Annotated in this window: 46 protein-coding genes and 1 pseudogene; 23 read left to right on the top strand and 24 right to left on the bottom strand. The window is 69.7% G+C overall.

The window, feature by feature from the left end; genetic code table 11:
- Window positions 1-286: 286 nt before the first annotated feature.
- The 4 genes and pseudogenes from Q0741_RS08875 to Q0741_RS08890 all read right to left on the bottom strand — a co-directional run bounded on the left by Q0741_RS08875 (window position 287) and on the right by Q0741_RS08890 (window position 4,931).
- Window positions 287-1,468: a ParB N-terminal domain-containing protein gene (locus Q0741_RS08875; protein ID WP_298232841.1), complete on the bottom strand. Its 1,182-nt coding sequence runs from the start codon at window positions 1,466-1,468 to the stop codon at window positions 287-289.
- A gap of 27 nt (window positions 1,469-1,495) precedes the next feature.
- Entirely contained in the window at window positions 1,496-2,284 is a 789-nt protein-coding gene (locus Q0741_RS08880) for a ParA family protein (protein WP_298232842.1), read from the bottom strand.
- A gap of 1,232 nt (window positions 2,285-3,516) precedes the next feature.
- Window positions 3,517-4,791, bottom strand: a pseudogene (locus Q0741_RS08885) (multidrug effflux MFS transporter).
- Window positions 4,791-4,931: a hypothetical protein gene (locus Q0741_RS08890; RefSeq protein WP_298232843.1), complete on the bottom strand. Its 141-nt coding sequence runs from the start codon at window positions 4,929-4,931 to the stop codon at window positions 4,791-4,793. The pseudogene Q0741_RS08885 and the gene Q0741_RS08890 overlap by 1 nt, the downstream one beginning before the upstream one ends.
- Window positions 4,932-5,033: 102 nt before the next feature.
- Here Q0741_RS08890 and Q0741_RS08895 point away from each other — a divergent pair, with 102 nt between their 5' ends.
- Entirely contained in the window at window positions 5,034-5,444 is a 411-nt protein-coding gene (locus Q0741_RS08895; protein WP_298232844.1) for a MarR family transcriptional regulator, read from the top strand.
- A 308-nt stretch (window positions 5,445-5,752) separates the two neighbouring features.
- Here the strand turns inward: Q0741_RS08895 and Q0741_RS08900 are convergent, their stop codons facing one another.
- Window positions 5,753-6,265: an HD domain-containing protein gene (locus tag Q0741_RS08900; RefSeq protein ID WP_298232845.1), complete on the bottom strand. Its 513-nt coding sequence runs from the start codon at window positions 6,263-6,265 to the stop codon at window positions 5,753-5,755.
- A gap of 589 nt (window positions 6,266-6,854) precedes the next feature.
- Here Q0741_RS08900 and Q0741_RS08905 point away from each other — a divergent pair.
- Window positions 6,855-7,328: a hypothetical protein gene (locus Q0741_RS08905; protein WP_298232846.1), complete on the top strand. Its 474-nt coding sequence runs from the start codon at window positions 6,855-6,857 to the stop codon at window positions 7,326-7,328.
- Between the two features lie 26 nt (window positions 7,329-7,354).
- Here Q0741_RS08905 and Q0741_RS08910 read toward each other — a convergent pair whose 3' ends face one another.
- The 5 genes from Q0741_RS08910 to Q0741_RS08930 form a co-directional block, all read right to left on the bottom strand.
- A complete protein-coding gene (locus Q0741_RS08910) occupies window positions 7,355-7,666 on the bottom strand; it encodes a hypothetical protein (RefSeq protein WP_298232847.1) in 312 nt (103 codons plus the stop codon).
- A 123-nt stretch (window positions 7,667-7,789) separates the two neighbouring features.
- The gene (locus tag Q0741_RS08915) at window positions 7,790-8,167 is read right to left on the bottom strand and encodes a VapC toxin family PIN domain ribonuclease (protein WP_298232848.1); all 378 of its coding nucleotides are present in this window, start codon (window positions 8,165-8,167) and stop codon (window positions 7,790-7,792) included.
- A complete protein-coding gene (locus Q0741_RS08920) occupies window positions 8,164-8,370 on the bottom strand; it encodes a type II toxin-antitoxin system VapB family antitoxin (RefSeq protein ID WP_298232849.1) in 207 nt (68 codons plus the stop codon). Before Q0741_RS08920 ends, Q0741_RS08915 begins: the two co-directional genes overlap by 4 nt.
- 213 nt (window positions 8,371-8,583) lie before the next feature.
- Window positions 8,584-9,804, bottom strand: coding sequence for a hypothetical protein (locus Q0741_RS08925; protein ID WP_298232850.1), 1,221 nt, complete (start codon window positions 9,802-9,804; stop codon window positions 8,584-8,586).
- 676 nt (window positions 9,805-10,480) lie between these two features.
- A complete protein-coding gene (locus tag Q0741_RS08930; protein WP_298232851.1) occupies window positions 10,481-11,383 on the bottom strand; it encodes a LysR substrate-binding domain-containing protein in 903 nt (300 codons plus the stop codon).
- Window positions 11,384-11,507: 124 nt separating this feature from the next.
- Here Q0741_RS08930 and Q0741_RS08935 point away from each other — a divergent pair, with 124 nt between their 5' ends.
- The 5 genes from Q0741_RS08935 to Q0741_RS08955 all read left to right on the top strand — a co-directional run bounded on the left by Q0741_RS08935 (window position 11,508) and on the right by Q0741_RS08955 (window position 16,968).
- Entirely contained in the window at window positions 11,508-13,151 is a 1,644-nt protein-coding gene (locus Q0741_RS08935; protein ID WP_298232852.1) for an FAD-dependent monooxygenase, read from the top strand.
- A gap of 17 nt (window positions 13,152-13,168) precedes the next feature.
- Window positions 13,169-14,107: a VOC family protein gene (locus tag Q0741_RS08940; RefSeq protein ID WP_298232853.1), complete on the top strand. Its 939-nt coding sequence runs from the start codon at window positions 13,169-13,171 to the stop codon at window positions 14,105-14,107.
- A gap of 12 nt (window positions 14,108-14,119) precedes the next feature.
- A complete protein-coding gene (locus tag Q0741_RS08945; protein WP_298232854.1) occupies window positions 14,120-14,980 on the top strand; it encodes a fumarylacetoacetate hydrolase family protein in 861 nt (286 codons plus the stop codon).
- A gap of 75 nt (window positions 14,981-15,055) precedes the next feature.
- A complete protein-coding gene (locus Q0741_RS08950; protein ID WP_298232855.1) occupies window positions 15,056-16,027 on the top strand; it encodes a tripartite tricarboxylate transporter substrate binding protein in 972 nt (323 codons plus the stop codon).
- Window positions 16,028-16,038: 11 nt separating this feature from the next.
- A complete protein-coding gene (locus Q0741_RS08955; protein ID WP_298232856.1) occupies window positions 16,039-16,968 on the top strand; it encodes a 3-keto-5-aminohexanoate cleavage protein in 930 nt (309 codons plus the stop codon).
- A gap of 6 nt (window positions 16,969-16,974) precedes the next feature.
- Here the strand turns inward: Q0741_RS08955 and Q0741_RS08960 are convergent, their stop codons facing one another.
- Window positions 16,975-18,039, bottom strand: a complete 1,065-nt coding sequence (locus Q0741_RS08960; RefSeq protein WP_298232857.1) for a LysR family transcriptional regulator — start codon at window positions 18,037-18,039, stop codon at window positions 16,975-16,977.
- A gap of 165 nt (window positions 18,040-18,204) precedes the next feature.
- Here Q0741_RS08960 and Q0741_RS08965 point away from each other — a divergent pair, with 165 nt between their 5' ends.
- The 4 genes from Q0741_RS08965 to Q0741_RS08980 all read left to right on the top strand — a co-directional run bounded on the left by Q0741_RS08965 (window position 18,205) and on the right by Q0741_RS08980 (window position 25,114).
- Complete coding sequence (locus tag Q0741_RS08965; RefSeq protein WP_298232858.1) at window positions 18,205-19,077, top strand: alpha/beta hydrolase fold domain-containing protein; 873 nt, start codon at window positions 18,205-18,207, stop codon at window positions 19,075-19,077.
- An 87-nt stretch (window positions 19,078-19,164) separates the two neighbouring features.
- Window positions 19,165-20,391, top strand: a complete 1,227-nt coding sequence (locus Q0741_RS08970; RefSeq protein WP_298232859.1) for an efflux RND transporter periplasmic adaptor subunit — start codon at window positions 19,165-19,167, stop codon at window positions 20,389-20,391.
- Window positions 20,392-20,429: 38 nt separating this feature from the next.
- Complete coding sequence (locus tag Q0741_RS08975) at window positions 20,430-23,669, top strand: efflux RND transporter permease subunit (RefSeq protein ID WP_298232860.1); 3,240 nt, start codon at window positions 20,430-20,432, stop codon at window positions 23,667-23,669.
- A gap of 20 nt (window positions 23,670-23,689) precedes the next feature.
- The gene (locus Q0741_RS08980; RefSeq protein WP_298232861.1) at window positions 23,690-25,114 is read left to right on the top strand and encodes an efflux transporter outer membrane subunit; all 1,425 of its coding nucleotides are present in this window, start codon (window positions 23,690-23,692) and stop codon (window positions 25,112-25,114) included.
- 188 nt (window positions 25,115-25,302) lie between these two features.
- On the opposite strand, the gene Q0741_RS08985 is transcribed toward Q0741_RS08980, so the two are convergent.
- Window positions 25,303-26,820 (bottom strand): BCCT family transporter, encoded by a 1,518-nt coding sequence (locus Q0741_RS08985; protein ID WP_298232862.1) that lies wholly within the window; start codon window positions 26,818-26,820, stop codon window positions 25,303-25,305.
- A 504-nt stretch (window positions 26,821-27,324) separates the two neighbouring features.
- Here Q0741_RS08985 and Q0741_RS08990 point away from each other — a divergent pair.
- From Q0741_RS08990 to Q0741_RS09005, 4 genes are all read left to right on the top strand, one after another.
- Window positions 27,325-29,106, top strand: a complete 1,782-nt coding sequence (locus Q0741_RS08990) for an N-acetylglutaminylglutamine amidotransferase (protein ID WP_298232863.1) — start codon at window positions 27,325-27,327, stop codon at window positions 29,104-29,106.
- A 26-nt stretch (window positions 29,107-29,132) separates the two neighbouring features.
- Window positions 29,133-30,872, top strand: coding sequence for an N-acetylglutaminylglutamine synthetase (ngg, locus tag Q0741_RS08995; protein WP_298232864.1), 1,740 nt, complete (start codon window positions 29,133-29,135; stop codon window positions 30,870-30,872).
- The gene (locus Q0741_RS09000) at window positions 30,869-32,101 is read left to right on the top strand and encodes an osmoprotectant NAGGN system M42 family peptidase (protein ID WP_298232865.1); all 1,233 of its coding nucleotides are present in this window, start codon (window positions 30,869-30,871) and stop codon (window positions 32,099-32,101) included. Before ngg ends, Q0741_RS09000 begins: the two co-directional genes overlap by 4 nt.
- Before the next feature lie 446 nt (window positions 32,102-32,547).
- Window positions 32,548-34,743 carry a DUF6351 family protein gene (locus Q0741_RS09005; RefSeq protein WP_298232866.1) on the top strand — a complete coding sequence of 732 codons (2,196 nt, stop codon included), beginning with the start codon at window positions 32,548-32,550 and terminating at the stop codon, window positions 34,741-34,743.
- Between the two features lie 411 nt (window positions 34,744-35,154).
- Here Q0741_RS09005 and Q0741_RS09010 read toward each other — a convergent pair whose 3' ends face one another.
- The gene (locus tag Q0741_RS09010) at window positions 35,155-36,012 is read right to left on the bottom strand and encodes a hypothetical protein (protein WP_298232867.1); all 858 of its coding nucleotides are present in this window, start codon (window positions 36,010-36,012) and stop codon (window positions 35,155-35,157) included.
- Between Q0741_RS09010 and Q0741_RS09015 the strand changes: the two genes are divergently transcribed.
- Window positions 36,011-37,456 carry an amidohydrolase family protein gene (locus Q0741_RS09015; RefSeq protein ID WP_298232868.1) on the top strand — a complete coding sequence of 482 codons (1,446 nt, stop codon included), beginning with the start codon at window positions 36,011-36,013 and terminating at the stop codon, window positions 37,454-37,456. The genes Q0741_RS09010 and Q0741_RS09015 overlap by 2 nt on opposite strands.
- Before the next feature lie 14 nt (window positions 37,457-37,470).
- Here the strand turns inward: Q0741_RS09015 and Q0741_RS09020 are convergent, their stop codons facing one another.
- Genes Q0741_RS09020 through Q0741_RS09035 form a run of 4 tightly spaced genes read right to left on the bottom strand, consistent with a single transcriptional unit; the run spans window position 37,471 to window position 41,046 of the window.
- On the bottom strand, window positions 37,471-38,151 hold the full coding sequence (locus tag Q0741_RS09020) for an LrgB family protein (protein ID WP_298232869.1): 681 nt from the start codon (window positions 38,149-38,151) through the stop codon (window positions 37,471-37,473).
- On the bottom strand, window positions 38,148-38,543 hold the full coding sequence (locus Q0741_RS09025) for a CidA/LrgA family protein (protein WP_298232870.1): 396 nt from the start codon (window positions 38,541-38,543) through the stop codon (window positions 38,148-38,150). The genes Q0741_RS09020 and Q0741_RS09025 overlap by 4 nt, the downstream gene beginning before the upstream one ends.
- Window positions 38,540-39,985: a cytochrome c oxidase accessory protein CcoG gene (gene ccoG / locus Q0741_RS09030; protein ID WP_298232871.1), complete on the bottom strand. Its 1,446-nt coding sequence runs from the start codon at window positions 39,983-39,985 to the stop codon at window positions 38,540-38,542. The genes Q0741_RS09025 and ccoG overlap by 4 nt, the downstream gene beginning before the upstream one ends.
- Window positions 39,982-41,046, bottom strand: a complete 1,065-nt coding sequence (locus Q0741_RS09035; RefSeq protein WP_298232872.1) for a hypothetical protein — start codon at window positions 41,044-41,046, stop codon at window positions 39,982-39,984. Before Q0741_RS09035 ends, ccoG begins: the two co-directional genes overlap by 4 nt.
- Window positions 41,047-41,266: 220 nt before the next feature.
- On the opposite strand from Q0741_RS09035, the gene Q0741_RS09040 reads away from it, so the two are divergent.
- The 3 genes from Q0741_RS09040 to Q0741_RS09050 all read left to right on the top strand — a co-directional run bounded on the left by Q0741_RS09040 (window position 41,267) and on the right by Q0741_RS09050 (window position 44,724).
- Window positions 41,267-42,685, top strand: a complete 1,419-nt coding sequence (locus Q0741_RS09040; RefSeq protein WP_298232873.1) for a PLP-dependent aminotransferase family protein — start codon at window positions 41,267-41,269, stop codon at window positions 42,683-42,685.
- Window positions 42,686-42,838: 153 nt separating this feature from the next.
- Complete coding sequence (locus Q0741_RS09045; RefSeq protein WP_298232886.1) at window positions 42,839-43,450, top strand: c-type cytochrome; 612 nt, start codon at window positions 42,839-42,841, stop codon at window positions 43,448-43,450.
- Window positions 43,451-43,458: 8 nt separating this feature from the next.
- Window positions 43,459-44,724, top strand: a complete 1,266-nt coding sequence (locus Q0741_RS09050; RefSeq protein ID WP_298232874.1) for a cytochrome c — start codon at window positions 43,459-43,461, stop codon at window positions 44,722-44,724.
- 33 nt (window positions 44,725-44,757) lie between these two features.
- On the opposite strand, the gene Q0741_RS09055 is transcribed toward Q0741_RS09050, so the two are convergent.
- The 5 genes from Q0741_RS09055 to dctP all read right to left on the bottom strand — a co-directional run bounded on the left by Q0741_RS09055 (window position 44,758) and on the right by dctP (window position 49,204).
- Window positions 44,758-44,904 (bottom strand): hypothetical protein, encoded by a 147-nt coding sequence (locus tag Q0741_RS09055; RefSeq protein WP_298232875.1) that lies wholly within the window; start codon window positions 44,902-44,904, stop codon window positions 44,758-44,760.
- A 10-nt stretch (window positions 44,905-44,914) separates the two neighbouring features.
- Window positions 44,915-45,889: a PDR/VanB family oxidoreductase gene (locus Q0741_RS09060; protein ID WP_298232876.1), complete on the bottom strand. Its 975-nt coding sequence runs from the start codon at window positions 45,887-45,889 to the stop codon at window positions 44,915-44,917.
- Window positions 45,886-46,971, bottom strand: a complete 1,086-nt coding sequence (locus Q0741_RS09065) for an aromatic ring-hydroxylating dioxygenase subunit alpha (protein WP_298232877.1) — start codon at window positions 46,969-46,971, stop codon at window positions 45,886-45,888. Before Q0741_RS09065 ends, Q0741_RS09060 begins: the two co-directional genes overlap by 4 nt.
- Window positions 46,972-47,025: 54 nt before the next feature.
- Entirely contained in the window at window positions 47,026-48,360 is a 1,335-nt protein-coding gene (locus Q0741_RS09070; protein WP_298232878.1) for an MFS transporter, read from the bottom strand.
- A gap of 187 nt (window positions 48,361-48,547) precedes the next feature.
- Window positions 48,548-49,204 carry a TRAP transporter substrate-binding protein DctP gene (dctP, locus tag Q0741_RS09075; RefSeq protein ID WP_298232879.1) on the bottom strand — a complete coding sequence of 219 codons (657 nt, stop codon included), beginning with the start codon at window positions 49,202-49,204 and terminating at the stop codon, window positions 48,548-48,550.
- A gap of 137 nt (window positions 49,205-49,341) precedes the next feature.
- Here dctP and Q0741_RS09080 point away from each other — a divergent pair, with 137 nt between their 5' ends.
- From Q0741_RS09080 to Q0741_RS09090, 3 genes are all read left to right on the top strand, one after another.
- Window positions 49,342-49,956: a hypothetical protein gene (locus Q0741_RS09080; protein ID WP_298232880.1), complete on the top strand. Its 615-nt coding sequence runs from the start codon at window positions 49,342-49,344 to the stop codon at window positions 49,954-49,956.
- Window positions 49,957-50,188: 232 nt separating this feature from the next.
- Window positions 50,189-51,235, top strand: coding sequence for a phospholipase A (locus Q0741_RS09085; protein WP_298232881.1), 1,047 nt, complete (start codon window positions 50,189-50,191; stop codon window positions 51,233-51,235).
- 375 nt (window positions 51,236-51,610) lie between these two features.
- Window positions 51,611-52,339 carry an OBAP family protein gene (locus tag Q0741_RS09090; protein WP_298232882.1) on the top strand — a complete coding sequence of 243 codons (729 nt, stop codon included), beginning with the start codon at window positions 51,611-51,613 and terminating at the stop codon, window positions 52,337-52,339.
- A 29-nt stretch (window positions 52,340-52,368) separates the two neighbouring features.
- On the opposite strand, the gene Q0741_RS09095 is transcribed toward Q0741_RS09090, so the two are convergent.
- Entirely contained in the window at window positions 52,369-53,286 is a 918-nt protein-coding gene (locus Q0741_RS09095) for a LysR family transcriptional regulator (protein WP_298232883.1), read from the bottom strand.
- Between the two features lie 101 nt (window positions 53,287-53,387).
- Between Q0741_RS09095 and Q0741_RS09100 the strand changes: the two genes are divergently transcribed.
- The gene (locus Q0741_RS09100) at window positions 53,388-54,734 is read left to right on the top strand and encodes an aspartate aminotransferase family protein (RefSeq protein ID WP_298232884.1); all 1,347 of its coding nucleotides are present in this window, start codon (window positions 53,388-53,390) and stop codon (window positions 54,732-54,734) included.
- 107 nt (window positions 54,735-54,841) lie between these two features.
- On the opposite strand, the gene Q0741_RS09105 is transcribed toward Q0741_RS09100, so the two are convergent.
- Complete coding sequence (locus Q0741_RS09105; protein WP_298232885.1) at window positions 54,842-56,296, bottom strand: replication initiation protein; 1,455 nt, start codon at window positions 56,294-56,296, stop codon at window positions 54,842-54,844.
- Window positions 56,297-56,691 lie beyond the last annotated feature (395 nt).

A 56,691-nucleotide genomic window follows, 5' to 3' on the forward strand; every position in this document is an offset into this window, starting at 1 on the left:
TTGCGGCGCCGCAGTTGTTCTGCATCGGCGTGAGTAACTTGGCAGAGTAGTGTTAAGTCGGCATCAAGAACTGGAATGAGTCCGCGTCAGCGCGGGCACTCCCGTGCACTACAAAACCTCGCGCTTTGGGCAGTGCGCGGCAGACAGCACAAAAGTTCGCACCTTGGCCCCGCTTGGTGAACGCCGCCTGGTTGCCGTGCCCGGCGGTTTCCGCGCGTCCCACCGGCGTCGCCATCCGTCCCGGGACACGACTCACGGGAGGGCCGTGTCTTGGAACGAGAGCGGATCAATGGCTGGCCGGCTCCGTGGCAGCCGCGGTCACTTCCATGCCGGCATCGCGGAGCACCTGGAGCAGCTTCGCATGCAAGGCGGCGCCGGCCCCGTCGCCGGCCTTGTTCGGTTTGAGCCTGAGCACCAACTCGCCGCTGGTCATCAGCTTGACGCCGCCCTTGAGTGGGCCATCGACCATGGCCAGTGCCAGGGTCTTCTGGCGGCGACCGGCGGCTTCAGCCGACGCCGGTGCCGCACCACCCTCCCGGTCTTCCTCCAGGGTCTCGGGCGCCCTCCTGACGCGTGTGATTCGGTTGACCAGCTTCAGCGCTTCCTTGAGTCCCTGCCTCTTGAACACGAGCGCTACCTGGTACGCCGAGCCCCGTCCGACGTTGCCGTCGAACAGCAACTGCAGCAGTGACTCGGGCAAGCGGCCAATGGCCATGTATTCGCTCACGCGGCTGCCACTGCTGAGACCGAAGCGGCGCGCGAGCACTTCGCCGGGTGGCGGCTCCCTGCCTTCGGCCCGATGCCGGTCCAGGAACTGGCACAGGCGCACGGCGATGTCGTAAATGGTGATCTCGCTGCGGCGATGGTTCACCTCGCGCGCAAGGACCGCCTCGTCCTCTTCCGACTTGCCCGGGGCCACCACCTCGACGCTCATGGCCTGCTTGCCGAGCTCGCGCAGCAATCTGCGCCGCGTGTGCCCTTCCCGCAGGGTGAGCTTGGTCTCACCCGGCCGAGGCATGAGCACCTGCGCGTGCTGCAGCTGCCCGTTCTCGGCGAGCGAGGCCTTCATTTCCTGCAGTCGCTCGGCGTTGAGGAACACCCGGGGCTGCACCGGACTGTCCTGCAGATCGTCCAGCATCACCTCAAGGCGCATCCCGACCTGGAGCGGCATGCCCGGCGTGAACCTGGGCAGTGCGGGAGCGGCATCCGCCGCGGTGCCGGAGGATGCCGAGCCGACCAGTGCCGCGATCGGATGGCCCTGCAGAAGCGCTGCGTCCTGCGCGCCGCCAGCCGTGATGGCCTCCTGCACGGTCCTGGCTTCGAGCCGCCTGGCCGCGTCGAACTTGTCGGCGTCCTGGCCGGAAGAGGCGCCTTGCTGGTTCTGGCCGATCTGCGCCATCAACCGCTCTTGCAGGCTGCTGCGCTTGATGCCCGCGCCTGCGGCCGGAGTCGGGGTCTTGTCTGCCATGGTCTGGGTCTCCAAGCGTCTTCGTGCTCAGTGCCGCGCAGCCGTGGCTGCACCGGCCGCGCGGCCGGCGGCGGCCTTCTTGCCGGACGCCTTCCTGGCCTTTCGGGGCTTGGGTTCTGCTTTCTGCGCGGCGGGCCGCTGCGACTCGCTCGCGGGCTCTCCCATGGGCTCCTGCCCTATGAGCACGAGCAGCTCGTCGCGAACGCCCCGCATCGCTGACTTCGCCACCTTGTCCGTGAATGCCGTCACCGGCATGCCCGCCGGCGACGCCGTGGGGAAGGACGTGCGTTTGGGCATCACGGCCTGGAGCATCTCCAGATGCGTGGCTCCGGGCAGCACGGTGCGCACCACCTTGTTGATGGCGAAGTCCTCGTTCACCGTGACCAGCAGCCGAACCAGCGGGGTACGGCCCAGTTCCAGGCACGTTGCCCGCAGTTCGTCGGCGAACTCCTGCGTGGACTCCATGTCGTCATAGGCTGGGCGCACCGGCACCACCACCACGTCCGCCGCGGCCATCGTGGCCTTGGTGGCGGGCGAGTGCTTGCTGGGCGGCCCATCCACGACGATGTAGTCGTACTCGTCGTTCAGCATGCTCAGCACGTCCGACAGCGGCACCTTCATTTCGGCGATGCTCACCGCTTCAGCGGGAAATCCGTTGCGTGCGCGACCAATGAATTTCTTTGCGTTGTTCTGAGGGTCCGCGTCCACCACGACGACGCTGGCTCCATGCTCGGCGAGCACCGACGCCAGGTGCACCGACGTCGTCGTCTTGCCGACGCCGCCCTTCTGGTTCAGGACGCCGATGACGGTTGCCATGACAAAAGCCCTCTAGAAGTTATTGCGGGCGCAATTTTATGAAGACTAGTTTCAGTGTCAAAAAAACATGCGACGGTTTTGTTGAAGCCATGAGCAGCTGATGCTTGTGCACAACAGTGCTGCTGCGGCGCACGGGTTTCAGGCCGCCAAGCGGGGGAGCTGGTGCCTGCGCTTGCGTTCCGGTGCGCGGGTTGGCTTGCCTGTGACGTGTTGTGTCGTCCCGTGGCGCGCCGGCATCCGCACTTTCCCAGCCTGGGAAACCGGCCGGGATGCCGTTGCCGCGAGCGGCCTGACATCGCCGCGCCTGCAGCCGCGCCACGGAGGCGGCCGGTGGCGTGCGTGCAGTCGGCGCTCGTCTGAGGCAGTTCCGGGTTCAGCGGCGCTGGTTGCCGGCAGCGGCTTTGGGCAGGCCTGGCGGTAGCACCATGAGACGGCCGCAGTACGGGCGGTGTCTTGCGGCGTGGCGTCGGGGACCTCACTTACCTGCCGCCTTGGCTCTTGCGAGCCGGCCCAAAGGCGCTGTGCGGCGCCGACGGCAATGTCGTGCCTCCGCTGATGCCATGAGACTCGGTGCCTGGCGTTTTCCCAGGCTGGGAAACGGTCTGCACGCATTGGCCTCACCACTTTCAAAGCGTGAGGCTTCATCCAGAGAGGTGGTATTCAGGCGAGCGTGCAGACGGCACAGCAACCAGAGCCGACTCATCAAGCGGCCCTTGCATGTGCCGAGTTGCACCAGGCAAGGGCGGCGCGCAGCGTTTCCCAGCCTGGGAAACGCCTTCCATTCCCGGCGAGCCTGGCTCTCATGCCCGGGCATGGGCACCATTCATATCGGCCAAGCCGGGTTCGCTGACTATGTGGTCCGGAGCCCGGCCGTGCTGGCGTGGATGTTTCCCAGCCTGGGAAACCGGCTCCGACCTGCCAGGAACGCCTCGCGCAGGATCTTTCGGGCCTCACGGCTGGGGTCGAACTACCTGCGCCAGTAACTCACTGGTGTGCAATACGAAACCTTTACCAGGCCGTGAGCTATACAAATCGCCCTTGGAAAAATGCCCAAAGATTAGTTCGATTATCGCTGGCCCAAATTCGTGCTTGGTCGATGTACGGTGCGTTCGCTCCCCGTTGCTCAAGACAAGGCGCAGGAGCTTTGTGCCGACTTCCAGCGGCAAGGCGCGCCAGGATCAGTTCGTTCATCGTTGCGCTTGCCTTCGCCAAGGAAGCTGGCAGCCTCCGGTTCAGCGCCCGTCGCCGGTCTTCGAGGGCTGGAGGCGCAACGCGCTCCAGGCCAGTGCCGCACAGCCGGCCATGGCCACGCCCATGGCCAGCGGCCCGGTGTCTCCGCCCAGGCTCAGGGCCGCGCCCGCCAGGGCACCGCACGCGAACTGCAGCGTGCCAAGCAGCCCCGAAGCGGTGCCGCGCTGCTGCTGGGGATGGCCGCTCATCGCCAGCGCCGTCGTGTTGGAGGTGACAAAGCCCAGCAGGCCCATGAACAGCATCAGCCCCGCCACCACCAGCCACAGCGCGGCGCCATCCGTCGCGCCGAGCAGCGCCAGGAACGAGCCCGCGGCCACCAGCCCGGGCAGTGACCAGCGCAGCACGCCTCGCGGCCCGTGGCGGCGCACCAGCCTTGCATTGACCTGCGCGGACAGCACCAGCGCCAGGGCATTGGCCGCGAACACGCCGCTGAAGGCCAGCAGGCTCAGGCCGAGGTGGCGGATGAAGACAAAGGCGCTGGCGCTGATGTAGACGAACATGCCCGAACGCGCCATCGCCCCGGCCAGGGCGGGTGCGATGAAGCGCCGCTGCGTCAGCAGGCCGGCGTAGCCACGCAGGACGTGGCGCCAGGGCTGCGGCGGGTGCTGGCGTGCCGACGGCGGCAGCGTCTCGGGCAGCGTGCGCCACACCAGCAGCCAGGCCAGGGCGCCCAGCGCCGCCAGCACGGCGAAGATGCCACGCCAGCCCACCAGCGCCTGCACGGCGCCGCCCAGCGTCGGCGCGGCAATCGGTGCCAGGCCCAGCACGGCCATCAGGTGCGACATGACCCGCGCCGTGTCGGTGGCGCCGTGCACGCGGTCGGCCACGATGGTCAGCGGCATGACCACGCCGACGCAGCCGCCCAGCGCCTGCACGAGCCGCTACGCCGTCAATGCCGGCACGCTCTGGGCCTGTGCGCAGCCCAGCGAGGCGAGGACGAACAGTGCCAGGCCGATGAGCAGGGGCAGTCGCCGGCCGAAGCGGTCCGCCAGCGTGCCGTAAAAGAGCTGGCCGCCGGCCATGCCTGCCAGGTAAACCGCCAGCGTGGCTTGCACGGCGCCGCTGCTGGCGTGCAACTCCGCCGCGATGGCGGGCAGGGCCGGCAGGTACATGTCGATGGCCAGCGGACCGAAGGCCATCAGCAGGGCCAGCAGCAACAGCAGGCTGCCTTGCACGCCCGCTGTGGCAGGTAGCGTGGTGGACGAGGGCGTCGCCATGGGAAAAGGCATGGGCGCGGGCGTTTCGGGGATGGGCATCAGAACAGGTGTGGGCCGGACTGTCCCACCAGCATTTCGCGCACGGCCTGGGCCGTGTGGCTTTCGGCGCGTACCTGCAGCGGGTGGCGCACGCGGCGGACTTGCGGGGAAATGGCGGCATCGCCATCAGGGTGGGACATTGCTTCTAATTGATTGATAATATCAACTTATAGTCTTTGACTAACTTGACTTTGTCAACAATGCCGCCAAGGAACCCTGCTGCCAATCCGGCTGATGAGGTCGTGGATCAGCTCGACGCGCTGCTATTCGCCTTCCGCGGCGAGATGCACCGGCTCATGCGCGAAGCCGAGCTGCCGGTGAGCCCGATGGAGCTGCGCGTGCTACTGCACGTCGCCCGCCGCCCAGGCTGCACGGCGGGTGACCTGGCGCGGCACAGCGGGCGCGACAAGGGCCAGCTCACGCGGCTGATCCAGCACCTGGAGCAGGAGGGGCTGATCCGGCGCGAGGCGCATGCCAAGGACCGGCGCGCGCAGTGCCTCTTCATCACGGAGGGCGGCGAGGCCATCCATGCGCGCATGCGCGCCGAGCGCCGGGTGCTGGCGAAGGACCTGCTGAGCAGCCTTGATGCGGGCGAGCAGGCGCAGCTGGCACAACTGCTCGGGAAGCTGCGGGCGGGGCGCCCGCCGGCATGAATTATCGGTAGTTGCTACCGTTGTAACTTGGTCATACAGCCCTCTTGATCACGCCTGCTGCTTGCCGAACAGGTGCCATATCAGCAACTCCAATGATTTGACGTGTCGCAAAGCGAAGACGCAAAGGCATGGGAAGAGGGCTTCGAGGCAGGTGAAGTCTTCCAGACTCCATGTCCTTATACGCAAGGAAGTCCAGAGGAGTCGGACTGGCTGGACGGATGGCTTGAAGGCTCGGCCAGGACGCTGGGGCTTCGCTATGGCCGGGCTTCGCATGCCACGCCGGCCTGAAATCCAACCCGCGTTCTGAATCAAGCCTCCTGCGCTGCACCAGCCGCCAGATGGCGCGATGCCGCGCCGCAGAGTTTGCGCGCGATGCTGTTCAGCACGGGATGCGCATCCTCCAGCGCCGCCAATTCCGCGCAGGTCTGAAACAACCCCACGCGCGCGAGCATCAGCGGCTGGTTCAGCAAGCGCTGGGTACGCTGGATCAGCGTGGCGACGCGGATCGACTGGGCTTCCGGACTCAAGCGCTGCAGCCGCTTGGTTTCCAATGCCACGCGCGCGTGCTGGTTCGCCCGGCCGCGGACCCGTGCATGGCTGACTTCGGCCACCAGCCGGGCGGTCGGCTCACCGAAGCGGGAGCGGAGCTCTCCAAAGCCGCAGTGCCGGGGTGCCTCGTGCAGCGCTGCCGCGGCCACCACCTCCGGGCGGGCGATATAGGCGGCAACTAGCTTCGACACGGCATGCTCGCGCCGGCGGCGGGGTGCCGGGTGCACCTGCTCGGCGTAGCGGTCCGCGGCGACGACCAAGGGGTCGCTCATGACGGCGTGTTTGTGCATCGATCCTTCGTGGTCGTGGAACAAGCGGCGCAGTAGGCGGCCTGAAGCGGGCACCCACTGTTGCGATTCGCTTGATCCCTGAGGGAGGGGCAACCACTTGTTCCTCCGCCAGGGGGGGTCGCAAGTGATCGACACATCCGATACGCCCGCCGCAGGCCGTCGGGGTTGGTGGCGCGTGCTTCAACCCGGCCGGCGAAGTCGAAGGGGCTCACGCCCAGGCAGATCGGTTGCCCACGCCACCAGGTCGTTGAGCGGGCGCCGTGGCCGCGCGGCCCGGCAGCATGAGTTCCCAAGTGACGTGGTGGCTCCTGCAGCCTCTGGCTCCGTGTCGTGCCGCAAACTGTGGCTCCGCCGCGGCCAACTGCTCCACGTTGCCGCCGGCCCGCGACTTGGCCTCGTGGTCCGTCACCCGGAACCCGCCACCTTGACAACCTTCATGAGCCATTCGACCGGGCAACCCCTGCAAGGAATCGTGCGGCGCGATCTGCTGCTGGCGGATGCGGACCTCGGCCGTTGAGCGGCCCTGGTGTGCAATGACGCCCTGCCGACGCGGTCGATTCAGAAGAGCGAGATGGATCAAGTTCTGGACGCCTGTCGCCGTGACCACGCGCGCTTGGTCAAGGCCTACCGGCTGGGCCGCATCGGGCCCGGCGCCATCGAACTGTGGCCCGAAGACGCGGCCGAGCCGTCCACGGGCATGGCTGCGGCCCCCTTCGATGCCTCGCCCTGGCTGGACCATGAGTTGTTCGGGCTACTGCCGCTGGGCTGGCACGCGGCCACGAACGAGCACGGCGCCGTGCTGCTGCAATGCGAGCCGGATGCCAGCGAACTGCTGATCGAGGCCGGCAACCTCATCGAGCGCATGGCCGCGGGCAAGGAGGCTGCGCCTGCCGACTGGGGGCGGCTTTCGCAGGATCGGCGTTCGGCCTGGCTGGCCACGCGGTTGACGGTCGAGCCTGATGCAGCGCGGCAGATCGCGCAGCACGTGATGTGGCGTCTGGCGAAGCTGCGGCCCGAGAGCGGGCATGCCGGGCCGAGGGCGTAGGGCTTGAGGCAGCAGCGGCGCCGGCCTCAGGCGTGTCCCGGTGGGTAGGCGAACCCGCCGCCGTGCTCCATCTCCAGCCGCGCCTCTTCCAGGAGGTCCTCCTGCACCGGGTCCGGTGCGCCGCCTTCGCTGATGTGCGCCTCGTACCAGGCCGCGATCAGCAGCCCCACGAGCGGTTGTGGGCCTTGCACGAGCTCGCCGAGATCCAGGGCGCTGGCCTCGCAGATGGCCGCGATGGGCGCCATGTTGAAGCGCACCAGGCCATCGTTCAGGTCGCGCCTGAGGCACAGGTCCGCGAACTCGACCCCATCCGGAATGGTCACGCGCAGCTGTCTCATGTCGTCTCTCCGCAGCGTTGCCGTGCTGAAATGTTCGCCCTTCGTCGTTGGTTGTTGCCCCTCAGGCCCGGAAATCCCTGCGCCCGGGCGCCGAATCCCGGCGGGCTACAGGGCCGAGCGTTTCTAGTGAGCCGTGGCCTGGTATGCGGCATTGAAGCGTTCGACGAGCTTCAACAGGCTCCTGTCGCGGGTCCACAGCAAGGCACCAGGGGTCATCAACGTCGATGCCAGCAGCGTCATGTCTACCAAGCCACAACCCAGGCCGTACAGCTGCTCCCGTTCAATGAACGCCATGACCTCCTGCAGGCTCGCTTGAATCGGTTGCTGCTGCTGTGAAAGCCACTGCAGCGTGCGCTCGCGCGTCGGTGGCGTGCCGCAAGCGATTTCTCCAAGAACCATCGGATGGACCAGGACTCGGTCAGCCTGGAGCAAGCCCATCAACGCAGGCTCGCCATACCGGAAGTGGTGCACCCACACCGATGTGTCCACGACAACGTTCACGGCTCGCGCTTCGGTTCACGCCGACGTGGCACGTCTTGCATGTGGGGGGCGGAGCCCCCCAAAGCGGCCAAGCGCTTGGCCGCTTGCACACGCACGAACGTCTTGATGGCCTCGCGAAAAAGGTCGGCTTTGTCCATCGCCGGATCGGCCAGTTCCAGCGCCCTGGCGTAGAGCTCGTCGTCTATCGTCACCGTGGTTCGCATGAACGCCCTCCTGTGCATCAATAGAGACGCATATCTGCATCAATATTAGCATCACAAGGTTTTGACGCCCTGCACCGGACGCCTGAGCTGCCCTTGCCCCAGCCCTGGCCCGGCGCCTGTCTGGTAGGTGCGGGCGCGACGCGGTGACGACGGACGGCCTGTCCTGACCGACGACGCACCAGCGTTGCCGCGCCTGGGCCCAGCGGACCGGCCTCAGAGGCTCGGCGTGCAGGCGGTGTAGGCCTTGGGGCAGGTGGAGGTCAGGCCGCCGCTGGCGTCCTTGGGGAAGGCGGAGGACTTGAAGAACTCCTTCACGCGCGGCCAGGGCGTGGGCGTGCCGGCCTGCGAACGGGTCCAGAACAGGTAGTTGGCGTTCAGCCGGGTACGGCCGAAGTTGTAGAGGGCGCTGATGCTGGGCGGGTTGTGCACGCCGTTCTGCGTGGTGGTGAGGTAGTTCTCGGGCTGCACCGACGGGCCCACCGCCACCTTGCCCTTGGCCAGGTCGTACAGCGGGTAGATGTAGGTGTTGAGGTCACGGTCCTCCAGCAGGATGTCCGGGCCGCCCACGGCCACCTTGTTGTTCACCATGCGGGTGATCAGCCCCTGCATGTATGGACGCGGGAAATTGATGAACTGCATCACCACCGTGTTGGGGAAGGCCCGCTTCGTGGCCGCATCCACCTGCGCCAGGTTGTCGAAGTAGGCCGTGCGCTGGACGTCGGTCAGCGGTACCAGCATCTGGCCCATCGCGGTCTCGTTGAAGATGACGCCCTCGAAGGCGTTGTGCCGGTTGTAGCGTGTGCCCAGCGCCTTCGTCAGCGCAATGAGGCGGTTGCGCACCTTGGCGTTGTGCAGCGCGGCGTTCTCGCCATAGCGATCGTTGCTGCCCAGCGTTTCACGGGCACCGATCCGGATCTTGTAGGCGCCGCCCTCGTATTCCGCGGTGCGCAGGTAGTTCGGCACCGCGCGCCCGCCCGCGGTGAAGACCTTGGTGCCGACCATCACGAACAGGCGCTTGCCTTGCGCGGACACCGCGGCCAGGTCGCGGTCGATCTTCGAGAAGTCGTAGACGCCCTTGCTGGTCTCGAGCTGCGACCAGTTGTAGCGCAGCAGCAGGCCCTTGACCTGCGGTATCGGCTTGATCTCGGCCAGGATCTTGGCGACGGTCTGCGGATCGCGCTTGCCGCTGGCGATGTAGTGGCCGGGGTTCCACTTCACGCGGGTGTCGGTGTCGGCCGCCGCCAGGGCGCGTTCCAGGGACGGCGCCTGGGCCTGCTGGCTGGCCAGGAAGATCTGCGAGGTGACCGGGTCGTCCTGCGTTTCCCAGTCGGCCAGCGGCGCCCGGCCGCCGGAGAGCGACTCCGCCGCGACGTCGGCGCCGTCCGCCACGCGGCTGGCCGGGCTCGACGCGAGCGCCTGCGCAGTTTCGGACACGGCAGCGGTGTCGTCTTCCGCCCCGCCGCCACAAGCGGCAAGCATCACGGCCATGGAAAAAAGGGTGCTGCCCAAAACAAAACGGGACTGCCGGCTGGAATTCAGGGTGTTCATGATTGAAAAAGGTGGTAAATGGTTCAAATGAGCGAGCCTGAAGAAGCCGTGGCGTATTTCCGTCACGGTTCAAGTTTGTTATTTGTTGCCGGGTCGCTCGACCCGCACTCGATGCCCGGTTTATTAGTAGTGGGCTAATCAAGCGTATGCCTGCTGTTTCGGCAGTAATTGGGCTACAAATGAGATGCTGAAAGTTTCTGAAGATTTAAAAAAGTAACTACATGAATGGCGGATAATTTGCCTTCTTTTCCTTCTTTTGAATGGACGCCAATTGGGATAGGGCTTGAAGCAGGTTCACGCAATGCGATGACCCTGCACCATGCAGATGGAGTACAGGCTGCGAAATGCGGGAGTCAGGGTGCGGAGAGGTAGTTTGCAAGTTTGCGAGCGCTTACGCCAAATGGCTGAAAAGATGGCGTGAACATATTTCTTATATGCTGGCGGCAGCGTGGAGTCTGTAACTGCCCTGCGGCCTGAAAAGATTCAGGCGACGGCGCCTGGATTTGCCGAAGAAATCCGTCGGCCCTGGTTCAGTCCTGCGCTGAGAATTCAGGTTCGGAATTCAGGGCGTTTGCCGGATCTGTGCGCTGGCGCGCCGCACCATGTCGCAGAAATACTCGGCCGCCGGTGTCAGTGGCAACCCGGCGCGCTGCACGATGCCGATGGGCGGGGCCGGCAGCGGCTCCTCGACGTGGATTTGCTCCAGTACGTCGCGCCACAGCGGGAATTGCACCCACTGCACGGGCACCATCATCAGCAGGTCGGAATAGACCATCGACACCAGGAAGGTCAGCGAGGACTGCGCCTGCATCACCAGCCGCGGCGGCGGCAGGCCGTGCTCGGCGAACAGCGGGCCCAGCTCCTCCTCGGCCTTGTAGGTGATGGACGTGGTGATCCACTGTGCGCCGACCAGCTCGCGCAGGCTGCGCGCCCGGGCCAGCGGGTGCCCCTTGCGGCCCATGATGACCCGCGTGTTGTCGAAGAGCTTCTCGCCCTGCAGCTCCGGCGGCAGCCGCGGCGGCGTGGGGCCGACGTAGAAGTCGATGCGCCCTTCCACCAGTGCGGCTTCGACGTTGGGAAACACCGCGTCGATGACGTGCAGGTCCACCTCGGGAAAACGGCTGCGGAAGGCCTGTAGCGCGCTGGGCAGTAGCGCCAGGTGCGGCACGCTGGACAGGCACAGCGTCACCGTGCCGTGGGCGCGGCCGCGCAGCTGGTCGATCTCCTCCTTGGCCTTCTGCAGCTCGCTGCGCACGGCGTTGGCGCGGCGCAGGAAAACCTCGCCCATGGGCGTGAGCCGCACGCCCTTGGCGCTGCGCTCGAACAGCGGGACGCCCAGCTCCTTCTCCAGCTCCTGGATGCTGCGCGTGAGGGCGGGCTGAGGCAGGCCCAGGTGCCGGGCTGCCGCGCGCAGCCCGCCACGCTCGGCCACGGCCAGGAAGTCACGCAGCGCATGCAGCTTCATGGGAAACGGGGGATCTGATCCAGGTATCGCTGAAGAAATATTGCCATCTTTTGCGATCGGTGGGTCGTTCCTAGAGTTCGCTCCATTCGCTTGACACGCATCAAGCGGCACAAGGAGTCGAACGATGGCGGAGACAAGTTCACGGGGGCGCTCAGGCGAGGTGCCGCCGAAGGTGCTGATCGTGGGGGCCGGGCCGGTGGGCCTGGCGCTGGCGATCGAGCTGGGCCGGCGGCGGGTGCCCTGCCTGCTGGTGGAGCGCAACGAGCGCGTGGGCGTGGCCCCGCGCGCCAAGACCACCAACGTGCGCACCCGCGAGCACCTGCGCCGCTGGGGCTTGGCCGACCGGCTGCGCGCGGCCTCGCCGCTGGGCGCGGACTACCCGTCCAACGTCCTGTTCGTCACCCGCCTGGCCGGGCCGGCGCTGGCGCGCTTCGACAACGCCTTCTACTGCGCCCCGGGCCGCAACCCGCTGTGCTCCGAGCACGCGCAATGGGTGCCGCAGTACACGGTGGAGGAGGTCATGCGCGAGTACGCGCAGTCGCTGCCCGAGGTCGAGCTGCGCTTCAACTGCGAGCTGCGCGGCTTCGAGCAGGACGGCAAAGGGGTGCGGGCGCAACTGCGCGACCTGGCGCAGGGCCGCGACCTCGACGTGCGGGCCGACTACCTCGTCGGCGCCGACGGCGCGCGCAGCACGGTGCGCGAGCTGCTGGGCGTGCGCATGCAGGGGCAGCACGGCCTCTCGCGCAACTACAACATCATCTTCCGGGCCCCGGGGCTGGCCGAGGCGCACCGGCATGGCCCGGCCGTCATGTACTGGCAGGTCAACCGCGACGTGCCCAGCGTCATCGGGCCCATGGACCGCGGCGACACCTGGTTCTTCATGCCCACGCAGGTGGCCGAGGGCACGCGCCTGGCCGACCTGGACGCGCGCTCGCTGATCGGCCGCGCCACGGGCATCGATCTGCCCTACCAGGTGCTCAGCGGGGACGAGTGGGTCGCGAGCCGCCTGCTGGGCGAGCGCTACCGCGAGCGCCGTGTCTTCCTCGCCGGCGATGCATGCCACCTGCACCCTCCCTTCGGCGGCTACGGCATGAACATGGGCGTGGCCGACGGCGTGGACCTGGGCTGGAAGCTGGCGGCCGTGCTGCAGGGCTGGGGCGGGCCGGCCCTGCTGGACAGCTACGAGGCCGAGCGCCGCCCGGTGCACGAGTGGGTGCTGGACGAGGCCGTGCTCAACCACGCCACGTTGGGCAACCAGCTGGTGGCCGAGGGCCTGGAGGACGCCGGCGAGCGGGGCGAGCGGCTGCGGCGCGAGGTCGGCGCGCGCATCCAGGCCACCAAGCTGCGCGAGTTCGCCACGCTGGGCGTGGTGCTGGGCTACCGCTACGACGACTCGCCGGTGATCGCGCCGGACGGCAGCGCCGCGCCGGCGCGCGACTTCATCAACTACGTGCCGTCGTCGCGCCCGGGCTGCCTGGCGCCCCATGCCTGGCTGCACGACGGCAGCTCGCTGTACGACCACCTCGGCTCCGGCTTCACGCTGCTGGCCCAGGGCGCCGACGAGGCCGCCATCGCCGCCGCCCGCGCCCAGGCCGGGCGCTGCGGCGTGCCGTTGAAAGTGCTGCAGCCCAGCGAGCCGGGCATAGCGAACCTCTACCCGACGCGGCTGACGCTGTTGCGCCCCGACCAGCACGTGGCTTGGCGCGGCGACGCCTGGCCGAGCGCGGGCACCGCGCTGCTGCAGCAGGTCACCGGGCAGGCGCTATGAGCACGGAGGAACAACCCATGGACACAGGGCTTCCACGCCGCGCCGGCACGGTGGGCGTGCATTCCGTCGATCGCTTCGTGTTCTCGGTGCCCGACCTGGAGCCGGCGCAGCGCTTCTACGCCGCCTTCGGGCTGGATGTGCGGCGCGTGGGCGAGCGGCTGGACCTGCACACCTTCGGCCATCCGCACTGCTGGGCGTCGGTGCACGCCGGCGGCGCGCCGAAGCGCCTGGAGTACCTGCGCTTCGGGATCTACGCGCAGGACGTGGACGCGCTGCGCCGGCGCATCGAGGCGCGGGGCCTGGGCTGCGAACCGCACCCGCTGTCCGACGGCGCGGGCCTGTGGCTGCGCAATCCCGACGGCACGCCGCTGCAGCTGGTGGTGGCGCCCAAGGTGGCGCCCGATGAGAAGTCCCGCGCCGAGCCCTGCGCCGAGGTGGCGCCGGCGCGCAGCCGCGTGGCGCCGGTGCGTCCGCGCCGGCTCTCGCACGTGCTGTTCTTCAGCCCCGACGTGCCGCGCATGGTGCGCTTCTGCACCGAGGTGCTGGGGCTGCGGCTGTCGGACGGATCGGGCGACCTCGTGGCCTTTCTGCATGGCGTGCACGGCAGCGACCACCACCTCGTGGCCTTTGCCAAGTCGCATGCGCCGGGCCTGCACCACGCCAGCTGGGACGTGGGCAGCTTCGACGAGGTGGGCTGCGGGGCCGAGCAGATGCGCGCCGCGGGCTACGACCGGGGCTGGGGCGTGGGCCGCCACGTGCTGGGTTCCAACTACTTCCATTACGTGCGCGACCCCTGGGGCAGCTGGGCCGAGTACTCCTTCGGCATCGAGTACGTGCCGCACGACCTGGACTGGCCGGCGGCGGACCACCCGCCCGAAGACTCGTTCTACGTCTGGGGCCCGGCGCTGCCGGACGATTTCATTCTCAACCATGAACAGCCCGTGGCCGGGCGCTGAAGGAGACCCCGCATGCGATTCATCGCTTTCCTCGACGACCAGGACCAGCCCGCGCTCGGCGTGCGCGTGGGCGCCGATGCGCTCCTCGACCTGGGCGCCGACGGCGGCCCCGCCTCGCTGGACGAGCTGCTGCGCCACGGCGAGGCGGGCATGCAGGCCGTGCGCGCCGCCGTGGAGCGCGGCCGCGCGCGCCGGCCGCTGGCCGGGCTGCGCTACCTCCCGCCGGTGCTCAACCCCGGCAAGGCGCTGGCGATCGGCCTGAACTACGTGGACCACGCGGCCGAGAGCAGCTTCGATCCGCCCAGGCACCCGGTCGTGTTCCAGCGCTACCGCTCCTCCTGGGTCGCGCACGGGCAGCCGCTGGTGCGCCCGCACGTGTCCACGCAGTTCGACTACGAGGCCGAGCTGGTGGCCGTGATCGGCAAGGCCGGGCGCTACATCCCCAAGGAGCAGGCGCTGGCGCACGTGGCCGGCTATTCGCTGTTCAACGACGGTTCCCTCCGCGACTACCAGCTGCGCACGAACCAGTGGCTGCTGGGCAAGAACTTCGACGCCAGCGGCGCCTTCGGTCCCGAGTTCGTCACCGCCGACGAGCTGCCGCCCGGGGCCAAGGGCCTGCGGCTGCAGTGCCGGCTCAACGGCCAGACGGTGCAGGAGGCCAACACGCGGGACATGATCTTCGACGTCGCGACGCTGGTGTCCGTGTGCTCCGAGGCGATGGCGCTGGAGCCGGGCGACATCCTCATCACCGGCACGCCCTCCGGCGTCGGCATGGCGCGCAAGCCGCAGCTGTGGATGCAGCCGGGCGACGTCTGCGAGGTCGAGATCGAGCGCGTGGGCCTGCTGCGCAACCCGATCGTGGACGAGGGCTGAGCGCGGCCCGTACCGGAGTGCCTGCGCCGGGTGCGGCACGCCTCCCGGCGCTCACGACAAGCAAGGAGACAAGACATGGACGAGACGAGGCGTCGCCTCCTGGCGCTGGCCCTGGCATCGCTGGCCGGGAGCGCCATGGCGCAGGGCCTGCCCAAGGGGCCGGTGCGCATCACGAGCACCTTCCCCACGGGCAGCGGGCCGGACACCGTGGCCCGCCTGGTGGCCGAGAAGCTGCAGGCGCAATGGAACCAGCCGGTGGTGGTGGATTCGCGGCCCGGCGGCGCCGGGGTGGTGGGCATCAACGCGGTGAAGGCCGCCCCGCCCACCGGCGCCGACCTGGTGGTGGTTGACGTGGGCAACCTCTCCATCAACCCGCTGATCTTCAAGAAGCTGGCCTACGATCCGCAGAAGGACCTGGTGCCCGTGGCGGTGCTGTACAAGACCACGTTCTTCGTCGCGGTGGCGGCCGACGGCCCGTACCGCACGCTCAAGGACCTGCTGGCCGCGATCACGGCCAAGCCTGGGGCGGTGCGCTACGGCTCCAGTGCGGTAGGCGGCCCCCTGCACCTGGCCTCGGCGCAGCTGCAGCACGCGCTGGGTGCCGACATGCTGCACGTGCCCTTCAAGGAGACCTCCCAGCTCTACGCGGCCGTGGCCACCCGCGAGGTGGACTGGGCCTACGGCAGCATTGCCACGGCCGGGCCGCTGGTGCGCGCGGGCAAGCTGCGCTTCCTCGCCGTGGGCGACCGCGCGCGCTCGCCGGTGCTGCCGGAGATCCCTACGCTGGAGGAGGCGGGCGGCCCCAGGGACGTGCACGCGCAGACCTGGGTGGCGCTGATGGCGCCGCAGGGCACGCCCGACGCCGTGGCGAAGAAGATCAACCAGGCCGTGAACGAGGCGCTGGAGCAGCCCGACGTGAAGGAGCGGCTGGCGGGCTTCGGCTTCGTGCCCAGCCCCGGGCCGGTGCAGCAGGTGGTGGACCTGATGCAGGGCGATCGCGCCCGCTACGCCGAGGTGGTGAAGCGGGTCAAGGTGTCCATCGAGTGAGGGAGCCGGCCATGGCACGCAAGGTCATCATCACCTGCGCCGTCACCGGCGCGGTCCACACGCCCACCATGTCGCCGTACCTGCCGCTCACGCCGCGGGACATCGCGGCGCAGGCCATCGAGGCGGCGCAGGCGGGCGCGGCGATCCTGCACCTGCACGCGCGCGATCCGGCCGACGGCCGCCCCAGCGCCGACCCGGCAGTGTTCGCGCAGTTCCTGCCCGCCATCCGCGGCGCCACCGATGCGGTGCTCAACCTCACCACCGGCGGTTCCACCAGCATGACGCTGGAGCAGCGGCTGGCCGCGCCGCTGCGCTTCAAGCCCGAGATGGCCTCGCTCAACATGGGCTCGATGAACTTCTCCATCCATCCCATGGCCGCGAAGCTCAAGGACTGGAAGCACGGCTGGGAACGGGCCTACGTGGAGGGCACCGAGGACACGATCTTCCGCAACACCTTCCGCGACATCCGCCGCATCCTGCAGGAGCTGGGCGAGGGCTGCGGCACGCGCTTCGAGTTCGAGTGCTACGACCTCGGCCACCTCTACAGCCTGGCGCACTTCGTGGACGCCGGGCTGGTCAAGCCGCCGTTCTTCATCCAGACCATCTTGGGCATCCTGGGCGGCATCGGCGCCGACCCGGAGAACGTGGGCTTCATGCGCCAGACGGCCAACCGGCTCTTCGGCGCGGACTACCACTGGTCCGTGCTGGCCGCGGGGCGGCACCAGATGCCGCTGCTGACCCATGCGGCCGTCATGGGCGCCAACGTGCGCGTGGGGCTGGAGGACAGCCTCTACCTGGGCCGCGGGCAGCTGGCCACCAGCAATGCCGAGCAGGTGCGCAAGATCCGCCGGCTGCTGGAAGAGCTGGGCCACGAGATCGCCACGCCCGCCGAAGCCCGGCAGATGCTGGGTCTCAAGGGCGCGGACCACGTGGCGTTCTGAAGCCGTTCAGCCGGCCGCCAGGGTGCGCGCGGCCTCCTGCGCGAGGGCTTCGGGGGGCGCCACCAGTGCGGCCGGAAGATCGGCCAATGCGGGGAGGGCGGAAATGCCCGCGCGGCCGGCGGCAATGGCGGCGGCCATGCAGCCCGGCAGGCTGCACTGGCGCTGGATCTGGTCGCTGCGCGCGAACAGGTCGGCCACCCAATCGACGAACACGCGCAGCTTGGCGCTCAGGTGCCGGTTGGGCGGATAGACGACGTGGATGGGCACCGACTCCGAGCACCAGTCCACCAGCACCGGGCGCAGCAGGCCCGCCGCGATGTAGGGCTGGGCCATGAAGGTGGCGGTGTTGACGATGCCCAGCCCGGCCAGCGCGGCGGCCAGCGCCGCACTGGAGTCATTGACCGAAACCCGGTGGCGGCCCTGCACCTCGTAGCGCTCCTCGCCGCGCTCGAAGACAAAGGGGTAGATGCGCCCGGTACGGGACGAGAAATGGTTGACCACCACATGCTCGCCCTGCTCGATGTCGCGCGGATGCTCAGGCGTGCCGTGGCGCTCCAGGTAGCCCGGCGTCGCGCACACCAGTGTGTGGAAGTTGCCGATGCGACGGGCCACCAGCGACTGGTCGGTGATCTCGCCGCCGCGCAGCACGCAGTCCACGTTCTCGCTGATCAGGTCCACCGGCCGGTCGGTCACGCCCAGGTCCAGCTGGATCTCGGGGTAGCGCGCATGGAAGTCCGGCAGCGCGGGGATGAGCAGCAGCTGCGCCACCGCCGTCCCGGCATCCACGCGCAGCCGCCCGCGCGGGTTCGCCTTGGCCCGCGTCATGCTGGACTCCAGCTCGTCGAGCTCGGACAGCAGGCGCTGCGCGCGGTCGTGATAGGCCGCGCCGTCGGTGGTCAGCGTCACGCGGCGCGTCGTGCGGTTGAGCAGCTTGGTCTGCAGCTGCGCTTCGAGCTGCTGCACCAGCCGCGTCACGGTGGGCTTCGGCAAGGACAGGGTGTCCGCCGCGCGGCTGAAGGTGCCGGCCTCCACCACGCGCACGAAGGCCTGCATCGCAAGCAACTTGTCCATCGCAAACCCCTTGACTGAAATCTCCCCGCAGGCCGTATTTGAACCGCGGATCGTGCACCGCATTGTTAGCGTGGCTGCAACAAAGCATGAGCGCTGCGCCGATTTATCGCCAGGGCGGCGCTGGCTATCGTGCAGGCCATTACCTTCCAAGCCGGTCCGCCCGCCATGAGCCTTTCCGATCCCTCCGCCGCTGCCATACCTTCGGTGCGCGAGGAACCGTTGTCCCTGCCCGGCATGGACGGCACGCTGGCGCTGCGCTGGAGCCTGCCGGCCGCCGCGCCCGTCGCGCTGGTGCTGCACCTGCATGCCGGCGCCTTCGTCGCCGGCACGCCGCGCGAGGGCGCGCGCGTGGCGGCCGTGCTGGCGGCAGAGGGTGCGCTGGTGGCCTCGCTGGGCTACCCGCTGGCGCCGCAGCGGCCTTTCCCCGAAGCGCTGGAGGCCGTGCATGCGGCGCTGATCTGGTTGCAACGTCAACGCAAGAAGCTGCAAGCCACCGGCTTGCCGCTGCTGCTGGCCGGCGAGGAGGCGGGCGGCAACCTGGCCGCGGCCGCCGCCCTGGCCGCGCACGACCGCGGCGTGCCGCCGCTGCACGGCCAGATCCTGCTGTCGCCCATGCTGGACGTCTGCACCGGCACCGCCTCGCAGCGTGACGCCCAGGCCAGCGCGGCCCATTGCCCCTGGGCCGAGGGCTGGCGGCAGTACCTGTCCTGCGCCAGCGACGTGCTGCACCCCTACGCGGCGCCGGGCCGCGCCCTGCGCCTGGCCGGGCTGCCGCCCGCGCTGCTGGTCAGTGCCGCCGACGACCCGCTGCGCGACGAGACCCGCGCCTACGCCGCCCGCCTGCGCGAGGCCGGCGTGGCGGTGAGCGAGGCGCGGCTCGACGGCCCCACCGGCTGGCCCGCGAGCTACCGCGACCCGGGCCCCGCCCCCTGGGCCGAGGCGCTGAGGCCGCACGTGCGCGCGTTCCTGCAGTCGTGTTGCGGCCAACGTCGGCCGCTGCACAGCGGCATACCGGACCGGGCCAGCGCCCAAGGCTGAACTTCCTTTTCCTGGCCCTCCCCCCGGCTGCGTTCGCGCAGCCGGGCAGGCCGGCCTTTGCCAAAAAACAAACCCAGGATCTCCACCATGAAGCTGTTCCATTCCCTGCGCCGCCGTCCCGCCCTGGCCGGCCTGTCGATCGTGGCAGCCGCCGTTGCCCTGGGCACCCTCGGCCCGGCCCTGTCCGGCCTGGGCAGCAGCCAGGCCGAAGCGCCCGCGCCCGAGGCCGTGGCGCCCGCGGCGGTGCCGGTGTCGGTGGCCGAGGTGGCGCAGCGCGAGGTCACCACCTGGGAAGCCTTCTCCGGCCGGCTCGAAGCCGTGCAGCGGGTGGAGGTGCGCCCGCGCGTGGCCGGCGCCGTGCAGGCGGCGCACTTCCGGGAGGGTGCCCTGGTGAAGGCCGGCGACCTGCTCTTCACGCTGGACCCCGCGCCCTATGCCGCGGAGGTCGAGCGGGCACAGGCCCAGCTGGCGGCGGCGCAGGCCCGGCTGGCGCAGGCGCGCAGCGAGCAGCAGCGCGCCGAGCGGCTGTGGGAGGAGCGCGCCATCGCGCAGCGCGAGTTCGACGAGCGCAGCCACGGGCTGCGCGAGGCCGAGGCCAACCTGCGCGCGGCCCAGGCGGCGCTGCAGTCGGCCCAGTTGTCGCTCACGTACACGCAGGTGCGCGCCCCGGTGGCCGGGCGCATCGGCCGCGTGGAGGTGACGCCGGGCAACCTCGTGGCCGCCGGTCCCGGCGCGCCGGTGCTGGCGACGCTGGTGTCCGTGAACCCCATCTACGCCAGCTTCGACGCCGACGAGCAGGTGGTGGCGCGCGTGCTGGCGGACGCCGGCGGCGGCCCGTTGCCGGCGCAACTGGAGCGCGTGCCCGTGCGCATGGAAGGGCCCACCCGCGCCGAGGGCCGGCTGCAGCTGGTGGACAACCAGGTGGACGCGCGCAGCGGCACCGTGCGGCTGCGCGCGGTCTTCGACAACCGTGACGGCAGCCTGATGCCGGGCCAGTTCGCCCGGCTGCAGCTAGGCCAGCCCCGCAGCGCCAGCGCCGTGCTGGTCAGCGAGCGCGCGGTGGGCACCGACCAGGACAAGCGCTTCGTCATCGTCGTCGGCCCCGACAACAAGGCCGCCTGGCGCGAGGTCCAGCTCGGCGCGGCGGTGGACGGGCTGCGCATCGTCACGCAGGGCCTGCAGGGCGGCGAGCGCGTGGTGGTCAACGGGCTGCACCGCGTGCGCCCGGGAACGCTGGTGGCGCCGCAGCCGGTGGCCATGGAGTCCCAGCCGCAGCGGCAGGCCAGCGGCGACGCCGCCCCGGGCCGCTCCTGAACGCCCGCCACCGGGGCCCAAGCCCAGGAGCCACCTCCATGAACCTGTCCAAATTCTTCATCGACCGGCCCATCTTCGCCGGCGTGCTGTCGCTGCTGATCTTCCTCGGCGGCCTGATCTCGCTGCGGGCGCTGCCCATCTCGGAGTACCCCGAGGTGGTGCCGCCCCAGGTGGTGGTCAACGCGCGCTACCCCGGCGCCAACCCCAAGGTGATCGCCGAGACCGTGGCCACGCCGCTGGAGGAGGCCATCAACGGCGTCGAGGGCATGCTCTACATGGGCAGCCAGGCCACCACCGACGGCCTGCTCACGCTCACCGTCACCTTCCGCCTGGGCACCGACCCCGACAAGGCGCAGCAACTGGTGCAGAACCGCGTGGCGCAGGCCGAGCCGCGGCTGCCGGAGGAGGTGCGGCGGCTGGGCCTGTCCACGGTCAAGAGCTCGCCGGACCTGACCATGGTGGTGCACCTGGTCTCGCCCGACGGGCGCTACGACGTCGATTACCTGCGCAACTACGTCCTGCTCAACATGCGCGACCGGCTCGCGCGCATCCCGGGCGTGGGCCAGGTGCAGAGCTGGGGCGGCGGCGAGTACGCCATGCGCGTGTGGCTGGACCCGCAGAAGGTGGCCGAGCACGGCCTGTCGGCCAACGACGTGGTGCGCGCCATCCGCGAGCAGAACGTGCAGGCCGCGGCGGGCGTGGTCGGCGCCTCGCCGGGGCTGCAGGGCGTGGAGCTGCAGATGTCGATCAACGCCCGCGGCCGGCTGCAGAGCGAGGAGGAGTTCGGCGACATCATCGTGCGCAGCGGCCCCGGCGGCAGCGTGACGCGGCTGCGCGACATCGCGCGCATCGAGCTGGGCGCGGCCGACTACTCGCTGCGCTCGCTGCTGGACAACGCGCCGGCGGTGGGCACGGGCATCTTCCAGGCGCCGGGCTCCAACGCGCTGGAGATCTCCGCCGCGGTGCGCAGCACCATGCAGGAGCTGCAGAAGCAGATGCCCGAAGGGGTCGAGTACCGCATCGCCTACGACCCCACGCAGTTCGTGCGCGCGTCCATCGAGTCGGTGGTGCACACGCTGGCCGAGGCCGTGCTGCTGGTGGTGCTGGTGGTGGTGCTGTTCCTGCAGACCTGGCGCGCCTCCGTCATCCCGCTGCTGGCGGTGCCGGTGTCCATCGTCGGCACCTTCGCGGTGCTGCAGGCGCTGGGCCTGTCGATCAACGCGCTGAGCCTGTTCGGCCTGGTGCTGGCCATCGGCATCGTGGTGGACGACGCCATCGTGGTGGTGGAGAACGTCGAGCGCAACATCGAGGCCGGCCTGACGCCGCGCGAGGCGACCTACCGCGCCATGCGCGAGGTGTCGGGCCCGATCGTCGCCATCGCGCTGGTGCTGGTGGCGGTGTTCGTGCCGCTGGCCTTCATCAGCGGGCTCACGGGCCAGTTCTACAAGCAGTTCGCCGTCACCATCGCCATCTCGACGGTGATCTCGGCCATCAACTCGCTCACGCTGTCGCCGGCGCTGGCGGCGCTGCTGCTGCGCAGCCACGACGCGCCGCGCGACGCGCTCACGCGGGCCATGGACCGGGTGCTGGGCGGGCTGTTCCGCGCCTTCAACCGCGCCTTCGGCCGCGGCGCGCAGGCCTATGGCGGCGGCGTGCGGCGCGTGCTCTCGCGCAAGGCGCTGGCGCTGGGCATCTACGTGGCGCTGGTGGGTGCCACGGCGGGCCTGTTCAAGACCGTGCCCTCGGGCTTCGTGCCGACGCAGGACAAGCAGTACCTCATCGGCTTCGCGCAGCTGCCCGACGGCGCCACGCTGGACCGCACCGAGGCCGTGATCCGCCGCATGGGCGAGATCATGAAGAGCACGCCGGGCATCGAGGGCTCGCTGGCCTTCCCGGGGCTGTCGATCAACGGCTTCACCAACAGCTCCAACTCGGGCATTGCCTTCGCCATGCTCAAGCCCTTCGACGAGCGCGGCGGCCCCGCGCTGAGCGCGCCGGCCATTGCGGCCACGCTCAACCAGGCCTTCTCGCAGATCGAGGACGCCTTCATCGTGATGTTCCCGCCGCCGCCGGTCAGCGGCCTGGGCACCACGGGCGGCTTCAAGCTGCAGCTGGAGGACCGCGGCTCGCTGGGCTTCGAGGCCATGGACGCGGCGGTTAAGGGCTTCATGGCGCGCGCGAGCCAGGCGCCGGAGCTCGCGGGGCTGTTCACCAGCTGGAAGGTCAACGTGCCGCAGCTCTACGCCGACATCGACCGCACCAAGGCGCGCCAGCTCGGCATCCCGGTGACGGACATCTTCGACACGCTGCAGACCTACCTGGGCAGCCTCTACGTCAATGACTTCAACCGTTTCGGGCGCACCTACTCCGTGCGGGTGCAGGCCGACGCGCCCTTCCGCGCCCGGGCCGAGGACGTGGGCCAGCTCAAGGTGCGCTCGGCCTCGGGCGAGATGGTGCCGCTGTCGGCGCTGCTGAAGCTGCAGCCCAGCTTCGGGCCCGAGCGCGCCATGCGCTACAACGGCTTCCTGTCGGCGGACGTCAACGGCGCGCCGGCGCCGGGCTGGTCCTCGGGCCAGGCGCGCGAGGCCGTCGAGCGCATCGCCCGCGAGACGCTGCCGCCGGGCATCGACTTCGAGTGGACCGAGCTGACCTACCAGGAGATCCTGGCCGGCAACTCCGCCGTGTGGGTGTTCCCGCTGGCGATCCTGCTGGTGTTCCTGGTGCTGGCGGCGCAGTACGAGAGCCTGACGCTGCCGGTGGCGATCGTGCTGATCGTGCCCATGGGCCTGCTGGCCGCGATGGCGGGCGTGCACTTCAGCGGCGGCGACAACAACGTCTTCACCCAGATCGGGCTGGTGGTGCTGGTGGGGCTGTCGGCCAAGAACGCGATCCTGATCGTGGAGTTCGCGCGCGAGCTGGAATTCATCGGCCGAACGCCGCTGCAGGCGGCCGTCGAGGCGGCGCGGCTGCGCCTGCGGCCCATCCTCATGACCTCGCTGGCCTTCGTCATGGGCGTGCTGCCGCTGGTGCTGTCCAGCGGGGCCGGGGCCGAGATGCGCCGCGCCATGGGCGTGGCCGTCTTCACCGGGATGATCGGCGTCACGGTCTTCGGCCTCTTCCTCACGCCGCTGTTCTACGTGCTGCTGCGCCGCCTGGCCGGCAACCGGCCGCTCAAGCATCACGGCGATGTGCCGCAGCTCGCGGTCCCGCCCGCTCACGCCGCCGGCGGCGCCCTCGGCAGCACGCAGCCGGCCATGCCGCTGTCGCGCCACGAATAACAACATGCCAAGGAACTGCCATGACCTCTGACCGCAGGCCCCGCATCCGCCACGCGCTGGGCGCGCTGGCCGCCGCACTCGTGCTCGCCGGCTGCGCCACCGCCCCGCCGGCCGTGGACACCGCCGCGCTGCAGCCCGTGCCTGCCGCCTTCAAGGAGGCCGCGCCGGGCCGCTGGACGGTGGCGCCGCCCGCCGATGCCCTGCCGCGCGGCCCCTGGTGGACGGTGTTCGGCGACCCGGTGCTGGGCGATCTGCTGCAGCGTGCCGCCGAGCGCAACACCTCGCTGCAGGCCGCCGCGGCGCGCCTGGCGCAGGCGCGCGCGCTGCAGCAGCAGGCGCAGGCCGAGCGCCGCCCCGTGATCGACGTGGCGGCCGGCGCCGTGCGCCAGACGCAGCCGCTGCCGGGCAACCCGCCCGCCACGCAGGGCAGCCTGGCGGGCCGGCTGAGCTGGGAGGTGGACCTGTCGGGGCGCCTGGCGCGGGCAGCCGACGCCGCGACGCTGGACACGCAGGCCCAGGAGGCGCTGCTGCACGGCACGCGGCTGGCGGTGCAGGCGGCCGTGGCGCAGAGCTACCTGGCGCTGCGGGCGCTGGAGGCCGAGCGCGCCATCGTGGCCGACACCGTCGAGGCGCACCGCGGCACGCTGCGCCTGACCGAGCGGCGCCTGGCGGCCGGCGACGTGGCCGAGCTGGACCTGGAGCGCGTGCGCAGCGAGCTGGCGGCCACCGAGTCCGACGCCCTGGCGCTGGAGCGGCAACGCCGCCTGCTGGAGCACGCGCTGGCGCAATTGCTGGGCGAGCCGGCTTCGGGCTTCGAGCTGTCGCCGGGAGAGGGCATCGACGCCCTGCGTTTGCCGGCCATTCCCGCCGGCGTGCCGGCCACGGTGCTGGCGCGGCGGCCCGACGTGGCGGCGGCCCAGCGCCGGCTGCTGGCGGCGCAGGCCCGCGTGGGGGTGGCGCAGGCCGCGTGGTTCCCCAGTCTCGCGCTCACCACCTCGGCCGGCACGGCCTCGCCCGAGCTGGGCGACCTGCTGCGCTGGTCCTCGCGGGCGTGGGGGCTGGGGGCGCTGCTGTCCTTGCCCGTCTTCGACGGCGGCCGGCGCGAGGCCGGCGTGGCGCAGGCGCGGGCCGATTTCGACACCGCGGCGGCCGGTTACCGCGAGCAGGTGCTGGTGGCGGTGCGCGAGGTGGAGGACGAGCTGGCGTCGCTGCAGCTGCTGCAGAGCCAGGCCGCGGCGCAGGACCGCGCCGTGGCGGCCGCGGCGCGCGCCACCGTGCTGTCCGGTGCGCGCTACCGCAACGGCATGATCGGACAGCTGGAACTGCTGGACGCCCAGCGCAGCGAGCTGCGCAACCGGCGCCAGGCGGTGCAACTGCGCGGCGCGCAGGCGCAGGCCACCGTGGGCCTGATCCGCGCCCTGGGCGGGGGCTGGGACGAGGGTTGATTCCAGTCGCGGGCATGACGGAATGACTTCACAGGCAAACGCAAACTGGAACGACTCCTGCAAGCACGGCCCCGCTCAGACGCTGACAAACGCCGTTACTGCCGCAACAGCCCCAGCATTCAAAGGTTTTGCCCTCGAAGCGGATCGTCCCCTTGTCGTGGCTTGCGGCGACCTATATCAAGGCGGCATCACTTCGACGTCATCTGCCGCACGAGGCGGCGCAACTCCCGCTCCCGGCGCTGCTCTGCGGCCCAATCCGCGCGAATGGCCCGCCACAGGGAGACCACCATGAGCAGGATCACCGCCGTGAACGGCAGCGCGAACACGATGGTGGCCGTCTGCACGGCCTTGAGGCCACCGGCCAGCAGCAGCGTGATGGCGATGCCGGCCACCAACACGCCCCAGGTGATCTTGACCAGGGCGGAGGGGTTGGGATGCCCTCCCGTGCTCATCATGCCCAGCACCAGCGTCGCCGAGTCGCCGGAGGTGACGAAGAACAGCAGCACCAGCACCGTGGCGACCACGGACAGCACCCGGCTCCAGGGCATGGCTTCGAACAGCGTGAACAGCGCCGTGGACACGTCCGCCTTGACCGCCTCGGCGATGGGCAGGCCCTGCCAGATCTGCAGGTGCAACGCCGTGCCGCCGAAGATCGCGAACCACAGGAACGCCGCGAGCGAAGGCGCCAGCACCGTGCCGAGCACGAACTCGCGGATGGTGCGGCCGTGCGAAACGCGCGCGATGAACAGCCCCACGAAGGGCGACCAGGCGATCCACCAGGCCCAATAGAACACCGTCCAGCTGCCCACCCAGCTGCTTTCGCGGAACGGCGTCATGCGCAGGCTCATGCGCACGAAGTCGCTGAGGTAGCTGCCCAGCGTGTTGGTGAAGGTGTCGACGATGGTGATCGTCGGGCCCACCACGAACACGGCCAGCGCCAGCGCGGCGGCGATGATCATGTTGAGGCCGGACAGCCACTTGATGCCGCGTGCCACGCCCGTGACCGCGGAAGTGATGAACAGCATCGTGGTCACGACGATGATGGTCACCTGCGCGGTCTCGCCCACCGGCAGCCCGAACACGGCCTGCAGCCCGCTGTTGATCTGCAGCGCGCCCATCCCGAGCGAGGCGGCGACGCCGAAGGCCGTGGCGATCACGGCCAGCACGTTGAACAGCGCGGAGAGCCGCTGCAGCGGACGCCATGGCAGCGCGTGCACCGACTCGCTGACGAGCGCCTTGCTGCCGCGGCGGTAGTGGAAGAACGCAATGGCCAGCGCCACCACGCTGTACACGGCCCAGGGGTGCAGCCCCCAGTGGAAGAAGCTGTAGCGCATGGCGGCATTGGCCGCCTCCGGCGTGCCCGCGCTGATGCCCGGTGGAGCCGCGGCGTAGTGCGAGATCGGCTCCGCGACGCCCCAGAACACCAGGCCAATGCCCATGCCCGCGGCAAACAGCATCGAGAACCAGGCCCGTAGCGAGAACTCCGGCTCGTCGTCCTCGTTGCCGAGCTTGAGTTCACCGTAGCGGCTGAAAGCCAGGAACAGGGCGAACAGCACCAGGGCCAGCACGACCCAGAGGTAGAACCAGCCGAAGTTGCGGCTGATGGTGGTCAGACTGGTGTCGAAGAACGCGCCAAGCGAAGCCGGCGACAGCACCCCCCACGCCACGATGGCGAGGATCAGACCCGCGGAAAGTGCCAATTGCATGCGATGCCTCCTGTGGTCGCCAGCGCGTCGTTCATTCGCCATGCCTGGCCAGCCGGCTGATCTGCAATCGGTGAGCCGGCATGGATGGCTGCGCAGGCCGCTGCGCTTCGGGACTTCATGGAGCGGCAGGCGAGGCCCACGGCCTGGCCCTTCGGCCTGGGCTGCGCCCGGGGGAATGCTAGGGGGCAGACCGGGTGTGGTCCAGGGTTGCTGCCGGGTGGTGCATGCCGGCGGCCCCAGGTCGTCGTGGAGCTAGACGGGCAGGAAACGATGGTTGCCGCGTCAATCGACCTCAGGTTAGCACCGGTGCATGCCACGGCGGCATCCGGAGCAGGCCTGGCGTGGTGCCTCGGTCCGGCACGGATCGATGAAGGCCGATGCCTTCAGCAGCTCTTGACACCCTCGTCGGCCCGGCAGGGTGGCACGCCCCTTGCCAAGGATTTTGGTTCGCGAGCTGGCCTCCCGGCTCACCAAGACGAACTCTGATGAACAGGACTCTTGTCGATGTGCGGCATTGCAGGTGAACTTCGCTTCGACGACACGGTGGCCGACGTGCGCGCCGTGCTGGCCATGACGGAAGCGCAGTCGCGCCGCGGCCCCGACAGCGAGGGCGTCTTTGCCATCGGGCCGCGCTGCTTCGGCCACCGGCGGCTGAGCATCATGGACCTGAGCCGGCGCGCCCACCAGCCCTTCGTGGACAACGCGCTGGGCCTGGGAATCGTCTTCAACGGCGCGATCTACAACCACCACTCGTTGCGCGAGGAACTGGCGGCGCGGGGCTACGCGTTCTCGTCCACCGGCGACACCGAGGTCATCCTCAAGGCCTGGCATGCCTGGGGGCCGCGTGCGCTGGAGCGGCTGCAGGGCATGTTCGCCTTCGCGCTGTGGGAGCGCGACAGCGGCATGACGGTCCTGGCGCGCGACCGCCTGGGCATCAAGCCGCTGTACTACACGCTGGACCAGCACCGCCTGCGCTTCGCCTCCGCGCTGCCGGCGCTGCTGGCCGCGGGCGGACTGGACACCGGGATCGATCCGGCCGCGCTGCACCACTACCTGTCCTTCCATGCCGTGGTGCCGGCGCCGCACACCATCCTGCGCGGCGTGCGCAAGCTGCCGCCGGGGCACTGGATGGCGGTGCATCCCAACGGCCGCTGCGACCTGCAACCCTGGTGGCGCCTGGACTTCACGCGCACGGCCGAGGACGAGCAGCGCCCCTTCGAGGACTGGAAGGAGCAGGTGCTGCAGGCGCTGCGCCGCGCCGTCGAGCGGCGCCTGGTGGCGGACGTGCCGGTGGGCGTGCTGCTGTCGGGCGGGCTCGATTCGAGCCTGATCACGGGGCTGCTGGCCGAGGCCGGCACGCAGGGGCTGCGCACCTACTCCATCGGCTTCGAGGCCGTGGACCGCGAGCCCGGCGACGAGTTCCGCTACTCGGACCTCGTCGCGCGCCACTACGACACCGTGCACGAGAAGCTGCACGTGCCCGCCGCCGAGTTGCTGCGCAGCCTGCCCGATGCCATCGCGGCCATGGCCGAGCCCATGGTCAGCCATGACTGCGTGGCCTTCTACCTGCTGTCGCAGGCCGTGTCGCGCCACAGCCGCGTGGTGCAGAGCGGGCAGGGCGCCGACGAGGTCTTCGGCGGCTACCACTGGTATCCGCCGCTGGCACAGCTCACCGACGCCGACCGCAGCGTGGATGCGTACCGCGAGGTGTTCTTCGACCGCGACCACGACGAGATGCGCTCGCTGCTGCAGCCGCAGTGGCTGGACGAGGACTACAGCCAACGTTTCGTCAGCCACCATTTCGCGCAGCCCGGCGCGGACAGCGCCATCGACCGCGCGCTGCGGCTGGACACCACGGTCATGCTGGTGGACGACCCGGTCAAGCGCGTGGACAACATGACCATGGCCTTCGGGCTGGAGGCGCGCGTGCCCTTCCTCGACCACGAATTGGTGGAGCTGGCCGCGCGCATCCCGGCGCGGCACAAGGTGGCGCAGGGCGGCAAGCACGTGCTCAAGGAGGCGGCGCGCGCGGTGATCCCGGCCGAGGTCATCGACCGGCCCAAGGGCTACTTCCCGGTGCCGGCGCTCAAGTACCTGCGCGGCGAGTTCCTGGACTTCGTGCGCGGCGTGCTCGACAGCGAGCGTGCGCGCGGGCGCGGGCTGTTCCAGCCGGAGGCGCTGGCGCGGATGTTCGAGGCGCCCGACAGCCACATCACGCGCCTGGGCGGCTCCAAGCTCTGGCAGGCGGCGCTGCTGGAGGCCTGGCTGCAGAGCCAGGGCCTTTGATCATTCCAACTTGTGGGGGACTCACCATGACCACGTTGCACTCTCAACATCTTGCCAAGACGCCGGCCACGCCGGGGGCGCTGCATGCGCACGGCACCGTGCTGCCCTTCGACCCCGACCGGCGGGGGCCGCCCACGCCCTGGGTCGATTGCGGCTGGGGCCGGCTGCTGTTCGGCCCGGCCTTCGAATCGCCTGCCGAGCTGGCGCGCGCCCTGCTGCAGGAGGCGCCCGACCGGCGCGACATCGCGCTGTATGTCGAATCGCCGCAGCTGGTGCTGGCCGAGGCGCCCAACGAGCTGTTCCTGGACCCCTCGCTGATGTTCCGCCGCCACCTCCATGCCGACGAGGCGATGGAGGGCCCGCCGCCCGGCGTGGCGGTGCGGCGGCTGTCCACGCGGGCCGACATCGGCGCCATCAACCGGCTCTACCGCATGCGCGGCATGGTGCCGCTGGACCCGAGCGTGGTGTGGGCGCGCCAGCGCGAGGACGCGTTCACGTACCTGGTGGCCGAGGACGAGCGCTCGGGCGACGTGGTGGGCGCGGTGCTGGGCCTGGACCACGCGCTGGCCTTCGGCGACGCGGCGGGCGGCAGCAGCCTGTGGGCCCTGGCCGTCGATCCGCAGACGCGGCTGCGCGGCGTGGGTCAGGCGCTGGTGCGCCACCTGATCGCGCACTTCGCGCTGCGCGGGCGCGGCTTCCTGGACCTGTCGGTGATGCACGACAACCGGCAGGCCATCGCGCTGTACGAGAAGCTGGGCTTCACGCCGCTCACGGGCTTCGTGGTCAAGCGCAAGAACGCCATCAACCAGCATCTCTTCGATGGCAACAACGACATCTCGGGGCTGAACATCTATGCCCGGCTGATCGTGGACGAGGCGCGCCGCCGCGGCATCGGCGTGGACGTGATCGACGCCCCGGCGGGCATCTTCAAGCTGCGCCACTTCGGCAACGAGATCCAGTGCCGCGAGTCGCTCACGGACCTCACCGGCGGCGTGGCGATGACCTGGTGCCAGGACAAGCAGCTCACGCTGCGGCGCCTGGCCGCCGTGGGGCTGCAGGTGCCCCGGCAGCAGCCCGCGGGCGACGCCGCGGCCAACGCCGCCTTCCTGCGCGAGCAGGGCTCCGTCGTGGTGAAGCCGGCGCTGGGCGAGCAGGGCAAGGGCATCAGCGTGGACATCCGCGACGAGGCGGCGCTGGAGCAGGCCGTGGAGCGCGCGGCGCGCGAAGGCGGGCCGGTGCTCCTGGAGCAGTTCTGCCAGGGGCAGGACCTGCGCATCGTCGTCATCGGCTACCGCACGGTGGCGGCGGCGATCCGGCGCCCGGCCGAGGTGCTGGGCGACGGCCGCTCCACGGTGCGCGAGCTCATCGAGAGCCAGAGCGCGCGCCGCGCCGCGGCCACCAGCGGCGAAAGCCGCATCCCGCTCGATGACGAGACCGAGCGCTGCCTGGTGCAGCAGGGCTTCGGCTGGGACAGCGTGCTGCCCGAAGGGCAGGCGCTGCAGGTGCGCAAGACGGCCAACCTGCACACCGGCGGCACCATCCACGACGTGACGGCGCAGTTGCACCCACGCCTGCGCGAGGCGGCCGAGGCCGCGGCGCGCGCGCTGCGCATCCCGGTGGTGGGGCTGGACTTCCTGGTGCCGGCGCCGGACCAGCCGGAGCACGTGATCATCGAGGCCAACGAGCGACCGGGCCTGGCCAACCACGAGCCGCAGCCCACCGTGGAGCGCTTCGTGGACCTGCTGTTCCCGGAGACGGCTCGATGAGCGAGGGACCGCGCCTGCTGCCCATCGATGCCGCGCGGCTGACCGCCACGTTGCTGGAGCTGCTGGCCATTCCCAGCCCGGCCGGGCTGACCGACGAGATCGTGCACTACACCGGTACGCGGCTGGACGCGCTGGACATCCCGTACGAGCTCACGCGCCGCGGCACCCTCCGCGCGACGCTGCGGCGCAGCCTGCCCGAGCGCCGGCGCCACAGCCCGGCCTGCGCCATCGTGGCCCACCTCGACACGCTGGGCGCGATGGTGCGCGAGGTGAAGCCCAACGGCCGGCTGGCGATTGCGCCCATCGGCACCTGGTCCAGCCGCTGGGCCGAGGGCGGGCGCGTGACCGTCTTTACCGAGCGCGCGCGCTACCGCGGCTCGGTGCTGCCGCTCATGGCCTCGGGCCACGTCTTCAACGAGGCCATTGACAGCCAGCCCATCCGCTGGGAGCAGCTGGAGCTGCGCGTGGACGAGCGCATCGCCTCGGCCGCCGACGTGGCGAAGCTGGGCATCCAGGTCGGCGACTTCGTGGCCTTCGATGCGCAGCCCGAGGTGCTGGACAACGGCTACATCGTCTCGCGCTTCCTCGACGACAAGGCCGGCGTGGCGGCGTTGCTGTGCGCGCTCGAAGCGGTGGTGAAGTCGGGCGTGCCGGTGCCCATGGACTGCCATGCCGTCTTCACGCTGACCGAGGAGGTGGGCTCCGGGGCGCGCGCGGTGATCGACGCCGATGTGAGCGAGGTCATCGGCGTGGACATCGGCCCCATCGCCGCGGGCCAGGGCGCGGGCGAGGAGGGCGTGACCATCCCGCTGATGGACTCGGCCGGCCCGCACGACTACCACCTCACGCGGCGGCTGCTGGCGCTGTGCGCGGAGCATGGCATTCCGAGCCACCGCGACGTGTTCCGCTTCTATCACTCGGACGCGGGCGCCGCCGTCAGCGCGGGCGCCGACGTGCGCACGGCGCTGCTGTGCTTCGGCACCGATGCCACGCACGGCTACGAGCGCACGCACCTGGACTCGCTGGTGCGCTTGGCACAGTTGCTGGCGCTCTACATCCAGAGCGGTCCCACGCTGCGCGAGGACCGCCAGCGGCGGCTGGAATCGGTTCAGGAGTTCTCGCACCAGCTCGACCCGGAGCAGCTCGCGCGTACCGACACGCCGCTGCCCGACCCGGGCGAGCTCGTCGCGCGTGGCGATCCGCCGGTGCCGCCCGGTGGATCGAAATAGGCAAGCCTGGCAAGGGAAAACGCCCGCGATGCCGACTCCGCGGTCAGGCTGATGGCGGTGGGAACGCTCGAAGCGCAAGGGCATGGCGCTGTTGCAGGCCGCACTCAACGACCCTGACGAGGAGGTGCGGCAGGCAGCACGGCTGCAACTGGAGCGCAACCGGCCCAGATGAGTCGGCAACGACGCGGCCCGGGCCAGGCTGGGCTGTCCTTGACGATGCCTGCAGGCGTTGCGCTCCCGTTCCGTAACGTTCTGGACCACTTGCCTGGCGCCACCGTGGCATGGCGTGACAACACCGCGGCTGACAGCCTGTCAACGTGCGGCGCACCTTCGGACATCCACCAAGCTTGACTCGCCGACCGTCGCCATAAGGTTAGCGTTCTACGCAAAACGGGTGAGCCGGCATCCGCTCCCGTCTTGCGTAGTTCTAACCCGGAGTAGGCGACATGAAGGTAGCAACACACAGGCCGCGTCACGTTTTCCTTTGGCGCGCTGGCGGGCTCACGCTGATCGCGGCCGCAGTGCTCACGGCCTGCGGCGGCAGCGACGACGATGGCGGAGGACGTGAGATCGCACTGTCCGTGGAGTCCTCCCCCAGCCCGCAGTGGGTCAGCGGCGGCGACGCCCTGGTGAAGGTCACGGGTGACGTGCCCGCCGGTGCCAGCGTGCGGCTGAGCGTCAACGGCACCCCTGCCAACGCCACGTTTGCGGCCGACCCGGTGGACGGCAAGCCCGTGGCGCTGGTCACGGGCCTGGCCGACGGCGGCAATGAACTGGTGGCCGAGCTGGTGGAGGCCGGCGCGACCAGCCCCAGCGGGCGCGCGACGCTGCAGCTGACCAACAGTCCGCGCAACGGCCCACTGTTCAGCGGCCCGTACGAGACGCCCTTCGTCTGCCAAACCGACACCTTCCGCATCTTCGCCGACGGCCCGTTCCTGGGTGTGCCGCTGGATGCCAACTGCTCGGTCACCACGCGCGTGGACTATGTCTACCGCAACAATGCAGGCAGCTTCATGGCACTGCCCTCGACCAGTGCCGTGCCGGCCGACGCGGCCAGCACCACCACGAGCGACGGCCGCACGGTGCCCTACATCGTGCGGCTGGAAACCGGCACCGTGAACCGCGCCATCTACCAGACGGCGGTGCTTCACAACCCGGCCGCCGAGGCCGATCCCTCGCCCACGCAGCGCCCGTCGGGCTGGAACGGCAAGCTCGTCTACACCTTCGGCGGCGGCTGCACCGGCGGCTGGTACAGGCAGGGCAACAGCACCGGTGGCGTGCTCGACGACCCGATCCTGCGCCAGGGCTATGCCATGGCCTCGTCCTCGCTCAACGTGTTCGGCAACAACTGCCAGGACCTGACGGCCGCCGAATCGATGGCGATGGTCAAGGAGCGCTTCATCGAGGCCTACGGCCGGCCGCGCTACACCATCGGCTGGGGCTGCTCCGGCGGCTCCTACCAGCAGCACCAGATCGCGGACAACTACCCCGGGCTGCTCGACGGCATCCTGCCCGGATGCAGCTTCCCCGAGGTGATGTTCGCCACGGTCTACTCGATCACGGACATGCGTCTGCTGGGCAACTACTTCACCAACACCGCGCCGGGGGCCTTCACTGAAGAGCAGCAGCGCCAGGTGGCGGGCATCCTCAAGCTCGAAACGATGTACACCGACACGGTGTACCGCGGCGCGCTGCGCATCGCCCCGGACGAGTACTGCCCAAGCGTGCTGCCCGAAGGCCAACGCTACAACCCGACGACCAACCCCACGGGCGCGCGCTGCAGCGTGTACGACCACACCGTCAACGTGCTGGGGCGCGATCCGGCCACCGGCTTCGCGCGCCGGCCCCTGGACAACGTGGGAGTGCAGTACGGGTTGCAGGCGCTCAACGCCGGTGCCATCACGGCGGACCAGTTCCTCGACCTCAACGAGCGCATCGGCGGCTACGACGTGGACGCCCGCTTCCAGGGCCCGCGCACGGTGGCGGACGTCGAAGCCACGCGCGCCGCGTACCAGACCGGGCGGCTGACCAGCGCGGGCGGCGGGCTGCGGGACGTGCCGATCATCGATTACCGCGCCTACAGCGACGACAACGCCATCGGTGACATCCACCTGCGCTACCACTCCTTCTCGATGCGCGAGCGACTGGTCAAGGCCAACGGCGATGCCGGCAACCAGGTGATGCTGGTGGAGGACTTCCGCTACGGCTACTACGCCAGCAGCAGCCCGTTGCTGCTGAAGGCACTGGCGGAGATGGACAAGTGGATTGCCGCCATCCAGGCCGATACCGGCAGCGGCACGCAGCACGAGAAGGTGGTGCGCAACAAGCCCGCGACGCTGCAGGAGGGCTGCAACACGCGCGACGCCAGTCCCACCTTCATTGCCGAGCCGCAGCACCCGACCCAGGGCCAATGCGCGCAGCTGTACCCGGTACCCCCGGCGCCGCGCGCCGTGGCCGGCGCGCCGCTGGCGTCCGACGTGGTCAAGTGCGCGCTCAAGCCGGTGACGGCGACGGACTACGCCGTGAGCTTCACGGCCGAACAGTCCCAGCGCCTCAACGCCATCTTCCCCACCGGCGTGTGCGACTGGAGCGTGCCCGGCGTCGAGCAGCAGGGACTGCGCGGCACGTGGCTGAAGTTCTGATTCGGCCGCCGTCGTGAACCGGCCATCCATGGTGAGCAGGGCCAGCGCAGCCTGATCACCGGCCATCCCGAAAAGCCAGGCCGCGCGGGCTTCCCGCGCGGCCTGGTTCCGTGAGGGGAAGGCGCAAGCCACATAGCTTGCATGGACAACATACCGGCCTCATTTCCCATACCAAGACAACTCGCCCTCCCCGGGCACCTTCTGGCCAGCCCGCGAAGGGAAAGGGCCTCTGTGTTCCCCAGTGCGGCTGTTGAAGGCAATGGGAAGAAAAGACAGGCGAGGCAGCGGCAGGGATGGAACTTCGGGAAACGCTGGCTCAGGTATGTTGTCGTCAATCCCGCCCAGCAACGATGTCGTTGCGTCTGCATCGCCTGGCCATGCGCACGAGCCGATCTCGCGGGCCGTACCGGCTCAATGCAGCGACGTCCGCTCCATCAGCTCGTTGAGTTCCCAGGACGTCACCGACCCGTCCGGCGGATCGTCGCTCAGCACCACGCCGATCTGGCCGATGCGCGTCATCAGCTTGAACTCGCCGATGCCCATGCCCAGCACCATCTGCACGGCCATCGAGCCCGGCACGCCCTCGTCAAAGGGCGTTTGCGCCTCATTGGGGGCAAAGCACACGATGTCGTACTTGCCCGCCTCGTCTTCGCTGGGCCTGGCGATGAAGCGAATGGCGTCGAACGCCACTTCCTGGCCGGCGAACTGCATGGTGCCGAAGCTCGAAATCACGTCCGCCGGCACCGGCGGCTTGAAGGCGCAGACCGTCAAGCTCGCAGGCAAGACCGGAGCGGCGTCAACCAGTGCCAGCACGGCATCGATGGCGTCCACGTTGCAGCCGCAGGTGATGGCGAGCTGGATCAGGCCGCCGTCCGGCACCGGCGCCTGCGTGGCCTCGACGCCCAGGCGCTCGTCAACCTCGCGGACGGCGGCGTCCAGGGTTTCCATGGCCGTGGTGACCTGGGTGACCACCTCGTCCCATCCGGCATCCTCCGGGGTGCACGACAGCGGCGCACGCAGCACGTCCGCCTGATCCAGCACGGTTTGCCAGAAATTGGCTGCCTTGGCGTGGTCCATGGAAATTCCTCTTGCGCGCCTTGCGACGCCTTGATCCGTTGACGAGGCGCGAAGGATACGCCGTGCGGCAGTCGATCCAGAGCGGACGCAACGGTCGGCCAGCCACCCCTTGACCCTGCGCCCACGCGCTGCTTCCTTGAACCGTGTCGCCGCGCGAGTAAGGTTCGTGCCCTGCTTGCAGGAGGTCTGCATGGCCTACCCACTCCACCCTCGCTGCCTGCCCATCAAGCTGGACAGCACCTCCAATGGCGAGTTCGCCCCGGTGCCGTTGGGCGCCACCGCGGTGCAGGCCCGCGCGAGCGCGGCAGCCGCCATCGACGACGCGGTGCGCCGGCTCGGCGTGTCCAGGCGCGACTACCTCGTGTCCCTGCTGGGGGCGGCGGCCACGCTGGCCGCCTTCGACCGCGCGTTCGCCGGCGCCGGTTCGCACGGCGGCCGCTACGTGCTCCCGGCGCAGGCGCCCTTCGAGCTGACCGCGGCGCAGGAAGCCATCGGCGGCGACGAGTTCATCTTCGACGTGCAGTTGCACCACGTGAACCCGCGGGGCGCCTGGCGCCGGCGCGCCGGCCCGGACGCGCTGCGGAACTTTCCCAACAGCGCCTGCGGCAAGGCCGACCACGTGGAGTGCTTCTCCAGCGGCGCGCTGCTCAAGGACGTGTTCCTGGACAGCGACACCGCCATGGGCGTGCTCTCGCACGTGCCGGGCGGGGCCGACACCAACCCGCTGGACTTCGAGGCCGCCAGCGCCACGCGTGCCGCCGCCAAGGCGCTCGACGGCACCGAGCGGCTGCTGCTGCACGGCCGCTGCATGCCCACGCTGCCCGGCGAGCTCGACGGCATGGACGCGCAGGCGGCCCGCTTCCCCGTGGCCGCGTTCAAGACCTATACCCAGTTCGGTCCGAGCGACGGCCCGGCCGGCTTCTTCCTGGACGACGACCGCTTCGGCACGCCGTTCATCGAGCGTGCCCGCAAGCTGGGCGTCAAGCGCATCGCCGTGCACAAGGGACTGCCCTTCGGGGCGCGCGGCATGGAGTACTCCATCGCCCGCGACATCGGCCCCGCGGCCAAGCGGCATCCGGACATGGCTTTCCTCGTCTACCACTCGGGCTTCGATCCCGGCATGCGCGAAGGCCCCTTCGATCCCGACGCCCGCCTGGGCGTGGACGTGCTGCTGCGCTCGGTGCAGGAGGCGGGCAACCCGCCCAACGTGTTCGCCGAGCTCGGCAGCACCTGGCGCTTCGTCATGCGCGACCCCGACCAGGCGGCGCACCTGCTGGGCAAGCTGCTGCTGGTTTTCGGCGAGGACCGCATCCTCTGGGGCACGGATTCCGTCTGGTACGGCAGCCCCCAGGACCAGATCCAGGCCTTCCGCGCGTTCCAGATCAGTCCCGAGTTCCAGAGCCGCTACGGCTACCCCGCGCTGACACCGGCGATCAAGCGCAAGGTCTTCGGGCTCAACGCGGCGCGGGTGTACGGGCTGCAGCCCGAGGCCCTGCGCCGCAAGCTGGACAAGGACCCCGTGCAGCGGCGCAAGACCGAATACCTCAACGACCCGCAGCCCACCTTTGCCACCTACGGCCCGCGCAACCGCGCCGAGTTCCTGGCGTTCAGGCGCTGGCAGGGCGAGCTGCCGTAGCGCACGCAGGCGCCTCAGAGCCAGCGCGTCACCACCGCAACCACCACCGCCGTCGCCACGCCGTTGAGGCTCATCGCCAGCGCCGCGAAGGCCACCGTCTCCGGCCGCGTCTGCAGCACCCGGGCCACGCCGATGGCGTGTGCCGCCAGCCCCAGCGTGAAGGCGCTCACCCGCTCGTCCTCGATGCGCAGCCGCCGCAGCAGCGGCGCGCACAGCAGCGTGCCCAGCACGCCGGTGGCCACCACGGCCATGGCCGCCAGCGCGGGCACGCCGCCCGCGCGCTCGGCCGCCGCCATGGCGATGGGCATGGTGGCGGACTTGGGCGCCAGCGACAGCGCCACCTCGCGCGGCGCGCCCACGGCCCAGGCCAGGCCCAGCGTCGCCAGCACCGCCGTGAGGCCACCGGCCAGCAGCGCCCCCAGCAGCGGCAGCGCCAGCCGGCGCAGCAGCGCGGCCTGGCGGTACAGCGGCACGGCCAGGGCGATCACGGCCGGCCCGGCGAGCCAGCGCAGCGCCTGGGTGGCCTGCGCATAAACCGGGTAGTCCGTGCCGCTGAGCAGCAGCAGCGCCACCACCAGCGCGGTGCCGGTGAGCACCGGCAGGCACAGCAGGTGATGGCCGCTGCGCCGGTACAGCCCCACCGCCAGCGCGTAGGCCGCCAGCGTGCACAGCGGCCAGGCCAGCGTGGCGATCATGGCTGCCGGCGCCGCAGCAGGCGCTGCAGCGTCCAGGCCGTCACCCCCACCGTCAGCAGCGTGGCGACCACCGCGGTCAGGATGAACACGCCGGCATGCCGCGACAGCAGGCCCACGTACAGGCTCACCGCGGCCACCGAGGGGATCAGCAGCAGCATCAGGTGGCGCAGCAGCGGGGCCGTCACGGTTTCCAGGCTGTCGGGCACGCCGCCGCGCAGGCACAGCAGCGCCAGCAGCATCAGCAGGCCCAGCACCGAGCCCGATACCGGCCAGCCGGTGTGCTCGACGATGGTGTCGCCCAGCCACTGCAACGCGCCCAGCAGGGCGGCGGCGGCGAACAGTTTCAGCAGGCGCAGGCCGCCGGGGGCCTGGGCCCTGGATGCGGCCTTCATCGGGGCAGCAAGAAGGTGCTGGCCTCCTGCACGGAGGCCGCACGGCCCTGGCCTGCCACCTGGGTGACTTCGAAACGGATGTGCTGCGTGCGCTCGCTCAGCGCCGCGGCGGCCTCGGCCGGCAGGCGCACGCTCACGGGAATGGAGCGCTCGGCAGCGGGGGCCAGCTCCAGCTCGGTGTCCCCGGCCACGGCCAGGCCGGGCAGGCCCGAGGCGGCGATGCGGTAGCGCTGCGGCGCCTCGGTGGCGTTCATCACCAGCACGCGGTAGACGTTCTCCACCGCGCCGTCGTCCACCATGCGCGCCATCACGCCGCGGTCGCGCACGACGTTCACGCGCAGCGGGTCGCGCAGCGCCAGGCTGGCGGTGAAGGCCACGCCCACGGCCAGCAGCAGCGCGCCGTAGACCAGCACCCGCGGCCGCGCCACGCGGCGCCACATCTGCGCCTTGCCCAGGCCCTGCTCCAGCCCGTTGACCGTGGCGTAGCGGATGAGCCCGCGCGCGTAGCCCATCTTGTCCATCACCTTGTCGCAGGCGTCGATGCAGGCGGCGCAGCCGATGCACTCCATCTGCAGCCCGTTGCGGATGTCGATGCCGGTGGGGCAGACCTGCACGCACAGCGTGCAGTCGATGCAGTCGCCCAGGCCCAGCGCCTTCGGATCGGCGCTGCGCGCACGCGAGCCGCGCGACTCGCCGCGTCGGCTGTCGTAGCCGATGATGAGCGAGTCCTTGTCCATCATCGAGCCCTGGAAGCGCGCGTAGGGACACATGGTCTTGCACACCTGCTCGCGCAGGAAGCCGGCGTTGCCGTAGGTCGCCAGGCCGTAGAAGAAGACCCAGAAGCTCTCCCACGGGCCCAGGCCCAGCGCGAGCGCGGAGGCGCCGAGCTCGCGGATCGGCGTGAAGTAGCCGACGAAGGTGAAGCCGGTCCAGAGGCTCAGCGCGATCCACGCCGCCTGCTTAGCTCCCTTGCGAACGAGCTTGCGCGCGCTCCACGGCGCTTGGTCGAGCTTCATGCGCGCGATGCGGTCGCCCTCGATGCGCCGCTCGATCCACATGAAGATTTCCGTGTAGACCGTCTGCGGGCAGGCGAAGCCGCACCACATGCGCCCGGCGATGGCGGTGAAGAAGAACAGCGCGAAGGCCGACAGCACCAGCAGCGCGCTCAGGTAGATGAAGTCCTGCGGGTACAGCACCAGCCCGGGCAGGTAGAAGCGCCGCGCGTCCAGGTCGAACAGCACGGCCTGGCGGCCGTTCCAGCTCAGCCAGGGCAGCCCGTAGAAGATGAGTTGCGTGATCCAGACCATCACCCAGCGCCAGCTGGCAAACAAACCCTTGACGCTGCGCGCGTAGACCTTGCGCTGGGCCTCGAACATGGACGCCGGGCGGCGCGTGGCGTCGTCGGCCGGCTGGATGGGAATGACGCGGGACGGGGAACTCATGCGGGGCTCCGGGCGTGCGACAACGGGGAGCGGGCGTCGCCGGTGATCGGACGCAGAAGGGACAGGAACTGGATTTCGCCGGTACGGCGTGCGCAACCGCTGTCTTCACCGGCGAGCACGGCCTCGCTGCCCACGGCCTGCTGCTCGGCCTGCACGGCCGACTGGGCCAGTTCGAGGAAGCGCGAGCGCAGCTTGAGCAGCGCCGCGGTGTCCTGGAGGAAGCGGCCCGCCTGCAAGCCATCGCGCAAGGCCGCGCGGTTTTCCATGAGGACCGCGTCCAGCCGCTCCAGGGCGGCACGGCGCGCGGCAACCCCTGCGCCGCCGTGGGCCTCGGCCGCGGCCGAGGCGGCGCGCGCCACGCCGAGGGCCATGCCGCATTGCAGGGCCAGCCGCTGCGGCAGCAGCTCCCGCATCAACAGCGCGCCGTTGGCGTGCAGCAGCTCGTCCTCGCGGAAGTGCACCTGGTCTAGCCGCAGCGCCGCCGCGCGGATGCTGCGCAGGCCGGCGGTGCCCAGGTCGGGGGTGCGCGTGAGGCCGCTCTCCTCGCTGCCAAGCGAGACGACGGCGAATTGCTTCAGTCCCTGGAAGGCCACTGGCACGGCCACGGCATAGCCGTCGTGCTGCAGGTTGGCGACCCAGGACAGCCGGCCGCTGAGCTTCCAGCCGCGCGGCGTCTCGATGCCCTGCACCGGCAGCGGCGTGCCGTGGGCCAGATGCGCGAAGGCGCCGGACAGGCCGGTGGCACCGGCCAGCCGGCCCTCCTCCACCGCGGGCAGCAGGTGCTCGCGCAACGCCACGTTCTGGCTCAGCCGCAGCACCTCGATGAAGCCGCGCTGGGAGTACAGGACGAAGCCCGCCGCCAGCGACTCCGAGCACACCTCGGCCAACGCATCCACGGCCTCGTCGAGCCCGATGCTCTCCTGCAGCAGGCCGGCCTTGGCCAGCAAGGGCAGCAGCGCCGTGGCGTGCCGGGTCGTGCGGTCCAGGCTGGGGGCGTGCTCCCACAGCCACTGGCGGCAAGGAAGGGACAGTGCCGTGACGGCGGAGAGGGTGTCGTGCATGGGTCCGGGCGGGTTCCTGCGCGGCGCCTTTCGATGGGGCAGAAGGCCGCGCCGTGGGCTTGAGACGCCGGACTGTGCCCGGACAAAACTGATTTGGTAAGGCTCAAAAACCGCCTCAAACGACCGTATCAGATCCGGTTTTCGGGGCCATTTGCCGCGTAGACCGGCAGATCAGTACAGTGGTCCGCCATCGAGAACGGAGCAGATCAGGAGCCGCGCCATGAAGCGCTACGAGCAGTACGCGGACGAGATCGCCGAGCTGATACGCACGCAGGTACTGCGCTCGGGCGACCGGCTGCCCTCGGTGCGGCAGGCCAGCAGCAGCCGCAAGATCAGCCCCTCCACGGTGTTCGAGGCCTACTACCTGCTGGAGGCGCGCGGCCTGATCCAGGCCCGGCCCCGCTCGGGCTACTACGTCAACGCGCTGCGCAGCTTTGGCGCCAACGAGCCCGCGACGGCGCAGCCGGCCGCGCAATCGAGCCACGTGGAAATCAGCGAGCTGGTGTTCCAGGTGCTGGGCTCGACGCGGCAGCCCGACGTGGTGCCGCTGGGCTCGGCCTTTCCCAGCCCGCAGCTGTTCCCGCTGGAAAAGCTCGCGCGCAGCCTCTCGCCGGCCATGCGTGGGCTCGCCCCGCAGCGCATCGTCGAGGAGTTGACCGAGGGCAGCGAGCGGCTGCGGCGGCAGATCGGCCTGCGCTACGTGGTGGAGGGCACGGGCATCGACGCCGGCGAGATCATCATCACCAACGGCGCCATGGAGGCGCTCAACCTGTGCCTGCAGGCCGTCACGCGCCCGGGCGACGTGGTGGCGGTGGAGTCGCCCACCTTCTACGCCGCGCTGCAGGCGCTGGAGCGGCTGCAGCTCAAGGCGGTGGAGGTGGCCACGCACCCGCGCCACGGCATCGAGCTCGACTCGCTGGCGCAGGTGCTGCAGCAGCACCCGGTACGCGCCTGCTGGTTCATGCCCAACTTCCAGAACCCGCTGGGCAGCCTCATGCCCGAGGAGAACAAGCGCGCGCTGGTGGAGCTGCTGGCCCGGCACGAGGTGCCGCTGATCGAGGACGACGTCTACGGCGAGCTGTACCACGGGCTGCGCCGGCCGCCGCCTTGTAAAGCCTTCGATCGCCAGGGCCTGGTGATGCACTGCAACTCCTTTTCCAAGTGCCTGGCGCCGGGTTACCGGGTGGGCTGGACCGCGGCGGGACGCTTCGCCCAGAAGGTGCAGCGGCTCAAGCTGATGACCTCGCTGGCCACGGCCGTGCCGACGCAGGAGGCGCTCTCCGACTACCTGCAGCATGGCGGCTACGACCGCCACCTGCGCCAGTTGCGCCAGACGCTGGCCGACAGCCAGACGCGGGCCCTGCGCGGCATCGCGAAGCACTTTCCCAAGGGCACGCGCGTGACCCGCCCGGAAGGCGGCTACTTGCTGTGGGTGGAGCTGCCCGAGCAGGTCGATGCTTTGAAACTGCACCGCCTGGCCTCGTCCCAGAACATCAGCCTGGCGCCCGGCCACCTCTTCTCCGCCGACCGGCGCTTTGCGCACTGCCTGCGGCTGAACTACGGCCAGGCCGGCGACGCGAGGTTCGACGACGCCATCCGCACCATCGGCCAACTGGCCTCGGCCCAACTCACGGCCTGAGCCTTTTCAAGCCCTGCCATGACTGCAAACCAGCACCGGCCTTTTCACAAGCCCAGGGCCCACGGAGCCCGTCTCTTCCTCGCCGCCGTGCTCGGTGCCCTGTGGTCGGGGCCCGCCGCCCCCCAGGGCGCCGGCGGGCAAGCCCCCGACACCATGGCGCAGCGCATGCAGGCCTGCACGGTCTGCCACGGCAAGGAGGGGCGCGCCACCAACGAGGGCTACTTTCCGCGCATTGCCGGCAAGCCGGCCGGTTACCTCTACAACCAGTTGCTGAACTTCCGCGAGGGACGCCGCCACAACGCCACGATGGCCTACCTGGTGGAGCACCTCTCGGACGACTACCTGCGGGAGATCGCGCAGCACTTCTCGACGCTGGACCTGCCCTATCCGCCGGCACAGACCATCGGCGCTGCGCGCTTGCAGCTGCAACTGGGCGCGGCGCTGGTGCAGCGGGGCGATCCGGGCCGCGGCATCCCGGCCTGCGTCGCCTGCCATGGCCAGAAGATGACCGGTGTGGAGCCCGCCATGCCGGGCCTGGTGGGGCTGCCGCGCGACTACGTCATAGGACAGCTGGGCGCCTGGAGAACCGGCCAGCGCCGCGCCGCCGAACCGGACTGCATGGCCAGCATCGCCAAGCGGCTGAGCCCGCAGGACGTCAGCGCCGTGGCGGCTTGGCTGTCTTCGCAGACGCCGCCGGCCGACAGCAAGCCGGCACGGCAAGCGAAGCTGCCGCTGCCCCTGGAGTGCGGGAGCGGCCTGCAATGAGGATCACGGTGGCAAAAGCGAAGCGGAGCGGGCTGGTCCTGGTGGCCGTCCTGGCGGCCTTGGCGGCGCTGGTGTGGTGGCTCAACGTGCGCGGCGAAGCGCCCATCGCGGCGCAGCGCTCCGGCGGCGCCGTCGATGCCGCGGCCATCGCCCGGGGGGCTTACCTGGCGCGGGCGGGCAACTGCATGGGCTGCCACACGGCCCGGGGCGGCGCGGAGTACGCCGGCGGACGCGGCATCGAGACGCCCTTCGGCGTCGTGTACGCGCCCAACCTCACCCCCGACCCCGAGACCGGCCTGGGCGCATGGACCGAGGCCGAGTTCTGGCGCGCCCTGCACCACGGCCGCTCCAGGGACGGGCGGCTGCTGTACCCGGCCTTTCCGTACCCGAGCTACACGAAGGTCACGCGCGAGGACTCGGCGGCCCTCCATGCCTTCCTGCAGAGCCTGCCGCCCGTGCACCAGCCCAATCGGCCGCACGAGCTGAGGTTTCCCTACAACCTGCAGGCCTCGCTGGCGGTGTGGCGGGCCCTGTTCTTCCGCGCGCAGGCGTTCCAGCCGGACCCGGGCCAGACCGCGGAGTGGAACCGGGGCAGCTACCTGGTGCAGGGGCTGGGCCACTGCGTCGCGTGCCACTCCAGCCGCAACTGGCTGGGCGCCACCAACGGCGACGACGAGCTGGGCGGCGGCCTGATCCCCATGCAGCACTGGTATGCGCCCTCGCTGACGGCGGGACACGAGGCCGGCGTCGGCGACTGGAGCACCGAGGAGATCGGCGCGCTGCTGGCAACCGGCTTCTCCCCGCGCGGCACCGCCATGGGACCGATGGCGGAAGTGGTCTACCGCAGCACGCAGTACCTGAGCGCGCAGGACGTGCGCGCGATGGCGGTCTATCTCAAGGCGCTGCCGCAGGCCAGCGTGGAGAAGGAACTGGTCGAGCCCGCCCCGGCCGACCTCATGCGCCTGGGCGCGAAGGTCTATGAGGACCGATGCGCCGCCTGCCACGGCGACCGCGGCGAGGGCGTGGCGAAGGCCTATCCGCCGCTGGCCGGGAACGGGGCGGCCACGATGGAGTCGCCCAACAACCTGATCAAGGCCGTGCTGCACGGCGGGTTCCCGCCCGCCACCCAGGGCAATCCAAGGCCCTTCGGGATGCCGCCGTTCAAGCAGGTCCTGTCGGACGGCGAAGTGGCTGCCGTCGCAACTTATGTGCGGCAGTCCTGGGGCAACCAGGCGGCGGCCGTGTCTGCCTTGGACGTCCACCGGGCGCGCTGACAGGCGACGCCGCCAAGGGGCTCGACGGCCGGCTCAATCCTGGGCCGCGGCTTCTGCCTGGCGGCAGGAACGCATCGGCACGCGGCTGAGATCGTCGCTCAGGTTCACGAACTTGCGCATCAGGCGCAGGAAGTCGCGCTGCTCCTGGGCATCGAGCCGGGCCAGCAGCGCCTTCTGCATGGTGGGGCGGTCACAAGTCCAGCACCAGCCGCGGCGACTTCGAGCGTGAGCAGCAGGGCGTGAACTGGTCGTTGGCCGCCTGCTCCTCGGCCGTGAGGTAGGCGTCGCGGTGGTCCACCTCGCCCTGCAGCACGCGCGTGAGGCAGGTGCCGCACACGCCCTGCTCGCACGAGACCATGATCTCCACGCCCGCTTCCGACAGGGCCTGCGTCACGGTCTTGTCCGGGGCGATGGTGATGACGCGCCCCGAGCTCGCGAGCTGCACCTCGAAACTGCCGTCGTCCGCGCGCGGCGCGGCGTCCGCGCCGGCGAAGAACTCCCAGTGCAGCTGCTCCTCGCCCCAGCCCTGCGCGCGGGCCGTGGCCAGCACCGCGTCCATGAAGCCCTTGGGGCCGCAGACGTAGAGGTGCGTACCGGCCTCGGGCTGGGCCAGCACGGCGTTCAGGTCCAGCTGTTGCGCCGCGGCGCCGTCGTCGAAGTGGAGCCGCACCCGGCCGGCGAAGGGCGCGCCCTGGATGCGATCGACGAAGGCCATGCGCTCGCGCGAGCGCGCGGCGTAGTGCATCTCGAAGTCCGCGCCCATGACGGCCAGCCGCTCGGCCATGCACAGGATCGGCGTGACGCCGATGCCACCGGCCAGCAGCAGGCTCTTGCGAGCCTCGTGCGCCAGGGCAAAGTGGTTCTTCGGCGCGCTGATGGTGAGCGTGTCGCCCTCCTTCACGGCGTCGTGCACGGCCACGGAGCCGCCGCGCGAGGCCGGGTCGCGCAGCACGGCGACGAGGTAGCGGTGCGTCTCGGCCGGGTCGTTGCACAGCGAGTACTGCCGCACCACGCCGCCGGGCAGGTGCACGTCCACGTGCGAGCCGGCGGAGAAGCCCGGCAGCGCCGAGCCGTCCGCGCTCACCAGCTCCAGGCTGCAGATGTCCTTGGCCTCGTCGGTCTTGCGTGCCACGCGCACGCTCAGGGTGGCGGCGGCGCTGCTCATTGCGCCGCCTCCGCCACGGCGGCCTGCGCCGGCGGGGCTGGCTGCGCTTGCGGGGCCTTCTCCGCGGCCAGCAGCCGGTCGATGACGCGGCGCGACTGCACACCGCCGGCGTCGATGTTGAGCATCAGCAGCTTGCGATCGGGCCAGGCGCTGAGGTTGAGCTGCTGGCGCTCCAGCATCTCCATGTCCTCGGCGAACACCTTGCCCTGCCCCTCGCGGATCGCGACCGTCAGCGCCGGGTCCTGCGCCTTGAAGTTGCGCGCCATGCCCCAGAAGTAGTGGTGCGAGGTCTCGGTCTCGGGCGTGATGAAGTCCACCACGATGGCGTAGACCTTCTTGTCCGCCGGCGCGTCATAGCCGCCATGGCCCTGCAGCGCCACGCCCACCTCGATCATCACGTGCGTGGGCGGCGTGAAGTGGCAGATCTGCCAGCGGTCCACCGGCTGGTTGTCCGGCAGCCCATGGCCGCGCAGCGCCAGCTTCCAGAACGGGGGCGCCTCCGGCACGTTGTCCATGAAGCGGCTGGTGGTGACGTGGTCGCCTTCCACCTTCGTGGTGCACGGCGTCTCGTCGATCTCCTTCTGGCCGATGGAGGTGGAGTGCACGTAGGTCTCGTGCGTGAGGTCCATCAGGTTGTCGATCATGAGCCGGTAGTCGGCCTTGACGTGGTACAGCCCGCCGCCGTAGGCCCACTCGGGGTTGTTGGCCCAGTGCAGCTCGGGGATCAGCGCCGGATCGGCCTTGTCCTTCTCGCCCGGCCACACCCAGATGAAGCCGTGGCGCTCGACCACGGCGTAGCTCTTGATGCACGGGAAACCGCGCACGCGCTGGCCCGGCATGGCGATGGCCTTGCCCTCGCAGCCCATCTCCAGCCCGTGGTAGCCGCACACCAGCTTGCCGTCGCTCACGTAGCCCAGCGACAGCGGCGCGCCGCGGTGCGGGCAGAAGTCCTCGACGGCCGCGGGCGAGCCGTCGGCCTGGCGGTAGAACACGATGGCCTCGTTGCAGACCTTGCGGCCCAGCGGCTTGCCGTCGATTTCCTCGGGCCGGGCGGCCACGTACCAGGTGTTTTTCAGGAACATGCTCAGTCCTTCAGTGGAAGTGGTTGGCGCAGGAATCGGCTGCGCGGCCGAGCGTCAGTGCGCGGAGGACAGACGGGAGAGTGCCGGGGGCGCCGCGCGCTGGCCGGTGGCCAGCACCGCGCACAGGGCGGCCAGCAGCGGCAGCGCGTAGGCGTAATAGAGCGCGGGGGCCTGCCAGCCGCCGTCGAGCAGCACGCCGGCGCTCAGCGGGGCCAGGATCGCGCCCAGGCGGCCGATGCCGATGGCGTAGCCCATGCCGGTGGTGCGCACCGCCGCCGGGTAGGTGGCCGGCGCGAAGGCGTAGAGGCCCGCCATCGAGGCGAAGATGAACAGCCCGATGCCGAAGGCCGCCGCGAAGGCCAGGCCCAGGGAACCCGACACCAGGCCGAAGGCGGCCATGCACGCGGCAGTCAGCAGCAAGCTCAGCGCCGTGAGGCGGGCCAGCTTCATGCGCACCGCCAGCACACCGAACAGGCTGCCGCCGACGATGCCGCCCAGGTTCAGCAGCACGCCGCCGGTGACGCCCTGCTTGGCTGACAGGCCCGCGGCGACCAGCAGCTTGGGCGTCCAGCTCAGCGCGAAGTAGAAGCTGAACATCAGCAGGAAGAAGGCGCCCCAGATCAGCAGCGTCGGCCGGGCCAGGCCGTTCTTGAACAGGCCAGCCACGGCATTGCCCTGGTTCACTTGGCCGGCCGCGCGCACGGGCAGCTGCGACAGCTCCGCGCGGCCCATCTGGCGCAGCAGCCGGTTGAGCTTGTCCAGCGCGCGCTGCGGGCGGCGGGCGACGAGGAAGTCCACGGACTCGGGCAGACGCCACAGCACCGCGGGGATCATGACCGCGGTGGTCAGGCCGCCGAAGACGAACACCGAGCGCCAGCCGTACTGCTCCAGCAGCCACGCGGCGATGAGCCCGCCGATGGTGGCGCCGATGGGATAGCCCGTGGCCTGCAGCCCCACGCAGGTGCTGCGCCACTTCAGCGAGGAGAACTCGGCCGTGATGACGCTGACGCTGGCGAGCATGCCGCCGATGCCCACGCCGGTGAGCGCGCGCAGCAGCGCCAGCTGCGTGGCGTCCTGCGCCAGCGCCGACAACAGCATGCCCGCGGCGATGTCGAGCAGGCACAGCAAAATGACCCTCTGGCGCCCGATGCGGTCGGCCAGCGGGGCCACGAACAGCGAGCCCGCGGCCATGCCGAACAGGCCGGCGCTGAACAGCGTGCCGAGCTGGGCGCCGCTGAGCTTCCATTCGGCGGCGACGCTGGAGGCGGTGAAGGCCATCACCAGCACGTCAAAGCCATCAAGCATCACCAGCATCACGCAGATGGCGACCGCCATCCACTGGAACCGGCTCATGGCGCCCTCTTCCAGCGCCTTGTGGATGTCCAACACGAACTTGCTCCTCACAGGGGGGCGGCTGGCCCAGAAGCGGCGCGCCCAGGATGACCGCCCACCATCGCCGTCCCGGGCGGGACAGCTTCAATCAGTACACGGAATGTCATTCAGTGTACTGATCGACAATCTGTTTGAGAAGAATCAAACTCCTAGGGAATTCCCTATACAGGTGCTGGACTCCGGTTCAACGTGATGGCAGGCGCGGCGCTGCCGTGGGACGGGTTCGAGCGCCCATCCAGGCCGGTCTGCCCTGGGCTCGGCGCGCGGCGCGCACCTTCTCGATTTCGGCGTGGAACGCGCTGACGGCGTCCTCGCCGATGTCCTTGACGTACTGGTCGGCCACGGGCTTGACCATGTCGCGCATGCGGGCGCGCTCCTGTATCGACACCTCGGTGACCACCACGCCTTTCTTCCTCACTTCGGCCAGCGCCTTGGCTTCCATCTCGCGCGAGACCCGCCGCTGCTCGACGCGCGCCTCGGCCGCGGCGTCCGTGATCAGCTTGCGCTCGTCGGCCGAGAGGCTGCCCCAGGCTTTCTTGCTCGCCAGCACCACCAGCGGGTTGTAGACGTGGCGCGCGGTGGACAGGTGCTTCTGGACCTCGTCGAAGCGGTTGGTTGCAAAGGCCACGATCGGGCTGTCCTGCCCGTCCACGGCGCGGCTTTCCAGGGCGGCGTAGATCTCGGTGAACGCCATGGGGACGGCGTTGGCGCCCAGCGCCTTGAACGTGTCGATCATCAGCGGCGCCTGCAGGGCGCGCAGCTTCAGGCCGCTGAAGTCCTCCGCCTTGGCAATGGGGTGGCGGTTGTTGGAGAGGTTGCGGAAGCCGTGGTCACTGACCAAGCCGTTCCCAGGCCACGAAACCGAAAACGACTGCTGGCGGCTCGAATACGCGCGTCTTCGGGGCGGTGAGCAAAAGGTATGTCCATGCTCAACGGCAATAATGCCCGCTGAAAACATTTTGCGTTGAGGAAGTAATCATGCCGAGCAAGAAGATCGTGGCCTCCAAGAAAGCCGTTCGCAAGTCCGCAGCGAACAAGGCGGCGCCCGCCGCCAAGAAGACGGCCGCCAAAGCAACCCCGCCGGCAGCAGCGGCGACCTTCCGCGTGAAGATCGACTTGGCCGCGCTGGCCATCGGCGCAAAGACGATCAAGCAGCTCGCGCGCGCGGTGAACAAGCTGGCGCAGACGCTGGCGAAGATGGAAGACGCCGGCAGCGTGTCGCTGGAGGCCCCCGTGACGGGCAAGGTTGCCAGCCTCGTCACGCAGGACGCCAAGGCGGCGCGGCGTTTCGGCATGGAAGAAGGTCGTGCGCCGCGCGGCGCGAAAGCGGCCACGCCGGCCGCCAAGAAAGCCACCGCCAAGAAGGCGGCGACGAAGAAGGTGGCCGCCAAGGCTGCACCGGCTGAAGCGGCCGAGACGTCCGAAGCCAAGACGCCGGCAGCGAAGGGTGGTGCCGCAACGAAGGCAGCCACCAAGAAAGCTCCGGCAAGGAAGGCCGCGCGCAAGAAGGCGGCCAATGCCGTGGCCGAGCCTCGGAATGCCGCTGCGCCGGTTGAGCCGACCGCCGCCGAAAACCTGGCCGCTGAATCCTGATTCCAGTTTGCAATTGCCGGTGAAGTCATCCCGTCATGCCCGCGTAGGCGCCTGCTGACCGGGATGCCGCCCGGAGTCCGTGGACACCCGCCTTCGCGTCCGCTGGCGCAAGCCGGCCTGGCACCCAGAATGCCCATGGCAGCGCAGCCGATGGCGACTGCGTCCGGCCGTACCTGGACCGGCGCTGCCGGATGCCGTGATGGACTTCTGAATGGAGGGTGAGCGCGTGACGATGCCAGCGCAAACCGTCGCAAGACCCGCCTCGGGCCGGGTGCTGCTGGGGTGCGTCCTGCTGTGCGGATACGGCCAGGCCGCGGCGGCCGATGACGCGGCCGCCGCGTGCCGCACCATCGCCGACGACGCGCAGCGCCTGGCCTGCTACGACGCGCGCTTCGGGCCAGCGGCACAGGCCCCAGCGCCTGTTCCAGCCGTCACCGAGCCCGCTGCCGCAGCCCGCCCCGAGGAGGCGCCGACGAGGCCCGGCAGCTGGCTCGCCCGGCTGTGGGACCTTGATCCCGAAAGTTCGAGGGGAACCTTCGAGCTGCGGCCACACCAGGCGAGCTACGTGCTGCCCCTGCGCTACTCCACCCGCCCGAACTCCCGGCCCTCCAGCCCGGCGCCGGGTCACTCGGTGTCCGAGCCACTGGGGCTGGACCACACCGAGGCCAAGTTCCAGTTGAGCCTCAAGCTCAAGGTGGCCGAGAACCTGATCGGTGATAACGGCGACCTGTGGTTCGGCTACACGCAGCAGTCGAGCTGGCAGCTCTACAACAGGTCCATCTCGTCACCGGTACGCGAGACCGACCACGAGCCGGAGCTGATCTTTTCCTGGCGCACCGGTGTGGAGGTGCTGGGCTGGCGCTGGCGGCTGCTGAACCTGGGGCTGGCGCACCAGTCCAACGGACGCGGCCAGCCGCTGTCGCGCAGTTGGAATCGCGCCTACGCGCTGTTCGGGCTGGAGCGCGGCGACTACTCGCTGCTGGTGCGGCCGTGGAAGCGGCTGCGCGAGGGCAGCAACGATGACAACCCGGACATCGACCGCTACATGGGCTCCGGCGACGTGCGGCTCGTGTACATGCGCGGTAGCCATGTGCTCTCGGCGCTGGGGCGATTCGGCCAGAGTGGCCGCGGCCTGCTGCAGCTCGATTGGGCGTTTCCCGTGGTGCCGCGGCTCAATGGCTATCTGCAGCTCACGCACGGCCATGGCGAAACCCTGATCGACTACAACCACCGGCAGACCACGCTCGGCGTGGGCGTCCTGCTGCTGCCGTGGCAATGACGTTGGTCGTCCGGCGAAGGAGTCGCCTGGACAAGGCCGCCTCCGCTCCCCGCCTCCTGGAAGTTGATACTGCAACCGTACCGTCCCTTCGTCAACTGCGCCCATGAACGCCTGGACAGCAGCTTCCGCGTGCCGGCCTGCCGATTGCCATAGAGCCGGCTACCAGGTGTGCCCTGCTGCTGTTCGCCCTGCTCCTGGCCTTCGCCGAGCCGGCGTCCACGCTGCGGGCCTGCGCGTGAACAAGGAAGCGACATGGAACGATGCAGCCATTCAACGTCCAACCGGCCGCGGGCGGATGCCGGCGCGGCAGGCCCCCGGCCTCTGCGCGTAGCGGTGGTCATCGCTGCCGCGGCCTCTTGTGCCGCTTGCGCCCAAGTGCCCCCGGCCAGCACGCCGCCGGGCGACGACAAGTCAGGCAAGACCAGGGTGCTGGAAGCCGGCGCACGCTTGCTGCAGGGCCAGGCGCCGCTGCGGCCCATGGACATCTATCTCGTCGGGTTCCATCCGATGAGGGACGATCCGTCGCACCAGATGGAAGCGCACCACTACTGCCACCAGGTCAACGAGGACTTCGCGCAGTGCACGCTCTTCGATGGGAACACCGCCCAGGCGCGCCTCAACGGCATCGAGTACATCATCTCGGAGAAGCTGTTCGCGACCTTGCCCGAGGCGGAGCGCAAGTACTGGCACCCGCACAACGGCGAGATCCTTTCCGGCCAGCTCGTCGCCCCCGGCATCCCGGAGGTGGCGGAGAAGGCGCTGATGAAGTCCAAGCTCAACAGCTACGGCAAGACCTGGCATGTCTGGGACACGGGCTCGTTCGGCAAGGCCGGCGACCAGCTCCCGCTGGGGCCTTCGATGCTGGCCTGGTCCTTCAGCCGCGACGGCGAGGCCGTGCCAGGATTGGTGGAGCAGCGCGACAGCCGCATGGGCCTGGACAGCAAGGCCAAGCGCGCGGACCGGGCCGAGCTGACCGGGCTGGCCAGGCCGCAGTCCGGCGTGGACGACCTCAAGGGGCGGTTCGGACGGCCGACCACCGAGATCCCCGGCGTGATCGACGCCGGTGCGGCCACCGCCGCACCGTCCCGCGCCCCGATACGCTGACGTCACCGCAGCCCATGGTCATTGCTCACTCATTCATGCGCACGACGCAGCGCTTCCACGAATGTCGTGGACAGCCGTGACGGCCGAGGCGAGCGGCGCAGGACCGCCACGAACTGGAGCTGGTACATGCACTCGGGATGCTCCACGCGCTCGATCAGGCCTTCACGCACGAAGGAGGCCGCGTAGTGGTCCGGCAGGAAGCCGATGTAGCAGCCTGACAGGATCAGCGTGAGGACGGCCTCCTGGTCGCTGACGGTGGCCTGCCGCCGCAGCCTGAAACGGTGGGTTGCCTCCATGTTGGGCGAGTGGAAGGCGAGGCCCACGTAGTCGTGGTCCTGGAGTTCCTTCCAGCCCAGGTCCTGGTGGCGCGTACCGAACAGCGGATGCTGCCGGCCGCAGTAGAGGTACATCGTCTCCCCGAACAGCTCGATATACGCCAGGCTGTCCGACCTGCGGTGGTCCGGCACGATGCCGACTTGCAGCCGCCCGTCCATGACGCCGGACTCGATCTCGTTGAGCGTGCCGCCCTTGACGTCCAGCAGCACCGCGGGCGCCAGGCGCCGGAAGTCGCGAATGGCCTGCCCGATGCGGGCTTGCGGGTTGGTGACGGTCTTGTCGAACAGTCCCAGGGAGAGCGTACCGACCAGTTCCGCATGCAGGTCGCGCACGTCGGTACGGAAGGAGTCCAGGGCCTCCAGCAGGCGCAGCGCGCCTTCGTAGACACGCTGCCCGTCAGCGGTGAGCGCGAAGCCCGCCCGGCCCCGGCGGCACAGCAGCAGGCCCAGCCGCTCCTCCAGGTCCTTGACGTGGCGGCTCACCGTGGAGCGGCCAATGTTGAGCTCCAACTCGGCCGCGGCCAGGCCGCCGCACTCGACCACGGCCTTGAAGATGCGCAGCAGCCGGATCTCCGTGTCGCTCACCTGTCCAAGCAGGGCTTTCTTGACCATGAAGTTTCAATCAACTGCAAGTAAACGGCGATAGAACGTAATTTATTAAAACAGAAGCGCTGTCCAGAATGGCCATGGCTCAACACGACAGCAGCCTTGCCATGGACCTCAGCGACCTGCCCCGTTCTCCGCTTCTGCCCACCGCGGCGCAGCTCGAAGCCCACTGGATGCCCTTCAGCGGCAACCGCCAGTTCAAGAAGGACCCTCGCATCCTGGTCGAGGCGCAAGGCTGCCATTACCGCGACGCCCATGGACGCCAGATCTTCGACGGCCTCTCGGGCCTGTGGACCTGTGGCCTGGGCCACGGCCGTCCCGAGATCGCCGAGGCCGTCTCGCGCCAGGTCGCCAGGCTGGACTACGCGCCGCCGTTCCAGTTCGGCCAGCCGCTGGCCTTCGAGCTGGCCGAGCGCATTGCCGGGCTGATGCCCGCCGGGCTGGACCATGTCTTCTTCGTCGGCTCAGGATCCGAAGCCGCCGACACCTCGCTGAAGATGGCGCGCGCCTACTGGCGGCTCAAGGGCCAGCCCTCGAAGACGCGCCTCATCGGCCGCGCCAAGGGCTATCACGGCGTGAACTTCGGCGGCATCAGCGTGGGCGGCATCGGCGGCAACCGCAAGCTCTATGGCGAGGGCCTGGCTGCCGACCACCTGCCGCACACGCTGCTGGCGAGCAACGCCTTCAGCCGCGGCCTGCCCAAGACGGGCCGCGAGCTTGCCGACGAGTTGCTGGAGCTGATCGCGCTGCACGACGCGTCCAACATCGCCGCCGTCATCGTGGAGCCCTTCTCGGGCTCGGCAGGCGTCATCGTGCCGCCCGAGGGCTACCTGCAGCGGCTGCGCGAGATCTGCACCCGGCACGACATCCTGCTGATCTTCGACGAGGTGATCACGGCCTTCGGCCGCACCGGGGCGTGGACGGCATCGGAGGCTTTCGGCGTGACGCCGGACATCCTCAATTTCGCCAAGCAGGTGACCAACGGCGTCATACCGATGGGCGGCGTGGTGGCCCGGGGCGAGATCTACCAGGCGTTCATGGATGCCGCGGGGGCCGAATACAACATCGAGTTCCCCCACGGCTACACCTACTCGGCGCACCCGGTGGCTTGCGCGGCCGCGCTGGCCACGCTGGATGTGCTGCGCAACGAAGACATGCCGGGCCGCGTCCGCAACCTGGCGCCGTACTTCGAATCGGCGGTGCACGGCCTGCGCGGCTCGCGTCACGTGCTGGACATCCGCAACTACGGGCTCGCCGCCGGCCTGACCATCGCGCCGCTGCCGGGCGAGCTGGCACGCCGGCCCTTCGAGATCGCGATGCGCTGCTGGGACAAGGGCTTCTACGTGCGCTTTGGCGGCGACACGATCCAGCTGGCGCCGCCCTTCATCAGCGACACGGCGCAGATCGACGCGCTCGTCGGCGTGGTCTCCGAGGCGCTCGCGCAGCAGCCCTGAGGCGCCGCCCTCGATCCGCGCATTCACCTGGTCATCCATGATGGCCAGTCCCTGAGCCAGATCCGCATCGGTGACGACGCAGCTAGCCGCAGCGCGCCGCGCCGTCTCTACTTCAGCGGCAGCTCGCCCTGCGCGCGCACGGCCGCCACCTTCCTGGCCGCCTTCTTCTGCACGTCAAGCACATGCTTGCCCAGCGCATGGCGCAGCCGGTCGTTGATCACCAGCTGTTCGTAGGGGACCCTGTGCTTGTCGAGCTGCAGTTGGGAGGCCAGCACGCGGAAGTGGGCCGTCCGGGTGAAGGAGGCCCAAAGGCCCTCGCGCTGCTCGCTGGCGGCGCGCGAATACTGCTTGAAACCCTCCTCGCCGGCGAGCTCGTACTCGTGGCGCTGAGCCTCGGACTCCTGGCGTTCCGCGCCACGCGGGGGCCTGGCTGCCTTGGCCCGTGCCGGAGCGGGAGCGGAGGCTGGGGCGAGGGCCGCCGGTTTGACCGTGGTGTCCTCCAGCTCTGCCGAAGGCACCGTCCACCCTTCCTCCAGCGCCTTCATCAGTAGCCGTCCCGGGTAGCGGATCTTCTTGCCGCCGGCGGTGGCCATGCGATGCCGGACGAAGTCGATGGCACCCTGCAGCCGCTCGGGCGTGTACTTGTCCGAGTTCGCCGTGATCGCCTGGATGTCCACCGCACCGATGCCGAACTCGCCCCGCAAGGTGTCGTAGATGGTCTTGCGGGCCTCGGTCTGGTGCATCACCTGCGCCACCATCGAGCCCTGCTGCTCCCTGAAGATGAAGCGGATGTGCGACACCTTCTTGGAGCCCGGCACGTTCTTGGTTTCGTACTCGACGAACAGATCGGAGAACTCGTTGATCTGCGCCAGCGCCACCGCGAGCCCGAAGCGGCGGAACTGCTTGAACTCGTCCATGTACTTGGAGCTCTGCGCGCCCATCCAGGCACGCGCTTCCTCCAGCGTCAGCCATTCGGTGGGCGAGCCGCGGAAGGCCACGGACTTGAGCTTCTCGTACAGGCTGTGGGCGAAAGTGGAGGTGAAGGCGGAGGTGGTGCGCAGCGACAGCAGCGTGTAGCCGCGCGGATCCTTGTGCAGCTTGCGGATGGCCGGGTCGAACTTGAAGTAGACGCGACCATTGGCCACGCCCACCAGGCCCACCAGCGGGATCGAGACGAAATCCGCGTTGCCGCCGTGATGGCCCTCCGGCCGCTCGCGCGTCACGACGATGCTGGTCTTCTGCGCCTCGCGCAGCGCCTCCTTGAGGTGCTTGTGATTGCGGCTGGCGTAGTTGATGAGGAACTTGAAAAGGTCGATGTCGCAGTCGAACTCCAACTGCTCCACGGGCGCGCTGCACGCCAGGTAGTGCATCACGTTGAGGCCGCGGCGCGTCAGCACGCCGACCTCGGAGATGTCCACGAAGACGTTGTTCTTCGGAAACGCGATGTCGCTCTCGGCGTCGGCAATGGTTGCGGTGCGTCCCTTGCGGCCGATGGTTTCTTCGAAAAGAAGCAGCGCGTACTGCTCGCCGCCGACCGCCCCGACGGGCTTGATTTCGGCCATGGTCCTCGGTCAGCTGTTGAACGAAGGCGGCAGGCTAGTAGCAAGGTGCGAGTCGGTCAACATCCCATATCACTTTGCCTGTGGCCTGCAGGCCGCTCGCCGTGCGTTCAGGTGAGTAGATGCACGGCCAGCTCACCCAAGAACGATTCAGCGGCAGCCAGCACAAAAGTTCGCACCTTTGTGTGGATAACTACCCAAATGCCTTGACCGACAGGCACTTGGACCGATCAGCACAAGAATTCGCACCTTGCACAAAAGTTCGCACCATGGCCCACAAAAGTTCGCACTTTGCCTCGCACAGAAGTTCGCACTTTGCCTAGTTATCCACCACAAAAGTTCGCACTTTGCCCTCCATCCAGCACAAAAGTTCGCACTTTGCCTCACCTAAGTTGTTG

Source organism: uncultured Azohydromonas sp. (assembly GCF_937926365.1).
Classification (GTDB): Bacteria; Pseudomonadota; Gammaproteobacteria; order Burkholderiales; family Burkholderiaceae_C; genus Azohydromonas.

Excerpts from the sequence above, each read along its gene's own strand:
- Q0741_RS09020 (WP_298232869.1), bottom strand. The coding sequence starts at position 38,151 with ATGATCGCCACGCTGGCCTGGCCGCTGTGCACGCTGGCGGCCTACGCG.
- Q0741_RS08930 (WP_298232851.1), bottom strand. The coding sequence starts at position 11,383 with ATGAAGCTGCATGCGCTGCGTGACTTCCTGGCCGTGGCCGAGCGTGGC.
- Q0741_RS09060 (WP_298232876.1), bottom strand. The coding sequence starts at position 45,889 with ATGAGCAGCGCCGCCGCCACCCTGAGCGTGCGCGTGGCACGCAAGACC.
- Q0741_RS09065 (WP_298232877.1), bottom strand. The coding sequence starts at position 46,971 with ATGTTCCTGAAAAACACCTGGTACGTGGCCGCCCGGCCCGAGGAAATC.
- Q0741_RS08950 (WP_298232855.1), top strand. The coding sequence starts at position 15,056 with ATGGACGAGACGAGGCGTCGCCTCCTGGCGCTGGCCCTGGCATCGCTG.
- Q0741_RS09005 (WP_298232866.1), top strand. The coding sequence starts at position 32,548 with ATGAAGGTAGCAACACACAGGCCGCGTCACGTTTTCCTTTGGCGCGCT.
- Q0741_RS08900 (WP_298232845.1), bottom strand. The coding sequence starts at position 6,265 with ATGAGCGACCCCTTGGTCGTCGCCGCGGACCGCTACGCCGAGCAGGTG.
- Q0741_RS09085 (WP_298232881.1), top strand. The coding sequence starts at position 50,189 with ATGCCAGCGCAAACCGTCGCAAGACCCGCCTCGGGCCGGGTGCTGCTG.
- Q0741_RS08880 (WP_298232842.1), bottom strand. The coding sequence starts at position 2,284 with ATGGCAACCGTCATCGGCGTCCTGAACCAGAAGGGCGGCGTCGGCAAG.
- Q0741_RS08985 (WP_298232862.1), bottom strand. The coding sequence starts at position 26,820 with ATGCAATTGGCACTTTCCGCGGGTCTGATCCTCGCCATCGTGGCGTGG.
- ngg (WP_298232864.1), top strand. The coding sequence starts at position 29,133 with ATGACCACGTTGCACTCTCAACATCTTGCCAAGACGCCGGCCACGCCG.
- Q0741_RS09025 (WP_298232870.1), bottom strand. The coding sequence starts at position 38,543 with ATGAAGGCCGCATCCAGGGCCCAGGCCCCCGGCGGCCTGCGCCTGCTG.
- Q0741_RS09040 (WP_298232873.1), top strand. The coding sequence starts at position 41,267 with ATGAAGCGCTACGAGCAGTACGCGGACGAGATCGCCGAGCTGATACGC.
- Q0741_RS08990 (WP_298232863.1), top strand. The coding sequence starts at position 27,325 with ATGTGCGGCATTGCAGGTGAACTTCGCTTCGACGACACGGTGGCCGAC.
- Q0741_RS08980 (WP_298232861.1), top strand. The coding sequence starts at position 23,690 with ATGACCTCTGACCGCAGGCCCCGCATCCGCCACGCGCTGGGCGCGCTG.
- Q0741_RS09015 (WP_298232868.1), top strand. The coding sequence starts at position 36,011 with ATGGCCTACCCACTCCACCCTCGCTGCCTGCCCATCAAGCTGGACAGC.
- Q0741_RS09000 (WP_298232865.1), top strand. The coding sequence starts at position 30,869 with ATGAGCGAGGGACCGCGCCTGCTGCCCATCGATGCCGCGCGGCTGACC.
- Q0741_RS08910 (WP_298232847.1), bottom strand. The coding sequence starts at position 7,666 with ATGAGACAGCTGCGCGTGACCATTCCGGATGGGGTCGAGTTCGCGGAC.
- Q0741_RS08975 (WP_298232860.1), top strand. The coding sequence starts at position 20,430 with ATGAACCTGTCCAAATTCTTCATCGACCGGCCCATCTTCGCCGGCGTG.
- ccoG (WP_298232871.1), bottom strand. The coding sequence starts at position 39,985 with ATGAGTTCCCCGTCCCGCGTCATTCCCATCCAGCCGGCCGACGACGCC.
- Q0741_RS08965 (WP_298232858.1), top strand. The coding sequence starts at position 18,205 with ATGAGCCTTTCCGATCCCTCCGCCGCTGCCATACCTTCGGTGCGCGAG.
- Q0741_RS09055 (WP_298232875.1), bottom strand. The coding sequence starts at position 44,904 with ATGCAGAAGGCGCTGCTGGCCCGGCTCGATGCCCAGGAGCAGCGCGAC.
- Q0741_RS08920 (WP_298232849.1), bottom strand. The coding sequence starts at position 8,370 with ATGCGAACCACGGTGACGATAGACGACGAGCTCTACGCCAGGGCGCTG.
- Q0741_RS08945 (WP_298232854.1), top strand. The coding sequence starts at position 14,120 with ATGCGATTCATCGCTTTCCTCGACGACCAGGACCAGCCCGCGCTCGGC.
- Q0741_RS09105 (WP_298232885.1), bottom strand. The coding sequence starts at position 56,296 with ATGGCCGAAATCAAGCCCGTCGGGGCGGTCGGCGGCGAGCAGTACGCG.
- Q0741_RS09010 (WP_298232867.1), bottom strand. The coding sequence starts at position 36,012 with ATGCAGACCTCCTGCAAGCAGGGCACGAACCTTACTCGCGCGGCGACA.
- Q0741_RS09035 (WP_298232872.1), bottom strand. The coding sequence starts at position 41,046 with ATGCACGACACCCTCTCCGCCGTCACGGCACTGTCCCTTCCTTGCCGC.
- Q0741_RS09100 (WP_298232884.1), top strand. The coding sequence starts at position 53,388 with ATGGACCTCAGCGACCTGCCCCGTTCTCCGCTTCTGCCCACCGCGGCG.
- Q0741_RS08875 (WP_298232841.1), bottom strand. The coding sequence starts at position 1,468 with ATGGCAGACAAGACCCCGACTCCGGCCGCAGGCGCGGGCATCAAGCGC.
- Q0741_RS08970 (WP_298232859.1), top strand. The coding sequence starts at position 19,165 with ATGAAGCTGTTCCATTCCCTGCGCCGCCGTCCCGCCCTGGCCGGCCTG.
- Q0741_RS09080 (WP_298232880.1), top strand. The coding sequence starts at position 49,342 with ATGCCGAGCAAGAAGATCGTGGCCTCCAAGAAAGCCGTTCGCAAGTCC.
- Q0741_RS08905 (WP_298232846.1), top strand. The coding sequence starts at position 6,855 with ATGGATCAAGTTCTGGACGCCTGTCGCCGTGACCACGCGCGCTTGGTC.
- Q0741_RS08890 (WP_298232843.1), bottom strand. The coding sequence starts at position 4,931 with ATGTCCCACCCTGATGGCGATGCCGCCATTTCCCCGCAAGTCCGCCGC.
- Q0741_RS09095 (WP_298232883.1), bottom strand. The coding sequence starts at position 53,286 with ATGGTCAAGAAAGCCCTGCTTGGACAGGTGAGCGACACGGAGATCCGG.
- Q0741_RS08935 (WP_298232852.1), top strand. The coding sequence starts at position 11,508 with ATGGCGGAGACAAGTTCACGGGGGCGCTCAGGCGAGGTGCCGCCGAAG.
- Q0741_RS09045 (WP_298232886.1), top strand. The coding sequence starts at position 42,839 with ATGGCGCAGCGCATGCAGGCCTGCACGGTCTGCCACGGCAAGGAGGGG.
- Q0741_RS08960 (WP_298232857.1), bottom strand. The coding sequence starts at position 18,039 with ATGGACAAGTTGCTTGCGATGCAGGCCTTCGTGCGCGTGGTGGAGGCC.
- Q0741_RS08955 (WP_298232856.1), top strand. The coding sequence starts at position 16,039 with ATGGCACGCAAGGTCATCATCACCTGCGCCGTCACCGGCGCGGTCCAC.
- Q0741_RS08940 (WP_298232853.1), top strand. The coding sequence starts at position 13,169 with ATGGACACAGGGCTTCCACGCCGCGCCGGCACGGTGGGCGTGCATTCC.